The sequence below is a fragment of the Streptomyces sp. NPDC093598 genome (assembly GCF_044764825.1).
Lineage (GTDB): Bacteria > Actinomycetota > Actinomycetes > Streptomycetales > Streptomycetaceae > Streptomyces.
Genome location: NZ_JBIWIV010000003.1, coordinates 258,444 through 314,544 on the forward strand (window position 1 = coordinate 258,444; position 56,101 = coordinate 314,544).

Annotated in this window: 51 protein-coding genes and 1 tRNA gene (1 of these 52 running past the window's edge); 34 read left to right on the forward strand and 18 right to left on the reverse strand. The window is 71.6% G+C overall.

Going from position 1 to position 56,101, the window contains the following annotated elements; genetic code table 11:
• Positions 1-59 precede the first annotated feature (59 nt).
• Positions 60-314 (reverse strand): cell division protein CrgA, encoded by a 255-nt coding sequence (crgA, locus tag ACIRDU_RS12975; RefSeq protein ID WP_030846986.1) that lies wholly within the window; start codon positions 312-314, stop codon positions 60-62.
• 139 nt (positions 315-453) lie between these two features.
• On the opposite strand from crgA, the gene ACIRDU_RS12980 reads away from it, so the two are divergent.
• The 6 genes from ACIRDU_RS12980 to ACIRDU_RS13005 are packed head-to-tail and all read left to right on the forward strand — an operon-like array spanning position 454 to position 4,745.
• Entirely contained in the window at positions 454-1,233 is a 780-nt protein-coding gene (locus ACIRDU_RS12980; protein ID WP_403577917.1) for a DUF881 domain-containing protein, read from the forward strand.
• A 22-nt stretch (positions 1,234-1,255) separates the two neighbouring features.
• Positions 1,256-1,933, forward strand: a complete 678-nt coding sequence (locus tag ACIRDU_RS12985) for a class E sortase (protein WP_403577920.1) — start codon at positions 1,256-1,258, stop codon at positions 1,931-1,933.
• A 17-nt stretch (positions 1,934-1,950) separates the two neighbouring features.
• A complete protein-coding gene (locus ACIRDU_RS12990; RefSeq protein WP_037668147.1) occupies positions 1,951-2,148 on the forward strand; it encodes a hypothetical protein in 198 nt (65 codons plus the stop codon).
• A complete protein-coding gene (locus ACIRDU_RS12995) occupies positions 2,145-2,783 on the forward strand; it encodes an aminodeoxychorismate/anthranilate synthase component II (protein ID WP_385652443.1) in 639 nt (212 codons plus the stop codon). The genes ACIRDU_RS12990 and ACIRDU_RS12995 overlap by 4 nt, the downstream gene beginning before the upstream one ends.
• On the forward strand, positions 2,780-3,982 hold the full coding sequence (locus ACIRDU_RS13000) for a class E sortase (protein WP_403577923.1): 1,203 nt from the start codon (positions 2,780-2,782) through the stop codon (positions 3,980-3,982). The genes ACIRDU_RS12995 and ACIRDU_RS13000 overlap by 4 nt, the downstream gene beginning before the upstream one ends.
• A 13-nt stretch (positions 3,983-3,995) precedes the next feature.
• Positions 3,996-4,745 (forward strand): class E sortase, encoded by a 750-nt coding sequence (locus ACIRDU_RS13005; RefSeq protein WP_403577925.1) that lies wholly within the window; start codon positions 3,996-3,998, stop codon positions 4,743-4,745.
• 96 nt (positions 4,746-4,841) lie between these two features.
• Here ACIRDU_RS13005 and ACIRDU_RS13010 read toward each other — a convergent pair whose 3' ends face one another.
• From ACIRDU_RS13010 to ACIRDU_RS13040, 7 genes are all read right to left on the reverse strand, one after another.
• Positions 4,842-5,873 (reverse strand): restriction endonuclease, encoded by a 1,032-nt coding sequence (locus ACIRDU_RS13010; RefSeq protein WP_403577928.1) that lies wholly within the window; start codon positions 5,871-5,873, stop codon positions 4,842-4,844.
• Positions 5,874-6,064: 191 nt separating this feature from the next.
• Entirely contained in the window at positions 6,065-8,098 is a 2,034-nt protein-coding gene (gene pknB, locus ACIRDU_RS13015) for a Stk1 family PASTA domain-containing Ser/Thr kinase (RefSeq protein ID WP_403577930.1), read from the reverse strand.
• A gap of 168 nt (positions 8,099-8,266) precedes the next feature.
• Positions 8,267-9,745 carry a peptidoglycan D,D-transpeptidase FtsI family protein gene (locus ACIRDU_RS13020; RefSeq protein WP_403577932.1) on the reverse strand — a complete coding sequence of 493 codons (1,479 nt, stop codon included), beginning with the start codon at positions 9,743-9,745 and terminating at the stop codon, positions 8,267-8,269.
• Positions 9,742-11,190, reverse strand: a complete 1,449-nt coding sequence (locus tag ACIRDU_RS13025) for an FtsW/RodA/SpoVE family cell cycle protein (RefSeq protein WP_403577934.1) — start codon at positions 11,188-11,190, stop codon at positions 9,742-9,744. The genes ACIRDU_RS13020 and ACIRDU_RS13025 overlap by 4 nt, the downstream gene beginning before the upstream one ends.
• 22 nt (positions 11,191-11,212) lie before the next feature.
• On the reverse strand, positions 11,213-12,763 hold the full coding sequence (locus ACIRDU_RS13030; protein ID WP_403577937.1) for a Stp1/IreP family PP2C-type Ser/Thr phosphatase: 1,551 nt from the start codon (positions 12,761-12,763) through the stop codon (positions 11,213-11,215).
• Positions 12,764-12,903: 140 nt separating this feature from the next.
• On the reverse strand, positions 12,904-13,416 hold the full coding sequence (locus ACIRDU_RS13035; RefSeq protein ID WP_097217959.1) for an FHA domain-containing protein: 513 nt from the start codon (positions 13,414-13,416) through the stop codon (positions 12,904-12,906).
• 10 nt (positions 13,417-13,426) lie between these two features.
• The gene (locus tag ACIRDU_RS13040; RefSeq protein WP_403577940.1) at positions 13,427-14,293 is read right to left on the reverse strand and encodes an FhaA domain-containing protein; all 867 of its coding nucleotides are present in this window, start codon (positions 14,291-14,293) and stop codon (positions 13,427-13,429) included.
• A 473-nt stretch (positions 14,294-14,766) separates the two neighbouring features.
• Between ACIRDU_RS13040 and ACIRDU_RS13045 the strand changes: the two genes are divergently transcribed.
• The 3 genes from ACIRDU_RS13045 (at position 14,767) to ACIRDU_RS13055 (ending at position 17,306) form a co-directional block, all read left to right on the forward strand.
• Positions 14,767-14,850, forward strand: a tRNA-Leu gene (locus ACIRDU_RS13045).
• Positions 14,851-15,546: 696 nt separating this feature from the next.
• Positions 15,547-15,885, forward strand: coding sequence for a hypothetical protein (locus tag ACIRDU_RS13050; protein WP_403577943.1), 339 nt, complete (start codon positions 15,547-15,549; stop codon positions 15,883-15,885).
• A 95-nt stretch (positions 15,886-15,980) separates the two neighbouring features.
• A complete protein-coding gene (locus ACIRDU_RS13055; RefSeq protein ID WP_403577945.1) occupies positions 15,981-17,306 on the forward strand; it encodes a cytochrome P450 in 1,326 nt (441 codons plus the stop codon).
• Here ACIRDU_RS13055 and ACIRDU_RS13060 read toward each other — a convergent pair.
• The gene (locus tag ACIRDU_RS13060) at positions 17,254-18,174 is read right to left on the reverse strand and encodes an NAD-dependent epimerase/dehydratase family protein (protein WP_403577948.1); all 921 of its coding nucleotides are present in this window, start codon (positions 18,172-18,174) and stop codon (positions 17,254-17,256) included. The genes ACIRDU_RS13055 and ACIRDU_RS13060 overlap by 53 nt on opposite strands.
• The gene (locus tag ACIRDU_RS13065) at positions 18,171-19,304 is read right to left on the reverse strand and encodes a ScbA/BarX family gamma-butyrolactone biosynthesis protein (protein WP_403577951.1); all 1,134 of its coding nucleotides are present in this window, start codon (positions 19,302-19,304) and stop codon (positions 18,171-18,173) included. Before ACIRDU_RS13065 ends, ACIRDU_RS13060 begins: the two co-directional genes overlap by 4 nt.
• Positions 19,305-19,423: 119 nt before the next feature.
• Here ACIRDU_RS13065 and ACIRDU_RS13070 point away from each other — a divergent pair, with 119 nt between their 5' ends.
• The 4 genes from ACIRDU_RS13070 to ACIRDU_RS13085 all read left to right on the forward strand — a co-directional run bounded on the left by ACIRDU_RS13070 (position 19,424) and on the right by ACIRDU_RS13085 (position 23,036).
• Entirely contained in the window at positions 19,424-20,104 is a 681-nt protein-coding gene (locus tag ACIRDU_RS13070; RefSeq protein ID WP_403577954.1) for a ScbR family autoregulator-binding transcription factor, read from the forward strand.
• Positions 20,105-20,241: 137 nt separating this feature from the next.
• Complete coding sequence (locus tag ACIRDU_RS13075) at positions 20,242-21,681, forward strand: DUF2252 domain-containing protein (protein WP_403577956.1); 1,440 nt, start codon at positions 20,242-20,244, stop codon at positions 21,679-21,681.
• Positions 21,682-21,806: 125 nt separating this feature from the next.
• On the forward strand, positions 21,807-22,640 hold the full coding sequence (locus tag ACIRDU_RS13080) for a hypothetical protein (RefSeq protein WP_403577958.1): 834 nt from the start codon (positions 21,807-21,809) through the stop codon (positions 22,638-22,640).
• Positions 22,641-22,706: 66 nt separating this feature from the next.
• Entirely contained in the window at positions 22,707-23,036 is a 330-nt protein-coding gene (locus ACIRDU_RS13085) for a rhodanese-like domain-containing protein (RefSeq protein ID WP_403578985.1), read from the forward strand.
• A 29-nt stretch (positions 23,037-23,065) separates the two neighbouring features.
• On the opposite strand, the gene ACIRDU_RS13090 is transcribed toward ACIRDU_RS13085, so the two are convergent.
• On the reverse strand, positions 23,066-24,199 hold the full coding sequence (locus ACIRDU_RS13090; RefSeq protein WP_403577961.1) for an acyl-CoA dehydrogenase family protein: 1,134 nt from the start codon (positions 24,197-24,199) through the stop codon (positions 23,066-23,068).
• Positions 24,200-24,574: 375 nt separating this feature from the next.
• Here ACIRDU_RS13090 and ACIRDU_RS13095 point away from each other — a divergent pair, with 375 nt between their 5' ends.
• Genes ACIRDU_RS13095 through ACIRDU_RS13105 form a run of 3 tightly spaced genes read left to right on the forward strand, consistent with a single transcriptional unit; the run spans position 24,575 to position 27,404 of the window.
• Positions 24,575-25,456, forward strand: coding sequence for a DUF5819 family protein (locus ACIRDU_RS13095; protein WP_403578987.1), 882 nt, complete (start codon positions 24,575-24,577; stop codon positions 25,454-25,456).
• Positions 25,453-26,664: an HTTM domain-containing protein gene (locus tag ACIRDU_RS13100; protein ID WP_403577964.1), complete on the forward strand. Its 1,212-nt coding sequence runs from the start codon at positions 25,453-25,455 to the stop codon at positions 26,662-26,664. The genes ACIRDU_RS13095 and ACIRDU_RS13100 overlap by 4 nt, the downstream gene beginning before the upstream one ends.
• Positions 26,661-27,404: a TrmH family RNA methyltransferase gene (locus ACIRDU_RS13105; RefSeq protein WP_403577967.1), complete on the forward strand. Its 744-nt coding sequence runs from the start codon at positions 26,661-26,663 to the stop codon at positions 27,402-27,404. The genes ACIRDU_RS13100 and ACIRDU_RS13105 overlap by 4 nt, the downstream gene beginning before the upstream one ends.
• Before the next feature lie 7 nt (positions 27,405-27,411).
• Here the strand turns inward: ACIRDU_RS13105 and paaN are convergent, their stop codons facing one another.
• Positions 27,412-29,103, reverse strand: coding sequence for a phenylacetic acid degradation protein PaaN (gene paaN / locus ACIRDU_RS13110; RefSeq protein WP_403577970.1), 1,692 nt, complete (start codon positions 29,101-29,103; stop codon positions 27,412-27,414).
• A 160-nt stretch (positions 29,104-29,263) separates the two neighbouring features.
• On the opposite strand from paaN, the gene ACIRDU_RS13115 reads away from it, so the two are divergent.
• The 3 genes from ACIRDU_RS13115 (at position 29,264) to ACIRDU_RS13125 (ending at position 31,770) form a co-directional block, all read left to right on the forward strand.
• Positions 29,264-30,787: a 3-hydroxyacyl-CoA dehydrogenase gene (locus ACIRDU_RS13115; protein ID WP_403577973.1), complete on the forward strand. Its 1,524-nt coding sequence runs from the start codon at positions 29,264-29,266 to the stop codon at positions 30,785-30,787.
• Positions 30,784-31,374 carry a TetR/AcrR family transcriptional regulator gene (locus ACIRDU_RS13120; RefSeq protein ID WP_403577976.1) on the forward strand — a complete coding sequence of 197 codons (591 nt, stop codon included), beginning with the start codon at positions 30,784-30,786 and terminating at the stop codon, positions 31,372-31,374. The genes ACIRDU_RS13115 and ACIRDU_RS13120 overlap by 4 nt, the downstream gene beginning before the upstream one ends.
• 87 nt (positions 31,375-31,461) lie before the next feature.
• Complete coding sequence (locus ACIRDU_RS13125; protein WP_403577979.1) at positions 31,462-31,770, forward strand: hypothetical protein; 309 nt, start codon at positions 31,462-31,464, stop codon at positions 31,768-31,770.
• Positions 31,771-31,789: 19 nt separating this feature from the next.
• Here the strand turns inward: ACIRDU_RS13125 and ACIRDU_RS13130 are convergent, their stop codons facing one another.
• The gene (locus tag ACIRDU_RS13130) at positions 31,790-32,275 is read right to left on the reverse strand and encodes an Lrp/AsnC family transcriptional regulator (RefSeq protein WP_403577982.1); all 486 of its coding nucleotides are present in this window, start codon (positions 32,273-32,275) and stop codon (positions 31,790-31,792) included.
• 190 nt (positions 32,276-32,465) lie between these two features.
• Here ACIRDU_RS13130 and pdhA (ACIRDU_RS13135) point away from each other — a divergent pair, with 190 nt between their 5' ends.
• From pdhA (ACIRDU_RS13135) to ACIRDU_RS13160, 6 genes are read left to right on the forward strand one after another with little or no spacing between them, the layout of a single operon-like run.
• Positions 32,466-33,617, forward strand: a complete 1,152-nt coding sequence (pdhA, locus tag ACIRDU_RS13135; RefSeq protein ID WP_403577985.1) for a pyruvate dehydrogenase (acetyl-transferring) E1 component subunit alpha — start codon at positions 32,466-32,468, stop codon at positions 33,615-33,617.
• Positions 33,614-34,618, forward strand: a complete 1,005-nt coding sequence (locus ACIRDU_RS13140; protein ID WP_403577988.1) for an alpha-ketoacid dehydrogenase subunit beta — start codon at positions 33,614-33,616, stop codon at positions 34,616-34,618. The genes pdhA (ACIRDU_RS13135) and ACIRDU_RS13140 overlap by 4 nt, the downstream gene beginning before the upstream one ends.
• Entirely contained in the window at positions 34,618-36,051 is a 1,434-nt protein-coding gene (locus ACIRDU_RS13145; RefSeq protein WP_403577991.1) for a dihydrolipoamide acetyltransferase family protein, read from the forward strand. Before ACIRDU_RS13140 ends, ACIRDU_RS13145 begins: the two co-directional genes overlap by 1 nt.
• A 59-nt stretch (positions 36,052-36,110) precedes the next feature.
• Positions 36,111-37,094 carry an NTP transferase domain-containing protein gene (locus ACIRDU_RS13150; protein ID WP_403577994.1) on the forward strand — a complete coding sequence of 328 codons (984 nt, stop codon included), beginning with the start codon at positions 36,111-36,113 and terminating at the stop codon, positions 37,092-37,094.
• Positions 37,091-38,479 (forward strand): molybdopterin molybdotransferase MoeA, encoded by a 1,389-nt coding sequence (locus ACIRDU_RS13155; RefSeq protein WP_403577997.1) that lies wholly within the window; start codon positions 37,091-37,093, stop codon positions 38,477-38,479. The genes ACIRDU_RS13150 and ACIRDU_RS13155 overlap by 4 nt, the downstream gene beginning before the upstream one ends.
• The gene (locus ACIRDU_RS13160; protein ID WP_403578990.1) at positions 38,476-39,597 is read left to right on the forward strand and encodes a potassium channel family protein; all 1,122 of its coding nucleotides are present in this window, start codon (positions 38,476-38,478) and stop codon (positions 39,595-39,597) included. The genes ACIRDU_RS13155 and ACIRDU_RS13160 overlap by 4 nt, the downstream gene beginning before the upstream one ends.
• Before the next feature lie 75 nt (positions 39,598-39,672).
• On the opposite strand, the gene ACIRDU_RS13165 is transcribed toward ACIRDU_RS13160, so the two are convergent.
• Positions 39,673-40,521 carry an ABC transporter permease gene (locus ACIRDU_RS13165; protein WP_403578000.1) on the reverse strand — a complete coding sequence of 283 codons (849 nt, stop codon included), beginning with the start codon at positions 40,519-40,521 and terminating at the stop codon, positions 39,673-39,675.
• Positions 40,518-41,537, reverse strand: coding sequence for an ATP-binding cassette domain-containing protein (locus ACIRDU_RS13170; protein WP_403578003.1), 1,020 nt, complete (start codon positions 41,535-41,537; stop codon positions 40,518-40,520). Before ACIRDU_RS13170 ends, ACIRDU_RS13165 begins: the two co-directional genes overlap by 4 nt.
• A gap of 170 nt (positions 41,538-41,707) precedes the next feature.
• Between ACIRDU_RS13170 and ACIRDU_RS13175 the strand changes: the two genes are divergently transcribed.
• Positions 41,708-42,700, forward strand: coding sequence for an NAD(P)H-quinone oxidoreductase (locus ACIRDU_RS13175; protein ID WP_403578006.1), 993 nt, complete (start codon positions 41,708-41,710; stop codon positions 42,698-42,700).
• A gap of 85 nt (positions 42,701-42,785) precedes the next feature.
• Here ACIRDU_RS13175 and ACIRDU_RS13180 read toward each other — a convergent pair whose 3' ends face one another.
• Complete coding sequence (locus ACIRDU_RS13180; RefSeq protein ID WP_403578009.1) at positions 42,786-43,433, reverse strand: hypothetical protein; 648 nt, start codon at positions 43,431-43,433, stop codon at positions 42,786-42,788.
• 138 nt (positions 43,434-43,571) lie between these two features.
• On the opposite strand from ACIRDU_RS13180, the gene ACIRDU_RS13185 reads away from it, so the two are divergent.
• Both ACIRDU_RS13185 and ACIRDU_RS13190 read left to right on the forward strand, forming a co-directional pair.
• Positions 43,572-44,141, forward strand: a complete 570-nt coding sequence (locus ACIRDU_RS13185; RefSeq protein WP_403578012.1) for a PadR family transcriptional regulator — start codon at positions 43,572-43,574, stop codon at positions 44,139-44,141.
• Positions 44,142-44,226: 85 nt separating this feature from the next.
• Entirely contained in the window at positions 44,227-44,769 is a 543-nt protein-coding gene (locus ACIRDU_RS13190; RefSeq protein WP_403578015.1) for a bacterial proteasome activator family protein, read from the forward strand.
• A 70-nt stretch (positions 44,770-44,839) separates the two neighbouring features.
• Here ACIRDU_RS13190 and ACIRDU_RS13195 read toward each other — a convergent pair whose 3' ends face one another.
• Positions 44,840-46,483 (reverse strand): protein kinase, encoded by a 1,644-nt coding sequence (locus ACIRDU_RS13195; protein WP_403578018.1) that lies wholly within the window; start codon positions 46,481-46,483, stop codon positions 44,840-44,842.
• Between the two features lie 357 nt (positions 46,484-46,840).
• Here ACIRDU_RS13195 and ACIRDU_RS13200 point away from each other — a divergent pair, with 357 nt between their 5' ends.
• From ACIRDU_RS13200 to ACIRDU_RS13225, 6 genes are all read left to right on the forward strand, one after another.
• The gene (locus ACIRDU_RS13200) at positions 46,841-48,436 is read left to right on the forward strand and encodes a protein kinase (protein ID WP_403578021.1); all 1,596 of its coding nucleotides are present in this window, start codon (positions 46,841-46,843) and stop codon (positions 48,434-48,436) included.
• Between the two features lie 446 nt (positions 48,437-48,882).
• Positions 48,883-50,076: a pyruvate dehydrogenase (acetyl-transferring) E1 component subunit alpha gene (pdhA, locus tag ACIRDU_RS13205; RefSeq protein WP_403578024.1), complete on the forward strand. Its 1,194-nt coding sequence runs from the start codon at positions 48,883-48,885 to the stop codon at positions 50,074-50,076.
• Between the two features lies 1 nt (position 50,077).
• Complete coding sequence (locus ACIRDU_RS13210) at positions 50,078-51,055, forward strand: alpha-ketoacid dehydrogenase subunit beta (RefSeq protein WP_362043640.1); 978 nt, start codon at positions 50,078-50,080, stop codon at positions 51,053-51,055.
• A gap of 10 nt (positions 51,056-51,065) precedes the next feature.
• A complete protein-coding gene (locus ACIRDU_RS13215) occupies positions 51,066-52,511 on the forward strand; it encodes a dihydrolipoamide acetyltransferase family protein (RefSeq protein WP_403578027.1) in 1,446 nt (481 codons plus the stop codon).
• 245 nt (positions 52,512-52,756) lie between these two features.
• Positions 52,757-54,991, forward strand: a complete 2,235-nt coding sequence (locus ACIRDU_RS13220; protein ID WP_403578993.1) for a glycoside hydrolase domain-containing protein — start codon at positions 52,757-52,759, stop codon at positions 54,989-54,991.
• Positions 54,992-55,077: 86 nt separating this feature from the next.
• Positions 55,078-55,827, forward strand: coding sequence for a twin-arginine translocation signal domain-containing protein (locus ACIRDU_RS13225; protein ID WP_403578996.1), 750 nt, complete (start codon positions 55,078-55,080; stop codon positions 55,825-55,827).
• A 46-nt stretch (positions 55,828-55,873) separates the two neighbouring features.
• Here ACIRDU_RS13225 and ACIRDU_RS13230 read toward each other — a convergent pair whose 3' ends face one another.
• Positions 55,874-56,101, reverse strand: the 3' portion of a protein-coding gene (locus ACIRDU_RS13230; protein ID WP_403578030.1) for a D-alanyl-D-alanine carboxypeptidase family protein. 672 nt of this gene lie beyond the right edge of the window; the window shows 228 of its 900 coding nt (coding positions 673-900); the start codon falls outside the window, past its right edge; it ends in the stop codon at positions 55,874-55,876.

A 56,101-nucleotide genomic window follows, 5' to 3' on the forward strand; every position in this document is an offset into this window, starting at 1 on the left:
TGCTGTGGATAACTCAGCGAACACCCCTGGGCAGAGCTGCGTTCACTCTCCGGTGACCGCTACTTCCACTGGGTCGAGACACCGAATCCGGCGGCGATGAAGCCGAAGCCCACCACGATGTTCCAGTTGCCCAGCGAGTCGATGGGCAGCGAGCCGTCGGTGACGTAGAAGACGACGATCCAGGCCAGGCCGATGAGGAACATGGCCAGCATGACGGGCGCGACCCAGGCACGGTTGCTCAGCTTGATGGCGGTCGTCTGCTTGGCAGGCGGCGGCGTGTAGTCGGCCTTCTTGCGGATACGTGACTTCGGCACGAGGGTCTCTCCTGTCGATGCGCTGCGTGGCCGCGCAGGTAACTGGGTCGGTCTCGGGGCAGCGTAAGGGGACTCCGATTGCTCCCCCGGGCGTCCGTTAGCGTAGTGCTTCCGCCGCGCCGAAGGAGATAAGGGTACGTTGAGCAATTCTGCCGACTCCCCCGGGACGGGATCCAGTCCTGAGCGGGCGCGCCGTTTCCGGCCGGTGCGGATTCTCACCGCGGCCGTCTTCGCCCTCGCCGGGCTCATCTTCTTCACCAGCTTCGACACCGCCAAGGGCACGAACATCCGTACGGACTCCTCCCTGCTGAAGCTGTCCGACCTCATCCACGAGCGCAGCCGGGAGAACGGCGAGCTGGACGAGACCAACGGGGCTCTGCGCAAGGACATAGAGGCGCTCGCGGAGCGTGACGACGGCAGCACCAAGGCGGAGGACGACAAGCTGACCGCCCTGGAGAAGCGGGCGGGCACGCAGAAGCTCAAGGGCGATTCGCTCACGGTCACGCTCAACGACGCTCCGCCGGACGCCACCGCCAAGCTCCCGGGCTACCCCGAGCCGCAGCCCGACTACCTGGTCATCCACCAGCAGGATCTCCAGGCCGTGGTGAACGCGCTGTGGCAGGGCGGAGCCAAGGGCATCAAGGTCATGGATCAGCGGCTGATCTCCACCAGCGCGGTGCGGTGCGTGGGAAACACCCTGATTCTTCAGGGTCGCGTCTACTCTCCGCCGTACAAGATCACGGCGGTCGGTGACCCCGGCAAGCTGCAGAAGGCGCTCGCGGCCTCACCGGCGATCCAGAACTACATGGTCTACGTCAATGTCTACGGGCTCGGCTGGAAAGTCGAGGAGAACGGCCCGGTGACTCTGCCCGGCTACTCGGGCACAGTGGATCTGCACTACGCGAAGCCCGTGGAGTAGCGGCCAGGCCGGGGGAGCTGCGGTGCGCGTGATCGTCAGGACCGTCAGCGAACTCTGCATCACCGTCGGCGGCGTGATCGTGCTGTTCGTCGCCTACGTGCTCTTCTGGACCGGGGTAGAGGCCGACGGCGTCATGGACGACCAGATCGACCTGCTCCGGAAGGAGTGGTCGAAGCCCCGTCCACCGGTCGGCGACTCCCCCGGGGGCCCTCCGAAGCCCGCTCCCTACGCCGAGGGCAAGCCTTTCGCGATCATGTACATCCCACGGCTTGGTTTCACGTGGAACAAGCCCGTGCTCGAAGGGACGGCCACCGGCACGCTGAAGAAGGGCCTCGGCCACTACACCGGGACCGCTCAGCTCGGGCAGAAGGGGAACTTCGCGGTCGCCGGCCACCGCCGCACGTACGGCGACCCCTTCAAGGACTTCCCCGAGCTCAGGCGCGGTGACGCGGTGGTGCTGACCGACGGCACGACCTGGTTCACGTATCGGATCGACAAAGGGCCGTACAAAACAGTGCCCTCGGACATCGAGGTGATCGACCCTGTCCCACGTACTTCCGGGTACACGCGTGCGGGACGCTATCTGACGCTGACCACGTGCGAACCGGAATGGGGGCACAGTCATCGTCTGATCGTCTGGGCGCACCTGGACTCCACCCAGCCCGTGGAGGCCGGGAAACCAGAGGCGCTGCGCCGTTAGTCTGGTGGCTGTACGGCGTGGGTCTGGTGCCGTGGTACGACGGAAGGGACGGCATGTACGGCTGGATCTGGCGGCATCTGCCGGGGAACACGTGGGCGAAGGCAGTGATCTCACTCGTCCTGGTCGTGGCCGTGGTCTACGTCCTCTTCCAGTACGTCTTCCCGTGGGCGGAACCGCTGCTGCCCTTCAACGATGTGACGGTGGACAACCAGTGAGCGCGCGCATTCTCGTCGTCGACAACTACGACAGCTTCGTCTTCAATCTGGTCCAGTACCTGTACCAGCTGGGTGCCGAGTGCGAGGTGCTGCGCAACGACGAGGTGTCGACGGCGCATGCCCAGGACGGTTTCGACGGTGTGCTGCTCTCCCCGGGGCCGGGCACGCCGGAGCAGGCCGGCGTCTGTGTCGACATGGTCCGGCACTGTGCCGGCACCGGGGTGCCGGTCTTCGGTGTCTGCCTCGGCATGCAGTCGATGCAGGTGGCGTACGGCGGTGTGGTGGACCGGGCGCCGGAGCTGCTGCACGGCAAGACCTCGCTGGTCGAGCACGGCGGCGGGGGCGTCTTCGCGGGTCTGCCGTCTCCTTTCACGGCAACGCGCTATCACTCGCTGGCCGCCGAGCCGGCCACGGTCCCGGACGAGCTGGAGGTCACGGCGCGTACGCACGACGGCATCGTGATGGGTCTCAGGCACCGGGAACTTCCGGTCGAGGGCGTGCAGTTCCACCCGGAGTCGGTGCTGACCGAGCACGGGCACCGGATGCTGGCCAACTGGCTGGTGGAGTGTGGCGATCAGGGTGCGGTGGCGAGGTCGGCCGGGCTCGCCCCGGTGGTGGGCAGGGCCACGGCGTGACCGCGCTGCGCCCCGAGCGCGAGTCCGACACCTCGTACGGGCAGCAGTCGTACGGGGTGCCGGGTGCGTTCGAGGACTGGTCGGGCGGAGGGGAGTACGGTGCGTCCCCGCAGCCGGGGCCGTATCCGCCGGAGCCGTATCCTCCGGGGCCGGGGCCGGGGCCGGGAGCGCAGCCGCAGTACAGCGCGCCGCGGCCGGAGCCGTCCGCGTCGTACGAGCCCGCCCCGGGCGAGGGGTATCTGCCGCCTGTCGACGAGGAGACGGTGGCGCTGCGGATGCCGGATCCCCCGCCGGAGCCCGGCGCCTCCACAGCGGCCTCTGCGGCTTCTTCGGCCTCAGGGCACGACGGACCCGCCCAGGGTGGTCGCGCGGCCCGCAGAAAGGCCGCCAAGCGCCGTCACGGGCGCCATGGCGGCGCGTCGGACACCCCGTCGGCCGCGGATACCGGCAGCGACGCCGCCACGGGGAGCCGGTCGCGGGCGCCGCTGTCGCGGGTCGAGGCGCGGCGGCAGGCGCGGGCGCGCAAGCCGGGTGCCGCGGTCGTCGCGAGCCGGGCGATCGGCGAGGTGTTCATCACCACCGGCGTGCTGATGCTGCTGTTCGTCACCTACCAGCTGTGGTGGACGAATGTCCGGGCGCATGCCCAGGCCGGTCAGGAGGCCAGCAGCCTCCAGGACGACTGGGCGAGCGGCAAACGCAACCCGGGGGCCTTCGAACCGGGGCAGGGTTTCGCCATCCTTCACATCCCGAAGCTGGATGTGGTGGTCCCGATCGCCGAGGGCACCAGCAGCAAGGGTGTGCTCGACCGGGGCATGGTCGGGCACTACGCCGAGGGCGCGCTGAAGACGGCGATGCCCGGCGACAAGAGCGGGAACTTCGGGCTCGCGGGCCACCGCAACACCCACGGAGAACCGTTCCGGTACATCAACAAGCTCGCTCCGGGCGATCCGATCGTGGTGGAGACGCAGGACGAGTACTTCGTCTACAAGATGGCGTCGATCCTGCCGGTGACGTCGCCGAGCAACACGAGCGTTCTGAATCCCGTGCCCACGGGGTCCGGATTCACCAAGCCCGGCCGCTACATCACGCTGACCACGTGCACGCCGGAGTTCACCAGCAAGTACCGGATGATCGTCTGGGGCAAGATGGTCGAGGAACGGCCGCGCAGCAAGGGCAAGCCGGATGCGCTCGTCAGTTAAGGGCAGATGACCAGTGGCAGCGACCACCGACACGGACCACGAGAAGCACACCGGCGCGGCGTCCCGGCCGCCTGCGGCACGCCGCCGGCCCGGCCCGATCGCCATGGCGGTCAGCTTCTTCGGGGAACTTCTCATCACCGCGGGGCTGGTCCTCGGCCTGTTCGTCGTCTACTCGCTGTGGTGGACGAACGTGGTCGCCGACCGTGCGGCCGGCAAGCAGGCCGACAAGGTCCGTGACGGCTGGGCCCACGGCCGGGGCGGTCCCGGTGCGCTGGACACCAAGAACGGCATCGGCTTCCTGCACGTGCCGGCGATGAGGAACGGCGAGGTCCTGGTCGAGAAGGGCACGTCGAACAAGATCCTCAACGACGGTGTCGCCGGCTACTACACCGATCCCGTCAAGGCGACCCTGCCGATGTCGGGCAAGGACGGCAACTTCTCCCTCGCCGCCCACCGGGACGGCCACGGGGCCAAGTTCCACAACATCGACAAGATCAAGAAGGGCGATCCGATCGTCTTCGAGACGAAGGACAAGTGGTACGTCTACAAGGTCTACGACATCCTTCCCGAGACCTCGAAGTACAACGTCAAGGTCCTCTCGCAGGTCCCGAAGGAGTCGGGCCGGAAGAAGCCGGGCCGCTACATCACGCTGACGACGTGCACGCCGGTGTACACGAGCACGTACCGGTACGTCGTGTGGGGGGAGCTGGAGCGGGTGGAGAAAGTGGACGCGGACCGGACACCGCCGGAGGAGCTGCGCTGACTGCCGTCCTCGAGGGAGGACAGTCGCTAGTATGACGAAAGGCCCGAAGCCGCAACCATCTCTTGCGGCTTCGGGCCTTTTGTCGCGGTCCGGTCGCTACTCCAGGACGCTCAGGGCCGCCCCGGCGCTCCATTCCTCCACCAGCCCACGATGTACGGCGGTGATGCCGCTCTCGGCTGCGATGTTCAGGGCGTCACGGGTGAAGGGGCAGGTCGCCACGAACAGGGCCACCTCGGAGTCGTGCAGGACCTTGGCCGCGCCGATGAACTTCTGGACGTCCGGGCTGGTGATGGAGAGGTGAGGCGCGAACCTCTTGCACTGGACGACGAGGCGCCTCCCGTCGGCCGTGAGCGCGGTGATGTCGATGCCACAGTCCCTTCCGCCGCCTTGCACGACGACGTGAGTGCAGCCGTCGCGGCGCAGCAGTCCGGCGATGTGTTCTTCGAACTCGCGCCCGTTCATGGCGTCCATGGCGGCCATGACTCCGGCGAGGGGGCGGTCCTCTCGGGGGCCTTCCAGCCGCTGAAGCCGGGTGTGGTGCTGCCGGAGCCGCTTCTCGATGCGCTGGACGCCTGTCCGGAGGGCGATGAGCTCTCGCCGGTGCTCGCCCGACGTTTCGATCAGGGTGTTGAACATGGGGACGACGGTCCTCCCCAGGATGTGGGTGATGCGCTGGTCGATGCGGGCGTCGAGGGAGGCGGCATCGGTCGGGGCAGGGTTTTCCACAGGCTGTGTGCGCGCCAGATACTCCATGTCGAGGAGGTACACACGCACCTGACGTGCGACGTCGCTGTCCCGGAGCAGCATGGCGATGTTGAGGACGGCGCGCCGGGAGAAGAGGGCGAGGGAGCGGGTGCGTGACTGGATACCACTGAGTTGCTTGAAGTAACTCAGTTCCGTCCCTGTCAGAACTCGGTATCCGCTCGCTTCGAGTTCTGCACGGTGGTCGTGCACGAGGGCACGGATGACTTCCACCGTCACCGAGAAGTACGACGCCACCATCGCGGTCGTCACATGCATCCCGTCCGGCAGCAGCGACAGTGCCTTGACCCTGTCGAGTACGTCCGTGCGGTCGAGCACGCTGCCGCGCAGAGTCTGCGATTCCAGCAAGGCTGCTTCGTTGATCACGTTCTGCCCTTCGGCTCGTACGGCCGGGGCGGGGTTCCGATTCCCCACCCCACCGGGTGAACGAGTCAGGACATATGAAGACACGATCGATGGACGCACGCTTTTGCGGGGATGTCGTGGGCCGGGAACGGCAGAGCCCCCGGCCTTGAGGGCCGGGGGCTCTGTGGTGTGACGGTGTGTGAGGGCGGGGGTCAGTCGTCCTCGTTGCCGTTGAGGCCGCCGAAGATGCCGCCGTTTCCGCCGCCGCCGCCGCCGTTGTTGTTGCCGCCGTTGTTGTTCCCGAAGCCGACGGTCTGGAGGGTGATCGTCGTGGCTGCCGGGTCGTCGACCTCCTGGTTGGGGCCCGGGTTCTGGCCGGCGACGAGGGCGTTGTCGCTCTGGTCGCTGCCGTTCGCGAACTGGATGTTGGTGAAGCCCTGCTGCGCGAGGATCTGCTTGGCCTGGCCGACCGTCTGGCCGACGACCTGCGGGACCTTGACCTTCTGCTGCTGCTTCTTCTTGCCGATCTGGATGTTGACCGACGAGTTCGGGTCGACCGACGTGCCGGCCTGCGGCGTGGTCTGGATGACCTTGCCGACCTGGTTGTCGTCGTCGGTCTCCACCTCGGTGCAGTTGCCGACCAGGTTGCTGGCCTGCATCTGCTGCTTGGCCGCGTCGCAGCTCTGGCCGAGCACGTCCGGGACGGTGGACTTCTCCGCTTCCTTGGCGACGGTCAGGGTGATCGTGGAGCCCTTCTCCTGCTCCGTGTCGCCTTCGGGGTTCTGCTTGAAGACCACGCCGGGGGTGCGGTCGGACTCCTCGGTCTTCTGCTCGACCTGGAAGCCTTTGTCCTCGAGTTGGGCCGCGGCCTTCTCGTAGGTCAGGCCCGTGACGTCCGGCACCGTCACCTTCGGCGCCCCCGTCGACACGACCAGGGAGATGGTGTCGCCCTTCTTGACGTCCACCCCGGCCTTCGGGTTCTGGGTGCAGATGGTGCCCTTGGCCTGGTTGTCGCAGGGCTTGTTGGTGGTGCTCAGCTCGAGGTCGCTGTTCTTTGCCAGTTGCCTGGCGTCGGTCAGCGTCTCGCCGACGAAGTTCGGCGCCGGGAGCGTGTCGTTGCTCGCTCCTCCGTCGCCGCTGAACGCCCACCGGCCGATCAGGATCGCCCCGACCAGGACGAGGATGCCCGCCACCACCAGCAGGATCGTGGAGGTGTTGGACTTGCGCTGCTGGCCGCGGCGCCGGTCGGGGCGGTCGTCGTAGCCGTAGCCGCCGTCGTCCGGGTTCATGGGGGGCAGCATGGACGTGGCGCCCGCGCCGGAGTCGGCGCGCAGGGCCGTCGTCGGCTGGTCGTCGGGGTAGCCGCCGTAGCCGACGGCGCCCATCGCGGCCGTGGCGGCGACCGGCTGGCCGTCGAGGCAGGCCTCGATGTCGGCGCGCATCTCGTCGGCCGACTGGTAGCGGTAGTCAGGGTCCTTGACGAGCGCCTTCAGCACGATCGCGTCCATCTCGGGCGTGATCTCGGGGTCGAAGACGCTCGGCGCCTGAGGCTCCTCGCGGACGTGCTGGTAGGCCACGGCCACCGGGGAGTCGCCGACGAACGGCGGACGTACGGTCAGCAGTTCGTAGAGCAGACAGCCGGTGGAGTACAGGTCGGACCGGGCGTCGACCTGCTCGCCCTTCGCCTGCTCCGGCGAGAGGTACTGGGCGGTGCCGATGACCGCGGAGGTCTGCGTCATCGTCATGCCGGAGTCGCCCATGGCGCGGGCGATGCCGAAGTCCATGACCTTGACCTGGCCGTTGCGGGTCAGCATGACGTTCGCCGGCTTGATGTCGCGGTGGACGATGCCGGCGCGGTGGGAGTACTCCAGGGCCTGGAGGATGCCGATGGTCATCTCCATGGACCGCTCCGGCAGCAGCTTGCGGCCGGAGTGCAGCAGTTCCCGCAGTGTCGAGCCGTCCACGTACTCCATGACGATGTACGGGATCGACACGTTGTCGATGTAGTCCTCGCCCGTGTCGTAGACCGCGACGATCGCGGGATGGTTGAGCGAGGCGGCCGACTGGGCCTCCCGGCGGAACCGGGCCTGGAAGGAAGGGTCGCGCGCGAGATCCGCGCGCAGCGTCTTCACCGCCACGGTGCGGCCGAGGCGGGTGTCATGCGCGAGGTAGACCTCCGCCATGCCACCACGCCCGAGCACCTGGCCCAGTTCGTACCGGCCGCCGAGGCGACGCGGCTCTTCCATAGCTACCTACCAGCCCTCTCCGTCGGTCCCGACCGGCACGCTTGTACGGTCGAGGCTGCCGTCCGGGCCTACCGTACCCGGCTCGCTTTGTGTGACCTGGCCAAGCCCGTCAGCCGATACAGGACCGGTATCGCAACGTGCACCGATGTGAAGCAGACGTGAGCGGGGTCACTTCTTGCTGTCGATGACCGCCTTCATCACGTTCCTCGCGATCGGAGCCGCGAGGCCGCCGCCGGAGATGTCGTCACGGACGGCGTTGTCGTCCTCGATCACGACCGCCACGGCGACCGGGGAGCTGTCGTCGTCGCCCTTGGCGTAGGAGATGAACCACGCGTAGGGGTTCTCGCTGTTGTCGACGCCGTGCTGGGCGGTACCGGTCTTGCCGCCGACCGTGACTCCGGGGATCTTGGCGTTGGAGCCCGTGCCCTTGTCGACGACCGTCTCCATCATCGACTGGAGTTTCTGGGCGTTCTCCGCCGACAGCGGCTGGCTCAGCTCTTCGGGGTCGGTCTTCGCGATCGGGTCGACGCCCGGCGACTGGAGCTCGTCGACCATGTACGGCTTCATCAGCTTGCCGTCGTTGGCGACGGCCGAGGCGACCATGGCCATCTGCAGCGGGGTCGCGGCGGTGTTGAACTGGCCGATCGAGGACAGGGCGGTCTGCGAGGGGTTCATGTTGTCGGAGAAGACCGAGGCGTTGGCGCGGACCGGCGTGAACTGCTCCTCGCCGAAGCCGAACTTCTTGGCCATGTCCAGCATCTTGTCGTTGCCGAGGTCGGAGCCGATCTTGCCGAAGACGGTGTTGCAGGAGTACTGGAGGGCCACCCGCAGCGTCGCGTTCTTGCAGGGGATGTTGCCTTCGTTGGGCAGCTTGGTGGTGGTGCCCTTCATGATCCACGGGTCGGGCGAGTCGGTCTTGCCGTCCGGGTCCGTGTAGATGCCGTCCTCGAGGGCGGCGGCCGCGGTGACGACCTTGAAGGTGGAGCCGGGCGGGTAGGTCTCGCGCAGCGCGCGGTTGAGCATCGGGTCGTCCGGGTTGTTCTTCTTCTGCAGCTTCTGCCAGGCCTTGCTGTCCGTCGTCGTGGAGTTCCCGGCGAAGGACGACGGGTCGTACGACGGGTAGGAGGCCAGGGCGAGGATCTTGCCCGTGGACGGCTCCAGGGCGACGACGGCGCCCTTGCCGCCCTGCTTCTTCAGGCCGTTGTAGGCGGCCTTCTGCGCGGCGGCGTTCAGCGTCGTGACGACGTTGCCGCCCTGCTGCTTCTTGCCGGTGAGCATGTCGAGGGTGTTGCGGAAGAACAGCCGGTCGTCGTTGCCGGTGAGGATGCCGTCCTCGAGGTTCTCGAGCTGGGTGGCGCCGAAGGCCTGCGAGGCGTAGCCGGTGACCGGCGCCCACATCGGGCCGTCCTTGTAGGTGCGCTTGAACTTGAAGTCGTTGCCCGGCGTCTCGGCGGAACCGGTGATCGGCTTTCCGCCGACGATGATGTCGCCGCGGGGGGAGGCGTAACGCTCGATGGTGACGCGGCGGTTGTTCTTGTCGGTCCTGAGCTCGTCGGCCTGGACGTACTGGATCCAGTTGTCGCGGATCAGCAGGGCCAGTACGAGCAGGCCGCAGAAGATCGCGATCCGGCGCAGGGGCTTGTTCATGACGGGCGGACCACCTGGGTCATCTCGGCGTCGGGGTTGGCGGCGGGAGCGGGGGCCGGGCGGCGGGCCGTGTCGCTGATCCTGAGCAGGATGCCGATCAGGGCCCAGTTGGCGATCACGGAGGAACCGCCGTACGCCACGAACGGCAGCGTCATACCGGTCAGCGGGATGAGGCCCATCACACCGCCGGCCACGACGAAGACCTGGAGGCCGAAGGCGCCGGACAGGCCGATGGCGAGCAGCTTGCCGAAGGGGTCGCGGGCGGCGAGCGCGGTGCGCACGCCCCGCTCGATGATCAAGCCGTACAGCAGCAGGATCGCCATGACGCCGGCGAGGCCCAGCTCCTCGCCGAAGGTGGCGAGGATGAAGTCCGAGTTGGCGGCGAAGCCGATGAGGTCGGAGTTGCCCTGTCCGAGGCCGGTGCCGAGGGTGCCGCCGGAGCCGAAGGCCCACAGGGCCTGCATGGCCTGCTCGGAGTGGACGATGCCGTCCTGGACGCCGGCGCGGGAGAGCTCGAACTCGCGCATCGGGTCGAGCCAGGCCTGCACTCGTGTCTGGATGTGCGGCTCGAAGCTCGCCACGCCGACGGCGCCGACCGCGGACATCAGCAGACCGAAGACGATCCAGCTGGTCCGCTCGGTGGCGACGTACAGCATGATGACGAACATCCCGAAGAACAGCAGGGACGTACCGAGGTCGGTCTCGAAGACCAGGATGAGGATCGAGATCACCCAGACGACGAGGATCGGTCCGAGGTCGCGGCCACGCGGCAGGTACAGGCCCATGAAGCGGCGGCTGGCCAGGGCCAGGGCGTCTCTCTTGACCATGAGATAGCCGGCGAAGAAGACGGCGAGGGCGATCTTCGCGAACTCGCCGGGCTGGAGCGTGCCGAGGCCCGGGATCTTGATCCAGATCTTGGCGCCGTAGATGTTCGCGCCGAGTCCGGGCACGAGCGGCAGGACCAGCAGGAACAGCGCACCGGCCATGGAGATGTACGTGTAGCGCTGCAGGACCCGGTGGTCCTTGAGGAAGATCACCACGACCGCCAGCAGGGCGACGCCCATCGCCGAGTACAGCAGTTGCCGCGGTGCGGCGTCGGCGTAGTTGCTCAGCTTCTTGGACTGGTCCAGCCGCCAGATGACCACCAGACCGAGCCCGTTGAGCAGGGTGGCCAGCGGCAGCATCAGGGGGTCGGCGTACGGGGCGAACTTCCGGACGACGAGATGGCCGACGCCGGCGAGCAGGCCGAGCCCGAGCCCGTAGCTCAACAGGCCCGGCGGCACTGTGTCGTTGAGGGCCAAGCCGACATTGGCGTAGGCGAACACCGGGATGACGACGGCGAACACCAGCAGTGCGAGCTCGGTGTTGCGCCGGCTCGGCGCGCCGATGGCGCCGATCGTGGACGTGTGGTGCGTCGGCGAGTGCGACGTATTCGTACCGCTCATCGTGTGACAGGGCCTCTCACGGCTACTGCTTACCGCACAGCGAGACGACCTTCTGCTCTTCCTCCGAGAGGCTGGGGCCGGGGCTGGGAGTGGGTGCGGTCGTGGTCGGGGGCGTGGACTTCTGCGGCGCCGACGGTGAGCCCGACGGGTTCGACGGGTTCGGTGTCGGTGTGGCCTTGGACGTGAAGGAGGCGGGAGTGGTTCCCGTGGCGCCCCCGGCCTCGCCTTCGCCGGTCTTGGAGTTGTTCTGGCTCTCGGCGTCGCGCCGCTGCGCTTCCTTCTTGCACGCGGAGGCCTGCACCGACAGTTCCTGGATCTTCGCCTGGGCGTTCTTCAGCCCGCCCTCGGCGATGGTCGCCTTGACCAGCTTCTGCTGGTAGGGCGGTAGGTACTTGAGTTCGATCTCGGGGTGGTCCTTCTCGACCTCGGAGAGCGACACCCAGGCGAGGTCCTGGCTGATGCCCCGGTACAGCGCGACGTGCTCCTCCTCGGCGCCGACGTAGTACTGCGTCTGCGTCCAGCGGTATCCGCCGTAGAGCCCGCCTCCCACGACGGCCAGCGCGAGGACGCCGTAGAGGGATCTCTTCAGCCACCGGCCCTTCTTGCGGGGCTTGGTGAAGTCGTCGTCGCCGTAGTCGAAGCCGGCCGCCGGGATGTAGCCGGTGGTGTCGCCGGAGCCGGGCGGGCCGAACTCGCCGCCTCCGCCGCCCTGGCCGTGGCGGCCGAGCCCGGAGGCGCGGCCGGCGGGGGTCTGCATGATGCCGTTGTCGTGCAGCTGGTGCTGGTTCTCGGCGACGGCGCCGACCACGACCGGGGTGTCGGACAGCTGCCCCGCGAGGGTGTCGCCGGTGTCGAGGTCGAGGACGTCGGCGATGATGACCGTGATGTTGTCCGGGCCGCCGCCGCGCAGCGCCAGCTCGATCAGGTTCTGGACGGTCTCCTGGGGGCCCTGGTAGCTGGCGAGGGTGTCCTCGAGGGTCTGGTGGGACACCACGCCGGACAGGCCGTCGGAGCAGATCAGGTAGCGGTCGCCGGCGCGGACCTCGCGGATGGACAGGTCGGGTTCGACGTGGTCGCCGGATCCGAGGGCGCGCATCAGCAGTGAGCGCTGCGGGTGCGTGGTCGCCTCCTCCTCGGTGATACGGCCCTCGTCGACGAGGCGCTGCACCCAGGTGTGGTCCTGGGTGATCTGTGTGAGGACACCGTCGCGGAGGAGGTACGCGCGCGAGTCGCCGACGTGGACCAGGCCGAGGCGCTGGCCCGTCCACAGCAGGGCGGTCAGGGTGGTCCCCATGCCCTCCAGCTGGGGGTCGTCCTCGACCATGGAGCGCAGCTGGTCGTTGGCGCGCTGTACGGCCGTGCCGAGCGAGGTGAGGATGTCGGAGCCGGGGACGTCGTCGTCGAGCGCGACGATGGTGGAGATGGCCTCGGAGGAGGCGACCTCACCGGCCGCGGCGCCGCCCATGCCGTCGGCGATGGCGAGCAGGCGTGGGCCGGCGTACCCGGAGTCCTCGTTGCCCTCCCGGATCATGCCCTTGTGCGATCCGGCCGCGAAGCGCAGTGACAGACTCATGCGCACCTCGCCTGTCGGCTCCGGGTACAGCCGGTCGTGTCGAGCCACACTGCCCACCCTCCGGTCGGGAGCGCGCCGGGGGCCGGGGTGGGGCCCGCCGCTGCGTGCTCGCTCCGCTCGCGCCTATCCATGATGTAGCACTACTTCCGCAGCTCGATGACGGTCTTGCCGATGCGGATCGGCGCGCCCAGCGCAATCGGTGTGGGAGTCGTCAGCCGGGACCGGTCCAGGTACGTGCCGTTGGTGGAGCCGAGGTCCTCGACGATCCACTGGCCGTCGCGGTCCGGGTAGATCCTGGCATGGCGGCTGGAGGCGTAGTCGTCGTCCAGCACGATCGTCGAGTCGTGCGCCCGGCCGAGGGTGATGGTCTGGCCCTGGAGCGCGACCGTGGTGCCGGTGAGGGTGCCCTCGGTCACGACCAGCTTGGTGGGGGCGTTACGGCCGCGGCGGCCGCCGGCGGGCTGCTGGCGCTGTGGCGGCGGCGCCTGGCGGGCGGCGGCCTGCTGCTGCCGGCCTGCCTCCCGGCGCGATCCGCGCTGGGTGACGCGCGTACCGAACAGGTCGCTGCGGATGACCTGCACGGCCACGATCACGAACAGCCACAGTACGGCCAGGAAACCCAGCCGCATGACCGTGAGGGTCAGCTCTGACATTGCCCCCGCTTCACCCTTCGGCTTGCCGGTAAATGATGGTGGTGCTGCCCACGACGATCCGCGAGCCGTCGCGGAGCGTAGCGCGGGTGGTGTGCTGCCCGTCCACCACGATGCCGTTGGTGGATCCGAGATCCTGGATCGTCGAGGGCGTTCCGGTCCGGATCTCGCAGTGCCGGCGGGAGACGCCGGGGTCGTCGATCCGCACGTCGGCGTCGGTGCTGCGGCCCAGCACCAGCGTCGCGCGGGAGATCTGGTGGCGGGTGCCGTTGATCTCGATCCAGTGGCGGGTGCGTCCGCCGGCGGCCGGGGCGGCCGGGGGCCGCTGGGCGCTCGCGGCGGGCGGGTAGCCGTAGCCGCCGGGGCGGCCGCCGGGCGGCGGCGCGGCCGGCATGGGCGGGGCGCCGGTGGGCGCGGCGGACGGCGGGTAGCCGTAGCCACCGGGGCGTCCGCCCTGCGCGGCGGCGGGCGCGCCGCCGCCTCCCGGGCCGCCCTGCTGGTTGCTGGAGGAGGCGAGCGTACGGCTGCGTACCCGGTACAGGCCGGTGTCGAGGTCGTCCGCCTTCTCCAGGTGCACCTTGATCGGGCCCATGAAGGTGTAGCGCTGCTGCTTGGCGTAGTCGCGCACCATGCCGGCGAGCTCGTCGCCGAGCTGGCCGGAGTAGGGGCTGAGCCGCTCGAAGTCCGGGGTGCTCAGCTCGACGATGAAGTCGTTGGGCACGACCGTCCGGTCGCGGTTCCAGATGGTGGCGTTGTTGTCGCACTCACGCTGGAGAGCTCCCGCGATCTCCACGGGCTGCACCTCGGACTTGAACACCTTGGCGAAGGTGCCGTTGACCAGACCTTCGAGACGCTGCTCGAACTTCTTCAGGACTCCCATGGGGCACCTCCTCCGTCGCTGCCGTCCTGTGTACTGCCCTGCGGGCCGCTTGCCTGGTACTGCTTACTGATCGTATCCACGCGCCGCTCGATCGGCTGGTTCCCCCTGTCAGCCCCGCCGACGGGTGTCGACGCATGACGAAGTTCCCTGTGGAGCTCCTCTTCGAACTCCTCCGGTGGTACAGCTGCGCGTAACCGCCTCGTGTATGCCTGACAAGGATCGTAGAGGCGGCTGAAGGCCAGTGTCCCGCACCCGGCTGTGGACCCGGGCCCCCTCCTGCGGAGACGGCGGGTACCGGTACGAGGTTGATACGTGAACCGGTACGCGTTGATACGTGGCAGGGACATCGAAGGTTCGGCGGGAGGTCTGCCTGCGGGGATAAGGGATGTGAACCCACCCCTTCCTGCGTGCTAATGTTCTGGGTGTCGGAAGGCGCCGGCCCGCAAGGGGCAGACGCCCAGGACACACCCAATGCGCGGGTGGCGGAATAGGCAGACGCGCTGGATTCAGGTTCCAGTGCCCGCAAGGGCGTGGGGGTTCAACTCCCCCCTCGCGCACCGTCGGAACGGGCGGCATCGATCAGATGCCGCCCGTTCTTCGTGTTGGTGGGTGTGACGGTTGTCTCGGCTTGCCCCGGGCTCTAGCCGTGTGAGGAAGCTCTCAGGTCCGTCGGTGTATCTCCGCCGGGTCCGCCGGGTCCGCCGGGCGGCGGCGCAGGGCGCGGCGGGGGCCGTCGTGGAGGCCACGGCCAGGAGAGCGCAGTCGGCCGCCGTCGTGCCGAGGGTCTGCCACGGAAGGGTGACGGTGGGCCGGACCGGCTGCAGCGCGAGGGCGCTCCACAGGCCGGCCAGGTTGACGCGGGTGACCAGGAGGCCGAGGAGCGCGCCTGGTGTCGACCGCGGAGATGCCCGTGTGGAGCAGGGCGATACCGAGGACCAGGAGGATGCCGAGGCGGGTGGTGCGGGGGTCGGTTTCGCGGGTGGGCGACGCGGAGAGTGCGCGGTGTGCCGTCGCCGAGTCATACCCCGACCCGGTCGCCCACCCGGCGCCGCTGCCATTCCTCGTTGACGGTGATCGAGTCGTCGTCGAGGTGATCAAGCCCGGCACGACCCGAAGCCGGCCCAAGGCCCTCCCGGTCGTCGACCCGTTGTATAAAACCAGCGAGTTGGTTTCATTACGTCGCATCAGAGCCCTGCAGGAGCCACGGGTGACCGAACAGGACCGGGCCGTCCGGACCCGAGTGGCGGGAGTGTGTGCACGGGCTGCTGGCCGAGGCGGAGCGCGGGGGTGAACTGGCCGCCGGTGTGACGCCGCACCGCACCGGTGCCGTCGTCCTCGCCGCCACGACCGGCACCGAGGTGCTGGCCCGGGAGGACCACGACTGGCTCGCCCGGCCCTCGCTGACCGATCTGTGGCGGCTGCTGCTGCCGTGCGTGGCGGCGCCGCGGGTGGCCGGGGCGCTCGATCCGGCGGGAAGCGGATCCGCGGAGGGCGGACCGGTGGAGAGCGGGCCAGCCGCCCCGGACCTTCAGGCGGATGCGGGCCGGGTGGGGCTCGCGGTGCGGTGGTCACTCGCCGTCGGCCGACAGTGAGTGAAGCCGTGGCCAAAACAAACCGGATGCCAAGTTATTTCGGCCCGCGGATCGCAGGATGGTTCCCCGGCCTCCGGACCAAGGAGCGATGAGTCATGGCACAGCAGGCCTGCCCCTTCCTGTCGATCGACCCGTCCGGTCAGGACCTCTACGGCGAGATATCCCGGATCCGTGCCCGGGGACCGGCCGTGCAGGTCGAACTCCCCGGTGGTGTACGGGCGTGGTGGATCACCGGCCTGGAGCTGAACAAGCGGCTCCTGGCCGGCCCCGAGACCAGCAAGGACGCCTACCAGCACTGGCCGGCCTGGATCAACGGGGACATCTCCCGCACCTGGCCGCTCGCCATCTGGGTCTCGGTGCGCAACATGGTCACCGCCTACGGCCCCGACCACAGCCGGCTGCGCAAGCCGATGGCCGCCGCCTTCACCAAGCGCCGCGTCGACGCGCTGCTGCCACGCGTCCAGGAGATCGTGGACCGGGCGCTGGACGGCCTGGAGCGCCTCCCGGAGGGCGAAGTCGTCGACCTGCGGGCGGCGTTCGCGGCGCCGGTCCCGCACGAGGTGGTGTGCGAGCTGTTCGGCGTACCGCCCGGCGAGGACGGTCCGCGCGCGGTCCTGTACCGCATCATCAACCGCTTCTTCGACACGGCGATCACCCTGGAGGACGCCCAGGCCAACGCGGTCGACCTCTACGGCACGCTGACCGCGTTCCTCCAGCACAAGCGGGAGCACCCGGCCGACGACCTGACGACGGCGCTCATCGCCGCGCGGGACGAAGGCGGCCTCAGCGAACAGGAGCTGATGGACAACCTGATCCTGCTGCTCACCGCCGGTTTCGAGACGACCGTCAACCTCATCGACAACACCGTGCACAGCCTGCTCGCCCATCCCGGGCAGCTCGACCTCGTCCGCTCCGGGCGGGCGACCTGGGAGGACGCCCTGGAGGAGTCGCTGCGCTTCGAGGCGCCGGGCGCCATGTCGGGTCTGCGCTATGCCGTCGAGGACATCGAGATCGAGCCGGGCCTGACCATCCCGAAGGGCGACCCGCTCGTGGTCTCCTTCGCGGGCGCCGGGCGCGATCCCGAGCGGCACGGGCCGGACGCCGAACGGTTCGACGTCACGCGCGCCACCAGCCGCGACCATGTGTCCTTCGGCCACGGCGTGCACCACTGCCTGGGCCGGCCCCTGGCCATGGCCGAGGCGAGCGTGGCCCTCACGTCGCTGTTCGCCCGCTTCCCGCGGCTGACCCTGGCCGATCCGTCGCGTCCGCCGAAGCGGCTGCGCTCCATCATCTCCACCGGCCACGAGGAGCTGCCGGTGCTGTTGCACGGCCGGGATCCGCGCCCGCGCCCTCAGGAAGCGGAGGCGATCAGGGAACCCGGCTCCGGAGGAACGCGCGGTACCAGGGCGCCGCGCGGGTGAACGCGGCCGCGAACCCCTCGCCGGGCGAGCAGTCGAAGTCCTTCCAGAACGCGTCGTCCACGAACCAGTGGTCGACGGTGAGCATGCCGAGGTGATGGAGGGCGAGCGGTGACCCGGCGGCCCGGTCGAGGGCGGTGGCGACGTCCACGGCCGTGCCGCCGCCGGGCTCCTCCACCTCCCGGCACACGGCCGCCAGCAGATCCTTGACCGCCACCGGCTCGGGGTGGTCTACGTGGTGCACACCGCCGTGGTGCGCCGGGGAGAGCGCGGCGGTCACCACGGCCCGGCCCAGGGTGTCGACGTCGACCATCGACTGGAGCGCCTCACAGCCGGTCAGGGTGGCCGACAGCTCGTTCAGCAGCCACACCAGCCCGGGGATCACCCACCGGTCGCCCTCGCCGTACACGAGGTGCGGGCGCAGCACCAGGCCGCCCGCGTCGAGGACGTGCTGCTCGGCGGCGGCCCGGGTCCGGCTGGTGGGCGACGCGGGCGCGATCGGCACCTCCCCCGGGCGTACACCCCGGAAGGGGCCCCGGCCGAGGACGGCGGCCGTACTGACGTACACGATCCGGCGTACTCCGGCGCGCACGGCCTCCTCGACCAGGGCCCGGGTGCCGTGGTCGTTGACCGCCCGGGCGGTTCCGGCGTCGCCGCCGACCCGCGTGGCGCAGTGCACCAGGACGTCGGTGTCGGCGCAGGCGCCGCGTAGGGAGGGCGAGGCGCAGAGGTCGCCGTGGACGTACTCGGGGCTGTGCGGTGCGTGCCGGGACAACAGGCGTACGTGGACGTCCGGTTGCCGTTGTGCCGTGGCGGCGACACGGCTGCCGACGAAGCCGCTGGCGCCGGTGATCAGAAGCTTGACCGTCACGACAGGGACCGTAGCGGCGCCGGCCGGGCGCAGGTCAGGGTGGCGGTGAAGACGGACTCGCCGTCCTGCCGCCCCGACACCCGGACGGTCGTCTCGCCGGGGTGTTCGGTGAGTACGTCGGTCTCTATGAGGCACGGGCCGTGCAGTTCGGCGTACCGGGTGAAGTCGGCCGTCATCGTGCTCGGCAGGAAGGGGCGCAGGCCGGTCGCGGCGGTCGCGGCCTGGCGGGCCGCCTCGAACAGGACCATGCCGGGGACGTGGTCGTTGGGCCGCGGGAAGAGGACCGGGTGGCCGGTGTCGACGCGCAGGTGCCAGACGCCGGGGCGGTCGGCGGGGGCGAGGACGACGTCCTCGGCGCGGGCCCGTCCCGCGGTCCGCGGCGCTATGCCGGGCAGCAGCGGCACCGGTGTGTCCGAGGCGTTCACCTTGCCCGCCCGCAGGCGGCGGTAGGCGCGCGGGGAGGTGCAGCCGGTGCTGCCGGTGCCCTGGGCGACGAACCGTCCCGCGCGGCGGAACTCCATCGTGGTCCGCATGCTGTGCAGCCCGCTGCCGCGGCGGCGGATCTCGGAGCACACGACGTCGACCTCGACCGGTTCGGCGGCGTCCGCCAGCAGCAGTGCGGACGGGTCGACGCGGACCGTCAGGTCCCACATGACGAAGTGTGTGTCGGCCGGGGCGCCGAACTCGGCGTGTGCCAGCACCATCGAGGCCTGCCGCAACGTTTCGCCTACGACCATCGGGTCCTGGTGGCGGTCGTCCACTGGGCCGAAGAACGAGTGGGCGGCCGGCCAGTGGGCGGTGAACCGGAAGCGGGTGTCGGAGATTCGGGTCCACCGGGTGGGGAAGACGTCCTGCTCGGTGGTGCGGTGGGCGAGTTCCTTGGTGACGGTGACGGTGACATTGGTGTGGGAGTGAGGGGCGGGGTGTCCGGTGACGGGGGACGGTCGCGCGGGTCCTTCGGAGGTGGCCGGTGCCGCGGGTCCTCCGGCGGCGGGGCCCGGCGGCGCGATCTGTCGGGGAACGGTGGTCTGTGGTGGGTTCTCGACGGTCGTAGCGGTTCCGTTTGCCGGACGGCCCCCGCGTCCGGTCTGATCGTCCGTGAGTGCGCTTAAAGGCCCTGTCTGCGGCATGAGAACAAGATACGGACGAGACGGTTTTTTTCAAAGGGTGAGGCAGCCGCCGGTACAGGCTCTCGCGCCCTCGCCACACAGCGACTTCACAGGGATCGACGGAGATCAGGAGGCACCCGATGGCGCGACAGGAGCGCGCGATCCGCACCCGGCAGACCATCCTGGAGGCGGCCGCGGCCGTCTTCGACGAACGCGGCTACACCTCGGCGACCATCGGCGAGATCCTGGACCGGGCAGGCGTCACCAAGGGCGCGCTGTACTTCCACTTCGGCTCCAAGGAGGAGCTGGCGGTGGGGGTCTTCGAGGAACAGCTCGCCATCACCCTCCCGCCGCAGTCCAGCAAGCTCCAGGAGCTCGTCGACTCCGGTCTGGTGATGGCCCGCCGGCTGCGGTCCGAACCGCTGGTGCGGGCCAGTGTGGGGCTCGCCCTCGACCAGGGGGCCATGGACCTCGACCGCACACCGGCCTTCCAGATGTGGATCGACCAGAACGTGCAGCTGCTGACCGAGGCGAAGACGCGGGGCGAACTGCTCCAGCACGTCGACGTGGCGGAGACGGCGGAACTGCTGGTCGGCAGCTTTTCCGGGGTGCAGCTGCTGTCCCAGCTGCGCTGCCAGCGGCAGGATCTCGAGCGCCGTGTCGTCGTGCTGTTCGAGCACTTCCTGCCCAGCATCACCGTGCCCGCGGTGCTGGCCCGGCTCGACATCTCGGTGGACCGGGCCGAGCGGGTGCTGACCGAGGCGCGGATGCGGGAGGAAGCGGCCGTGCCGGCGCAGGCCACCGTGCCCTCGGGGGCGTAGCCGGCCGCCTCCGCACCACGACCGGCCTGGGCTGTCCACAGCTCTGAAGTTGTCCACAGGGTCTGACGCGTTTCGGCCCGCCGGTTGTACGGTCGGCACGAGTTGATGTTCGTGCGCGTGCGGGGGAGGCGGTCGGGATGAGCAGGGCTGGAGCTCAGGACGAGGGCGGGGCCATGGCGAGGGACGGGGCGCGGCGCCGGCTGCCCCGGGTGCGCGGCTTCGCCGAGTGGCCGGCCGAGGGCTCGCCCAAGGACGAGGGCAAGGCCCTGCGCAAGCAGATCCCGCGCGGCGCGCACGCCACCCTCGACCTGGACGCGTCCCGGCCCGACGCGGTGAGCGCGGTGGAGGAGTCGAGCCGTGGCCGGCTGCCCGAGCTGACCCCGATCCGGGTCGGCCGCATGGCCGCCACCCCCTTCGCCTTCCTGCGCGGCACGGCCGGCCTCATGGCGTACGACCTGGCGCGCACGCCCATGACCCGGATCCGGGCCCAGATCTGCGGCGACGCCCACGCGGCCAATTTCGGCCTCTACGGCGACGCCCGCGGCGGCCTGGTCATCGATCTCAACGACTTCGACGAAACGGTGCTCGGCCCTTGGGAGTGGGACCTCAAGCGTCTCGCGACCTCCCTGGTGCTCGCGGGCCGGGTGGCGGGCGCCGACGAGGACCAGTGCCGCAAGGCGGCCTACGACGCCGCGGGCGCCTACCGCAGGACCATGCGGCTGCTGGCCGGACTCCCGGTGCTGGACGCCTGGAACGCCATCGCGGACGAGGAGCTCGTCTCCCACACCGACGCCCATGATCTGCTCGGCACGCTGGAGCGGGTCTCCGAGAAGGCCCGCCACAACACCAGCGGCCGCTTCGCGGCCAAGTCGACCGAGGCCACCGAGGACGGCGGGCGCCGCTTCGTGGACGCCCCGCCGGTGCTGCGGCGCGTCCCGGACGCGGAGGCCGCGGCGGTGGCGGCGTCCCTGGAGGAGTACGTCGGCACCCTTCAGGAGGACCGTCTGCCGCTCCTCGCCCGGCACGCGGTGCAGGACGTGGCCTTCCGGGTCGTCGGCACGGGCAGCGTCGGCACCCGGTCCTATGTGGTGCTGCTCCTGGACCACCGGGGTGAGCCGCTGGTGCTCCAGGTGAAGGAGGCGCGGGCGTCGGCGCTGGTACCGCATCTGACGACGGCCGGCTTCGAGGTGCCGGACGCCGGTCATGAAGGCCGGCGGGTCGTGCTGGGCCAGAAGCGGATGCAGGTCGTGAGCGACAACCTGCTGGGCTGGACCACGGTCGACGGGTTCCACTTCCAGGTCCGCCAGTTCCGCAACCGCAAGGGCAGCGTCGACCCTGCCGCCCTCGCCCCCGACCAGATGGACGACTACGGCCGCATGACCGGCGCGCTCCTGGCCCGCGCGCACGCGCACAGCGCCGATCCGCGGCTCATCGCCGGCTACTGCGGGAAGAACGAGGAGCTGGACGAGGCGATGGCGGCCTTCGCCGTGGCCTATGCGGACCGCACCGAGGCGGACCACGCGGAGCTGGTGGCGGGGGTGAGGGCGGGGAAGGTCCCGGCGGAGATGGGGGTGTAGGAGGCGCGAGCGCGGGGCTGCCGGCCTCCGTGCGGCCGGAGCGCCCGGCCGAGCCCGGGTGGGCCGCGCCCCCGTGCTGTCCTCCGCGGCACGGACCCGGTCGGGCCGTCACCTAGGCTGGTCGGGTGACGACCCCGGAAGCTGAGCAGGATGGCGGCGACGCCGCACGGCCGGAGGCGCGGCTGGAGCGGGCCGTGCGGGCCGCCGAGCAGGCGTTGATCGAGTACGAGATCGCGGTGGAGACCTTCCGCGTCGAGGTCGAGAACTTCTCCCGGCTGCACGAGCAGAAGCTCGGCCCGCTGTACGCCCGGCTCGAGGAGCTGGACGCCCGGATCCTCGAGGCCAGAGCCGTCCGCAGCGGCGACCCCGCGGACCGGGCGCGGGCGGAGGAGGCCCGGGCGCGACTCGCCCCGATCCCCGGCGTCGAGGAGCTGCTGCACGGCTGGATGGACGGCAGCGGTCTGTTCCCGGAGGCCACGGCGATGCTCACGGACCAGCCGGTCCGGCCCCCGCAGCGGGTCCGCCCCAGCGAGGAGGCCCGCAAGCTCTACCGCGACCTCGCCCGCAAGGCCCACCCTGACCTGGCGCAGGAGGAGAAGGAGCGCCGGCGGCGCGAGGAGTTCATCACCCGGGTCAACGCCGCCTACGCCCGGGGCGACGAGGTGGAGCTGCGTGAGCTCGCCGAGGAGTGGGCCAAGGGGCCCGAGCTGAAGCGGGGCCCGAGCCGCGCCGAGGAGCTCTACGCCCGCCTCGAATGGCTCGCCCAGCGCAAGGAACTGCTCGCCCTGCTCGCCAGGGAGCTGGAGGACAGCGCCATCGGTCACATGCTCCAGCTGGCCCCGGACGACCCGGACCGGCTCCTGGACGAGATCGGGCAGGGGCTGCTCGCCCAGGTCACCGAGCGGGAGACGGAGCTGGCCGCGCTGCTCGGCGAGGAAGAGGGAGAGGGCCGGGGCTGAGCCGTGCCCCGGCTGATGCGTCGGCCGGTTCGGGGTAGCGTCGGACGCATGAGTTTTGGAGCTGGTGTGCCCACGGTCGCGGTCGCGGACCTCAAGGACGGTGACTTCCTGCTGGACGTCCGGGAGGACGACGAGTGGAAGGCCGGTCACGCCGAAGGGGCGCTGCACATCCCCATCAGCGAGTTCGTCGCCCGCTACGGCGAGCTGACCGAGGCCGCCCCGCAGGACGGCCGGGTCCATGTGATCTGCCGTTCGGGGGGCCGCAGCGCCCAGGTCACGATGTATCTGGCCCAGCAGGGCATCGACGCGGTGAACGTCGACGGCGGTATGCAGGTCTGGGAGGCGGCGGGTCGTCCCGTCGTGACGGACGAGGGGCAGCAGGGGTTCGTCCTCTGAGAACCCACTCGGCCGCCCGCCCCACGTGGTCAGGCCAGCGGGTGGGCCGCCAGCAGGTCCCCCAGGGCCTCTTCGTGTGCCGCCGCCGGGCCGAGTGACAGTTCCAGGTGCTTGGCCCAGGCGTGGTACCGGTGCAGGGGGTAGTCGACGTCGGCGCCGAACCCGCCGTGCAGATGCTGCGCGGTCTGCACGACCCGGCGGACGCCCTCCGCCGCCCAGATCTTGGCGACGGCCACGTCTCCCGCCGCGGGCAGCGCGCCCGGTGCCCCGGAGGTGATCCGCCAGGCGGCCTGCCACAGGGTGGCCTCCATCGCGCGCAGGTCGATGTAGCGGTCGGCGGCCTGCACGGCGACGGCCTGGAAGGTCGCGATCGGGAACCCGAACTGCTCCCGCTCGCTCGTGTACTCCCCGGTCATCCGCAGCACGCGTTCCCCGAGTCCGAGCGCCAGCGCGCACGTCCCGGTGGCCAGCAGGGCCCGTAGCCACTCCCACGCCCCGTCGGCGTCGATCACGTCCCGGGCGGCGAGCCGGGCCGACTGCAGCCGCAGCTCGCCGAGCCGCTCGCCGCTGGTGGAGAACTGCTCGGCGAGGACGGCACCCTCGTGCCCGCGCGGCACCAGGGCCAGCAGGGTCCGGCCGGTCCCGGTGTGCGCGGGGACGAGGGTGACGTCCGCGTCGTAGGCCCACGGCACCGCCGTCTGCACCCCGTCCAGCACCCACGTCTCGCCGTCCTGGCGGGCGGTCACGGCCTGGTCGGCCGGGTCGTGGCCGGTGCGGCCGTGCGCGGCGACGGTCAGGACGAGTTCGCCCCGGCCGGCCCGGCCGAGCAGGTCCGCCTTCGCCTCTTCACCGCCGTAGGCCTGGACGGCCGCCGCTGCCGCGCTGCTCTCCAGCAGGGGCACCCTGGCCAGCACCCGCGCCGACTCCCGCAGCACCAGGCACAGCGCGATGGCGTCCAGGCCCGCCCCGCCGTACCGCGGGTCGAGCAGCAGGCTCAGCAGGTCCGCGTCGGCGAGCCTGGCCCACAGGGCGCGGTCGTACGTCTCGGCGACGGCGCCCGGTGTGAGGGCCGGGCTGGGCACGGCGTCGGGCGCGACCCCGGCGAACACGCCCTTCGCCGCCTCGGCCGCCGCCTGCTGCTCCTCGGTGAAGGTGAAGTCCACGGTGCCTGTCCTTCCGGATCCCGTTGAACTGACGGGGCGTCAAGATAGAACAGGTTCTAGAAGAAGGGAATGGGCGTACGGGCGGGCGCCGTAGGGTGTCACTCCTGTGGACGACCGGCCGGACCGCCCTGTGGATAACCTGCGGGGGTCTCCTGTGGACCAGGGGGACCGCGGCTGCCGGGCGGTCGCACTCGCCGTACGGGCGGCTCCGCGGTGTGGCGACGGCCACGGCGGGACCGGCGGGCAGGGGCTGTGCCCGGGTGGGCGTCCTGAGTACCGTTCCCGTGCCGATGCCGCGCGCCGGTGCGCGGGCGGTACGACGCCCTCGCGGCCGGGCGGACGGAACGACGGACCGGGATCGTGGAACGGGGCGGAATGGACGCGTACGACGAGGGCTCGAACGCCCGGCACGGCCCGGACGCGCCGAGCCGGCCGGCCCCGCCCCCGGGGCGGGGCGCACCGGCGGAGTCCGCCGGCGAGGGCGTGCGGTCCGGGTCTTTCGAGCCGGGCGTGCGATCCGGGCCGCTCGGGTCGCCGGGGCCGTCCGGGTCGCCGGGGCCGTCCGGGCCGCTCGGGCCTCACCCGCCCGGCGAGCCCCGTACCGGCATCACCGCCCTGTCTCTGCGCTACCAGATCGGCGTCGTCCTGGCGCTCGCGGTCGTGGCCGTCGGGGTGTGCGTGCATCTCGGGATGACGTTCCTGCATGTCGCGCCGGCGAACACGGTCACCAAGGCGCACGGCAAGGCCGTGGACGACTGGATCTACCCGGAGTTCGAGCAGAACTGGAAGCTCTTCGCGCCGAACCCGCTCCAGCAGAACATCTCGATCCAGGTCCGGGCCGGGATCCGCGGACCGGACGGCATGACGCTGACCACCGGCTGGTACGACCTGTCCGCCGAGGACGGCAAGGCCATCGACGGCAACCTGCTGCCCAGCCACACCCAGCAGAACGAGCTGCGCCGCGCCTGGGACTTCTTCGTCGCCACGCACGACGGCGAGAACCGCCCCGTGGGCCTGCGCGGCTCGCTCTCCGAGGCGTATCTGCGCCGGATCATGGTGCTGCGCCTCGACCGCGACGACGCGGTGCGGGCCACGACCGGGGGCGCCGGGGTGATCGAACGCGTGCAGGTCCGTTCCCGCACGAGCAACGTGCCGCCGCCCGAGTGGAGCCGGGAGAAGGTTGCCACGACGCCGTCCTACCGGGAGCTGCCGTGGTGGAAGGTGCCGCAGGACGAGGCCGAGGGGGGCGTGCGGTGAACCGCTTCTCGCTGGCCGTCTCGGGCGGTATCGCCCGTGTCACCGAGGCGGCCCTCGGCCCCTGGCAGACGGCCGTCATCCGCATCGGCTTCAGCGCCACCTGGCTGCTGTTCCTGCTCCGCGAACTCCCCCACCGCCACGAGCTTTACGGTCCCGACGGCCCCTGGAGCTGGGATCTCGCCGAGCAGCTGGTCGGCTCCAACGGCTCCTTCACCACCCTGATGTGGTCGGACGGCCGGGTCTGGTTCGAGATCGTCTACGCGCTGGCGGTCCTCTCCAGCGCCCTGCTGATGCTGGGCTGGCGCACCCGCACCATGTCGGTGCTGTTCATGGTCGGCGTGCTGTCGCTGCAGAACCGCAGCGTCTTCATGGGCGACGGCGGCGACAACGTGCTGCACCTGATGTCGATCTACCTGGTGTTCACGCGGTGCTCCCAGGTGTGGTCGCTGGACGCCCGGCGGGCCGCGCGGGATCGGGCGGCACGCGCGCGGGGCGAGCGGGTCACGGACCGGACCGGCCCGGTTCTGTGGGGCGTGCTCGGGTTCGTGCTGGTCGCGGCCACCCTGGCCGGACGGATGCAGGGCGACTGGCTGATACCCGCGGTGCTGTGGACGGTGTGGGTGGCGCAGGCCCTGTGGTGGCTGGTCGGGCGCCGGGCCGGGACCGGCGAGCCGCGGATCCTGCTGGACGTGGTCGCCAACATCGTCCACAACGGCGCTCTGCTCGTGATCATGGCCGAGGCGTGCCTGATCTACGCGACGGCCGGCTGGTACAAGGTCCAGGGCTCCCGCTGGCAGGACGGCACCGCGGTCTACTACCCGCTCCACCTGGAGTACTTCTCGCCCTGGCCCGCTCTCGCCGACCTGCTGTCCACCAGCGGCACGATGGTGATGCTCGTGACCTACGGGACGGTCCTCGTACAGGTCGCCTTCCCGTTCACCCTGTTCAACCGGCGGGTGAAGAACGTCCTGCTCGCGGTCATGATGACCGAGCACGCCGTGATCGCGGTGGTCCTCGGACTGCCGTTCTTCTCGCTGGCGATGATCGCGGCGGACGCGGTGTTCCTGCCGACGGCCTTCCTGCGCCGCCTGGGCGGCCGGATGGCACGCGCGCGGGAGCGGCTCCCGCACCGGGGCGGGCGTACGCCGGTCCCCCGGCAGCGCGAGCCCGAGAGCCCCGAGGCGGCGCACGTAGGCTTCGGGGCATGACCGACCCCGTGACCGTCTGGCACCGGCATGCCGGCGACACCGTCCTGCTCGACGGGTTCCACGCTCTCAAGCACGCGCTGCGTTTCGGCGCCGAGGTGCCGGTGGCGGTCACCGTCGACCGGGCCGCCGCACTCGCCCTCGCCGACGAGCTGGCCCCGGACGTACGGGACGCGCTGGCCGGGCTGCTGACGGAGGTGCCGCACGGGACGTACGCGTCGTTCGTGCCGCGCCCGCACCCCACCGCCGTGGCCGCCCTGGCCGTACGGCCGTCCCGCGCCTCCAGTCTCGCGAAGCTGGCGCACGTGCCGCGCACGGCCCCGGTCGTGGTCCTCGACAACCCGCGCAACCTCGGCAACGCGGGCGCGGTGATCCGCCTGGCCGCCGGTTTCGGGGCGACCGGGGTGGTGACGACCGGGACGGTCGACCCCTGGCACCCGACGGTCGTGCGCGGCGGGGCGGGACTGCACTTCGCGACGACGGTGGAGCGACTGACCGTCGAGGAGCTGCCGCCCGGCCCGCTGTTCGCCCTGGACCCGGAGGGCGACGACATCCGGGGCGTCAAGCTGCCGGACGACGCCGTCCTCGCCTTCGGTTCCGAACGCACGGGCCTGTCGGCCGACCTGCGCGCCCGGGCCGACCATCTGCTGTCCCTCCCGATGCGCCCCCAGGTCTCCAGCTACAACCTGGCGACCAGCGTGGCCATGACCCTGTACCACTGGAGCTGCGGAGCGCCCCTTTAGGGAAGTCTCAGGCGTCCCGCCGCACCTCGACCACCCGGAACCGGTTGGCCACGAACGCCCCGTCGCACAGCGCCGCACTGGCCGCCGGGTTGCCGCCCGAGCCGTGGAAGTCGGAGAAGGCAGCCGTCTGGTTCACGTAGACCCCGCCCGTGAGGTTCAGCGACAGCTGCGCCGCCTCCTCCAGGCAGACCTCCTGCACGGCCTGCTCGACCTCCGGGTCGGTGGTGTACGCCCCGACGGTCATCGCGCCCTTCTCGCGGACGGTCCGCCGCAGCAGCTCCGCCGCGTCCGCGGCCGAGTCGACCGCCACGGCGAAGGACACCGGCCCGAAGCACTCGCTCATGTACGCGGCCTCATCGTCCGGCTTGGCCCCGTCCAGCTTCACGATCACCGGCGTGCGGACGACCGCCCCCGGGAAGTCCGGGTTGGCGATCTCCCGGGAGGCCAGGGCGACCTCGCCCAGCCCCGAGGCGGCCTCCAGCCGGGCCTTCACCTCCGGGTTGACGATCGCGCCGAGCAGGGCGTTCGCCCGGGCGTCGTCTCCGAGCAGCCCGTCGACCGACTCGGCGAGATCAGCGACCACCTCGTCGTAGGACTTGGGGCCCTGGTCGGTGGAGATGCCCTCGCGGGGGACGAGCAGGTTCTGCGGGGTGGTGCACATCTGGCCGCTGTACAGGGACAGCGAGAACGCGAGGTTGGAGAGCATGCCCTTGTAGTCGGACGTGGAGTGGACGACGACCGTGTTGACGCCGGCCTTCTCCGTGTAGACCTGCGCCTGGCGGGCGTTGGCCTCCAGCCAGTCGCCGAACCCGGTCGAGCCCGTGTAGTCGATGATCCGGATCTCGGGGCGCAGCGCGAGGGTCTTGGCGATGCCCTCGCCGGGGCGCTCGGCGGCCAGCGCCACCAGGTTCGGGTCGAAACCGGCCTCGGCGAGCACCTCGCGGGCGACCTGCACGGTCAGCGCGAGCGGCAGCACCGCGCGCGGGTGCGGCTTGACCAGCACCGCGTTGCCGGTGGCGAGGGAGGCGAACAGGCCCGGGTAGCCGTTCCACGTCGGGAAGGTGTTGCAGCCGATCACCAGGCCGATGCCGCGGGGGACCGGCGTGAACTGCTTGGTCATGGCCAGCGGGTCGCGCTTGCCCTGGGGCTTGGTCCACTCGGCGTTGTCGGGGGTGCGCACCTGCTCCACGTACGCGTAGGCCACCGCCTCCAGGCCGCGGTCCTGCGCGTGCGGCCCGCCCGCCTGGAACGCCATCATGAAGGCCTGGCCGGAGGTGTGCATGACCGCGTGCGCGAACTCGTGCGTCCGGTCGCTGATGCGCTTGAGGATCTCCAGGCAGACCACCGCGCGCTGCTCGGCGCCCGCGTCCCGCCAGGCCCGCTGGCCGGCCTTCATGGCGGGCAGCAGCACGTCGAGGTCCGCGTGCGGGTACGTCACGGCCAGGTCGATGCCGTACGGGGAGGTCTCGCCGCCCACCCAGCCGTCCGTGCCCGGCTGGCCGAGGTCGAGGCGGGAGCCGAGCAGGGCGTCGAAGGCGGCCTTGCCCGCCGCCGCGTCCAGGCTGCCGTTCTCCCCGTAGGCCTTCGGGTGCTCGGGGTGCGGGGACCAGTACGCGCGCGTGCGGATCGCTTCCAGCGCCTGGTCGAGGGTGGACCGGTGCCGGGCGATCAGCTCGTGCGCCGAGAGTGCGGCGGTCATGGGTGACCAACTCCTCGTCTCAAGAACTCTTCGTCGAGTTCATGACCTGGGCAGAAACCTGGGCAGGAACACTCGGACAGAGCTAGAGTAACCGAACGATCGGTCGGTTCAAGGGGGTCCGCCGCATCTGTGGAAAACCCCGTGCGGGAGGATCGCGCACATGACAGCACTCGACCTCAGCAGCCCCGTGGCCGTCGTCGGCACCGGCACCATGGGTCAGGGGATCGCCCAGGTCGCGCTGGTCGCGGGCCATCCCGTACGGCTGTACGACACCGTCCCCGGGCGGGCCCGGGAGGCGGCCGGTGCGATCGGCGCCCGCCTGGACCGGCTCGTCGAGAAGGACCGGCTCACCGGCGCCGACCGGGACGCCGCACGCGCCCGGCTGCTGCCCGCCGAGGGCCTCGCCGAGCTCGCCGACTGCGCCCTGGTCGTCGAGGCGGTCCTGGAGCGGCTGGACGTCAAACAGGAGCTGTTCCGCGAGCTGGAGGGCCTCGTCTCCGACGACTGCCTGCTCGCCACCAACACCTCGTCGCTGTCCGTCACGGCCATCGGCGGCGCCCTGCGTGCCCCCGGCCGGTTCGTCGGCCTGCACTTCTTCAACCCCGCGCCGCTGCTGCCGCTGGTCGAGGTCGTCTCCGGGTTCGCCACCGACGTCACGTACGCCACGCGCGCGTACGAGACCGCCCGTGCCTGGGGCAAGACGCCGGTCGCCTGCGCGGACACCCCCGGTTTCATCGTCAACCGCATCGCCCGGCCTTTCTACGCCGAGGCCTTCGCGGTCTACGAGGCGCAGGGCGCCGACCCGGCCACCATCGACGCCGTGCTGCGCGAGTCGGGCGGCTTCCGCATGGGCGCGTTCGAGCTGACCGACCTGATCGGCCAGGACGTCAACGAGTCCGTCACGCAGTCGGTCTGGCAGTCCTTCTTCCAGGACGTGCGCTTCACGCCGTCCCTCGCCCAGCGGCGCCTGGTCGAGTCCGGCCGGCTGGGCCGCAAGACCGGCCACGGCTGGTACGACCACGGCGACGGCGCCGAGCGCCCCGAGCCGGACACCGCCGAGAAGCGGCAGCCGCCCGCCTACGTCGTCGCCGAGGGAGACCTGGGACCGGCCGCCGAGCTGCTCGCCCTGATCCGCGAGGCGGGCATCCCGGTCCGCGACCAGGGCGACGACGAGGACCAGGGGGCCTGTCTGCTCCTCCCGAGCGGCGGCCGGCTCGTCCTCGCCGACGGGCTGACCTCCGCGGAGTTCCGGGACGTCGTCTACTTCGACCTCGCGCTCGACTACCGCAAGGCCGGCCGGATCGCCCTGTCGGCCTCCCAGGACACCTCCCCGCAGACCCTCGCCGAGGCCACCGGCCTCTTCCAGGCGCTCGGCAAGCAGGTCAGCTTCATCGGCGACGTGCCCGGCATGATCGTCGCCCGCACGGTCGCGCGGATCATCGACCTGGCGCACGACGCGGTCGCCAAGGGCGTGGCCACGGAGGAGGACATCGACACCGCGATGCGCCTCGGTGTCAACTACCCGCTGGGCCCCTTCGAGTGGAGCCGCCGGCTCGGCCGTTCCTGGGCCTACGCGCTCCTGGACGACCTCCACCGGTGCGACCCCTCGGGGCGCTACGCGCCGTCCCTGGCGCTGTACCGCCACGCCCACGCCTCCGACCCGCGGGAGGGCACAGCCTCATGACCACCGCCAGGCGCGACACCTACACGCCGGACACGCTGCTGTCCGTCGCCGTACAGGTGTTCATCGAGCGTGGCTACGACGGCACCTCCATGGAGCACCTCTCCAAGGCGGCCGGCATCTCCAAGTCGTCGATCTACCACCATGTCGCCGGCAAGGAGGAGCTGCTGCGACGGGCCGTGAGCCGGGCCCTGGACGGCCTCTTCGGGATCCTGGACGAGGAGCACGCGCGCGTGGGGCGCGCCGCCGACCGCCTGGAGTACGTCGTCCGGCGCATGGTCGAGGTGCTCATCGCCGAACTGCCCTACGTGACCCTCCTGCTGCGGGTGCGCGGCAACACCGACACCGAGCGGTGGGCCCTGGAGCGGCGCCGGGATTTCGACCACCGGGTGTCCGACCTGCTCAAGGCGGCCGCCGCGGACGGGGACGTGCGCGCCGACATAGAGGTCCGCCTGGTGACCCGGCTGGTCTTCGGCATGATCAACTCGATCGTCGAGTGGTACCGGCCGGACGTCCGCGGCATGAGCGAGCGCGAGGTGGCCGACGCGGTGGTGCAGCTGGCGTTCGGGGGCCTGCGCAAAGCCGGGTGACGGCGCGCGCCGCCTGAGTACGCGCGCGTGGCGGGAATGAGTACGCGGTCCGAGGCGCCGGCCGGCCGGCGGTGATGGGCTGGGCGCATGATCCGGAACGACGCACAGCCTGCCGCCGCCCACCGGACGTGGTGGCGGGCGCCCCTGGTGACCACCCTGCTCGGCCTGCCGGTCCTCGCCTGGGAGTACGGCTGGTTCCGCTCCCACGACGGCCCCGGCGCCTTCGGGGGTGTCCTCTACTGGGCGTCCGGCCTGCTGCTGCTCGCCTGGGTGCTGCCCCGCCGCCGCTGCCCGCGAGGCCTGCGCGGGGCGGTGGCCGGCGCGGGCCTCGGATGCGCGCTGCTCCCCCTGACGTTCGCGATCCTGCTGGGAGCGGCGTGGGGCCTCTCCGCCTGACGGCCGCCTGCAGGGGCGCTCACCCCTGCGGCTCCAGATCCTCCTCCTCGAACACCAGCAGCGTGCGCGTGCTGAGCACCTGCGGGATCGCCTGGAGCCGGGTCAGCACCAGCTCGCGCAGCGCCCGGTTGTCGGACACGTGGACCAGCAGCAGTACGTCGAAGTCCCCGCCCACCAGGGCGATGTGGGAGGCGCCGGGCAGCTGTCTGAGCTCCTCGCGCACCGTGCGCCAGGAGTTCTGGACGATCTTCAGCGTGATGTACGCGGACGTGCCCTGCCCCGCGCGCTCGTGGTCGACGCGGGCGCCGAAGCCGCGGATGACGCCGTCCTCGACGAGCCGGTTGATGCGGGCGTAGGCGTTGGCGCGCGAGACGTGGACCCGCTCGGCGACCGACCGTATCGAGGCGCGGCCGTCCGCCTGGAGCATGCTCAGGATGTCCTGGTCGATGGCGTCCAGGGGCCGCGGCGGCGGCAGTACGCCGCTGTCGTCCTGTCCTTCGGCCATTTGTTCAGTCGCCACCTGCCCCCGCCTCTCTGTCATGGACGTACTGCGTCCATCTCAGGCTGTGGAGAACCGTTTGTCCACAGCCTGAGGTCACCCGTAGCCAAAATGTGCCGACGACCGAACAATCGGTAGGTGAGGCGCATCACAGCCGACGCGCCTCTCCAAGCCGCTCCCACGAGGAGGTGCCGTCATGACGGTCATGGAGCAGCGGGGCGCGTACCGGCCGACCCCGCCGCCCGCCTGGCAGCCGCGCACGGATCCCGCGCCGCTGCTGCCCGACGCGGAGCCGTACCGCGTCCTCGGCACCGAGGCGGCCGCGAAGGCCGACCCGGAGCTGCTGCGCACGCTGTACGCGCAGCTGGTGAAGGGCCGCCGCTACAACGCGCAGGCCACCGCCCTCACCAAGCAGGGCCGTCTCGCGGTCTACCCCTCCACCACCGGCCAGGAGGCCTGCGAGGTCGCCGCCGCGCTCGTGCTGAAGGAGCAGGACTGGCTCTTCCCGAGCTACCGCGACACGCTCGCCGTGGTGGCCCGCGGGGTGGACCCCGTCGAGGCGCTCACCCTGCTGCGCGGCGACTGGCACACCGGCTACGACCCGTACGAGCACCGGGTCGCCCCCCTGTGCACCCCGCTCGCCACCCAGCTGCCGCACGCCGTGGGCCTCGCCCACGCCGCCCGCCTCAAGGGGGACGACGTGGTCGCGCTGGCCATGGTCGGCGACGGCGGCACCAGCGAGGGCGACTTCCACGAGGCGCTGAACTTCGCCGCCGTCTGGCAGGCCCCGGTCGTCTTCTTCGTGCAGAACAACGGCTTCGCGATCTCCGTACCGCTCGCCAAGCAGACCGCGGCCCCGTCGCTGGCCCACAAGGCCGTCGGCTACGGCATGCCCGGCCGCCTGGTCGACGGCAACGACGCCGCCGCCGTCCACGAGGTCCTCTCCGACGCCGTACGCCACGCCCGCGCGGGCGGCGGCCCCACCCTCGTCGAGGCGATCACCTACCGCGTCGACGCCCACACCAACGCCGACGACGCGACCCGCTACCGCGGCGACGCCGAGGTCGAGACCTGGCGCGAGCACGACCCGATCCAGCTGCTGGAGCGCGAGCTGACCGGGCGCGGCCTGCTCGACGAGGCCGGCATCGAAGCCGCCCGCCAGGACGCCGAGACCATGGCCGCGGCCCTGCGCGAGCACATGAACCAGGACCCGGTCCTCGACCCCATGGACCTGTTCGCCCACGTCTACGCCGAGCCCACCGGGCAACTGCGCGAGCAGTGCGACCAGCTGCGGGCCGAGCTGGAGGCCGAGGCCGACACCGAGCCCGAGGGGGGCACGCACCGATGACCACCGTCGCCGTCAAGCCGGCCACCATGGCGCAGGCCCTCACGCGCGCGCTGCGCGACGCCATGGCCGCCGACCCCGCCGTGCACGTCATGGGCGAGGACGTCGGCACCCTCGGCGGCGTCTTCCGCGTCACCGACGGCCTCGCCAAGGAGTTCGGCGAGGACCGCTGCACGGACACCCCGCTCGCCGAGGCGGGCATCCTCGGCACCGCCGTCGGCATGGCGATGTACGGCCTGCGCCCGGTCGTGGAGATGCAGTTCGACGCGTTCGCCTACCCGGCGTTCGAGCAGCTCATCTCGCACGTGGCCCGGACCCGCAACCGCACCCGCGGCGCAATGCCCCTGCCGATCACCATCCGCGTCCCCTACGGCGGCGGCATCGGCGGTGTCGAGCACCACAGCGACTCCTCCGAGGCGTACTACATGGCGACTCCGGGGCTCCACGTCGTCACGCCCGCCACCGTCGCCGACGCCTACGGGCTGCTGCGCGCCGCCATCGCCTCCGACGACCCGGTCGTCTTCCTGGAGCCCAAGCGGCTGTACTGGTCGAAGGACTCCTGGAACCCCGAGGAGCCGGCGCCCGTCGAGCCGATAGGCCGCGCGGTGGTGCGGCGCCCCGGCCGGAGCGCCACCCTCGTCACGTACGGGCCGTCCGTACCCGTCTGCATGGAGGCGGCCGAGGCGGCCCGGGCCGAGGGCTGGGACCTCGAAGTCGTCGATCTGCGCTCCCTGGTGCCGTTCGACGACGAGACGGTGTGCGCCTCGGTGCGGCGGACGGGACGCGCGGTCGTCGTCCACGAGTCGGGTTCCTTCGGGGGCCCCGGCGGGGAGATCGCGGCCCGGGTCACGGAACGCTGCTTCCACCACCTGGAGGCGCCGGTGCTGCGCGTGGCCGGGTTCGACATCCCGTATCCGCCGCCGATGCTGGAGCGCCACCACCTGCCCGGTGTGGACCGGATCCTGGACGCCGTGGGGCGCCTGCAGTGGGAGGCCGAGAGCTGATGGCACAGGTGCTGGAGTTCAAGCTGCCCGACCTCGGTGAGGGGCTCACCGAGGCGGAGATCGTGCGCTGGCTGGTCGAGGTCGGCGACGTCGTCGCCATCGACCAGCCGGTCGTCGAGGTCGAGACGGCCAAGGCGATGGTCGAGGTGCCGTGCCCCTACGGCGGTGTGGTCACGGCCCGCTTCGGCGAGGAGGGCACGGAACTGCCCGTCGGGGCCCCGCTGATCACGGTGGCGGTGGGGGAGCGGCCGGCCTCCGGCGCCGGCGACACCGGATCCGAGGGCTCGGGCAACGTCCTCGTCGGTTACGGCACCTCCGAGGCGCCCGCGCGGCGCCGCCGGGTCCGGCAGGAGCGGCCGGTGTCCGGCACGCCCGCGACAGCCGGGCAGGCCGGTGCCGCCGGTGCGGTGAACGGGCGGGGCGACGCCGCCACGGCTCCGGTGAACGCGCAGGCCGGTGGCCCCGCGACGACGGTGAACGGGCAGGCCGGCGGCCTCGCGGCGGAGGACGGCCCCGTTCCCGTGATCTCGCCCCTGGTACGCCGGCTGGCGCGGCAGAACGGCCTGGACCTGCGGGAGCTGACCGGGTCCGGCCCGGACGGGCTGATCCTGCGGGCGGACGTGGAGTACGCCCTGCGGGCCGCGGGGCAGGGCGTGACGGCACCGTCGGCGGAGCCGCACCCGCGCGTGCCGCAGGCATCCGCGCCCCAGCCCGCGGTGGCGTCCTCCGCGGCAGCGGCGCCCGGCGAGATCCGCACCCCGCTCAAGGGCATCCGCGGCGCCGTCGCCGACAAACTGGCGCGCAGTCGCCGCGAGATCCCGGACGCCACCTGCTGGGTGGACGCCGACGCCACGGAGCTCATGCGGGCGCGCGCGGCCATGAACGCGGCCGGCGGACCGAAGATCTCCCTCCTCGCCCTGCTGGCCCGGATCTGCACGGCGGCCCTCACCCGCTTCCCCGAGCTCAACTCCACGGTGGACGCGCAGGCCAGGGAGGTCGTCCGGTTCGACCATGTGCACCTGGGCTTCGCGGCGCAGACCGAGAGGGGCCTCGTCGTCCCGGTCGTACGGGACGCGCACGCGCGGGACGCCGAGTCGCTGACCGCCGAGTTCGCCCGGCTGACCGAGGCGGGCCGGACGGGGACGCTGACGCCCGCCGAACTCACCGGCGGCACCTTCACGCTGAACAACTACGGCGTCTTCGGCGTCGACGGCTCCACCCCGATCATCAACCACCCCGAGGCCGCCATGCTCGGCGTCGGCCGCATCGTCCCCAAGCCGTGGGTGCACGAGGGCGAGCTGGCGGTGCGGCAGGTCGTCCAGCTCTCGCTCACCTTCGACCACCGGGTGTGCGACGGCGGCGTGGCGGGCGGCTTCCTGCGGTACGTGGCGGACTGCGTGGAACAACCGGCGGTGCTGCTGCGGACGCTCTGACGTGATCGTGTCGGTTCCCCCGCGTTCCCTGTGATCGCGGGGGCACGCATACTCGGGGGGTGACCGCCTACGAGCCCCCCGGTGAACCCGGCGCCGGCCCCGGCCCCGGCCAGGGGGCGCACCCCACCGGGTACGACGCCGTCGTGCTCGCGGGAGGTGCGGCCCGGCGCCTGGGCGGCACCGACAAACCCGGTGTGCGCGTGGGCGGGCGGGCCCTGCTCGACCGGGTGCTCGCCGCGTGCGGCGGTGCCCGGAGCACCGTCGTCGTCGCCGCGCCCCGGCCGACCGCACGGCCCGTGACCTGGGCCCGCGAGGACCCGCCCGGCGGCGGACCGCTCGCCGCGCTGGACGCCGGGCTCCGCCACACCACGGCCGAGCACGTCGTGGTGCTCTCCGCCGACCTGCCGTTCCTTCAGGAGCCGACCGTCGGCCGCCTGCTGAACGCGCTGCGGGCGAGCGGCCGCGACGGCGTGCTGCTGACCGACCCCGGCGGCCGCGACCAGCCGCTCGTGGCCGCCTACCGCGCGCCGCGGCTGCGCGAGGAGCTCGCGCTCCTCGCCGACCGGCACGGCGCTCTCGCCGGTCTCCCCCTGCGGCGTCTCACCGCCGAGTTGAATCTCACCCGCGTCTCCGACCCCGTCGCGTCCTTCGACTGCGACACCTGGGACGACATCGCCACCGCCAGGGCACGTATCAGGGAGCATGGGAACGTGTTGGATGAATGGATTTCCGCCGTCAAGGACGAACTGGGGATCGACCTCGATGTCGACACCCGCGGCCTGCTCGACCTCGCCCGCGACGCCGCCCACGGGGTGGCCCGGCCCGCGGCGCCGCTGACCACCTTCCTCGTCGGCTACGCGGCCGCGCGGGCCGGCGGAGGCCCCGAGGCGGTCGCCGAGGCCGCCCGCAAGGCCGCCGCCCTCGCCGTCCGCTGGGCGCAGGAGAGCACCTCCGAGGCCCAGCCCCCCGGCAACGGGCCGCAGTCCTCCCAGGGCGATGTGGCCCCCGACGCCACGCCCGACACCCGCCCGGACGCCGGATGACCCCGCAACGCGCCCGAACCGGTGAGGACGCCGAGGACCTCGACGTCGAGGAGGTGCTCGCCCTCGTGAACAACAGCAACGGCAACCACCTGCCCGACCCCGCAGCACGAGGCGGGACGGACAGCGCCCGCGCCCCCCACCGGCCGGACCCCTCCGCCCGGGCCGACACCCGCCACCGCGCCACTCCCTGGCCCGAGGCCCGGGCCCTCGCGGAACGCGCCGGCCGGAACGCCGCCCGGGCCGCCCGCCGCGCCCCCGTCTCCGCGCCCCTCGACACGGCCCTCGGGCTGACCCTCGCCGCCCCGCTCGACGCCCTCACCGACCTGCCCTCCTTCGACACCTCCGCGATGGACGGCTGGGCGGTCTGCGGCCCCGCCCCCTGGCACGTCCGGGACGAGGGCGTCCTCGCCGGGCACGCCGCGCCCGCGTCCCTCACCGACGGCGAGGCCGTCCGTATCGCCACCGGCGCCCGCATCCCCCCGGACACCACCGCGGTCCTGCGCAGCGAGCACGGCCGCACCGACGACAAGGGCCGCCTCCACGCGACCAGGGACGTCGTCCCCGGCCAGGACATCCGCCCCCGCGGCCAGGAGTGCCGCAGCGGCGACCAGCTCCTCGCCGTAGGCACCCTCGTCACCCCGGCCGTCCTCGGCCTCGCGGCGGCGGCCGGATACGACACCGTCACCGCCGTCCCCCGCGCCCGCGCCGAAGTCCTCGTCCTCGGCGACGAGTTGCTCACCGAGGGCCTGCCGCACGACGGCCTGATCCGGGACGCACTCGGCCCGATGCTGCCGCCCTGGCTGCGGGCGCTCGGCGCCGAGGTCACCGCCGTCCGGCGCATCCGCGACGACGCCGACGCCCTGCACCAGGCCATCACCACCTCCGACGCCGAGGTCATCCTCACCACCGGCGGCACCGCGGCGGGCCCCCTCGACCACGTCCACCCCACCCTGAGCCGGATCGGCGCCGAACTCCTCGTGGACGGCGTCAAGGTGCGCCCGGGCCACCCCATGCTGCTGGCCCGCATCACGGAGACGCAGCACCTCGTGGGCCTCCCGGGCAACCCGCTCGCCGCCGTCTCCGGCCTGCTGACGCTCGCCGAGCCGCTGCTGCGGATCCTCGCGGCCCGCCCGGCCCCGGAGCCGTACACGATGCCGCTGCGGGACGCCGTGCACGGGCACCCGCACGACACCCGGCTCGTCCCCGTCGTCCTGCGCGGCGACGAAGCCGTGCCGCTGCACTACAACGGCCCCGCCATGCTGCGCGGCATCGCGGCGGCCGACGCGCTGGCCGTCGTCCCACCGGGCGGCGCACGTCCGGGCCAGGACGCGGAACTGCTGGACCTGCCCTGGGCGTCCGGAGGAATCGGGGTGTGTTTCACGTGAAACTTCCGGGCCAGGACGCGATCGCCCGCCAGGCCGACGAGCATCTGGTGACCCATCGGGTGAAACTCCCGAGGAAAGTGGTGGAGCACCCGATCCGCCAGGTCCTCAAGCGGCTCTCCATGGCGCTCGTGGTCCTCGTCGTGACCGCGCTGATCGTCTACGCCGACCGCGACGGCTACAACGACAACGCGGGCGGCGGACTCACCCTCCTCGACGCGTTCTACTACGCCACCGTCACCCTCTCCACCACCGGCTACGGTGACATCACCCCCGCCGGTGACGCCGCCCGGCTCACGAACATCCTCGTCGTCACGCCCCTGCGCGTGCTGTTCCTGATCATTCTGGTCGGCACCACCCTCGAAGCCCTCACCGAACGCACCCGGGAGGAGTGGCGACTGACCCGCTGGAGGTCCACGTTGCGCGATCACACCGTCGTCATCGGCTTTGGCACGAAGGGCAGGTCGGCGATCCGGACCGTCTGCGCGACGGGTCTGAAGAAGGAGCAGGTGGTCGTGGTCGACCCCAGCTCCAAGGTGGTCGACGCCGCGACCGCCGAGGGCTACGCGGGCATCGTCGGGGACGCGACCCGCAGCGAGGTGCTGAAGCGGGCCGAGGTGCACAAGGCGCGTCAGATCATCATCGCGACCCAGCGCGACGACACCGCGGTCCTGGTGGCGCTGACGGCCCGCCAGCTCAACCGCGGGGCGAAGATCGTGGCCACGGTGCGGGAGGAGGAGAACGCGCCGCTGCTCAAGCAGTCGGGAGCCGACGCGGTCATCACCAGCGCCAGTGCCGCCGGCCGGCTGCTCGGCCTGTCCGTGCTCAGCCCCTCCGCCGGCATGGTGATGGAGGACCTCATCCAGCAAGGCAGCGGCCTCGACATCGTCGAACGGCCGGTCGTCAAGGCCGAGGTGGGCAAGACGCCGCGGGAGGTGGCCGACCTGGTCGTGAGCGTCATACGCGGTCACCGGGTCCTCGGCTACGACGATCCGGCCGTCGGGAGGCTGGAGTTGACCGACCGGCTCATCACCATCGTCCGGAAGACCCCGGCCACCCAGGTCGCGCCGGACATCCGGCCGATGCCCCCGATGCCCCGCAACAACGGACGAGCAGAGTGAACAGCCGGCCGCCCCGCACCCATACGGTGCGCGACGGCCGGCCGTGGCTCCCGAGGGCCCAGGGCTGCTTCCGGTCTACTTCCGGTTGTACAGCCGCATCGTGATCGGCCCGAAGACCAGCACGAACAGGGCCGCCCACCCCAGCGACCAGGCGACCTCGTCGGCCGGCCAGTCGCCGCCCATCAGGCCGCGCACCGCCGACGCCAGATGGGTGATGGGGCTGTTGTTCACGAACGCCTGCAGCCAGCCCGGCATGGTCTTCGGGTCCACGAACACGTTGGACAGGAACGTGAGCGGGAAGATCACCATCATGCTGACGCCCATCACCGACTTCTCGGTGCGCAGCATCAGCCCGAACATCGTCCAGATCCACGAGAAGGCGAACGAGAAGGCCACCAGCAGGGCGATCCCGGCGAGCACACCGGCGATCCCGCCGTCCGGCCGGTAGCCCAGGATCATGCCGACGGTGAGCATGACGGCCGACGCGATGGTGTACCGCAGGGCGTCACCGAGCAGGTAGCCGACCATCGTCGACGGCCGCCAGATCGGCAGGCTGCGGAACCGGTCGAAGACACCCTTCTCGATGTCGGTGTTCACGGAGACACCCGTGTACATCGTGATCATCACGACCGACATCACGAGGATGCCCGGCAGCAGGAACTGGATGTACTCCTTCGGCGAGCCGGCCAGCGCCCCGCCGAACAGGTACGTGTACATCAGCACCATCATGATCGGGAACGCCGTGACGTCGAAGAGCTGCTCCGGCACGTGTTTGATCTTGAGGATCGCCCGCCAGCCGAAGGTCATCGAGGCCGACCACGCGCTGGGCCGCGGCGGCCGCTCCTTGGAGACGAGCAGCGCGGTGAGGGACTCGGCGCTGACCGGGGCGAGGTCCTTGCTCTCGGTGGTCGTCGCGGTGCTCATGCCGCCACCTCGTCCTTCGGGTCGTCGGAGTGCTCGGCGGAGTCGTGCGTGTCGTGCCCGGTGAGGGCGAGGAACACCTCGTCCAGGCTGGGCTGGCCCAGCGAGAAGTTGTCGACGGTGATCCCGGCGCGGGCCAGTTCGCTCAGCGCGCGGGCGGCCTGCTCGGCCGCGGAGTCGTCGCTCGCCGCCGTACCGAGGCGGGCGGTGAGGGCCACCGGGTCGGGCTCCGGCTGCACCCGCGCGTCCAGGGCGCGGCGCAGCAGGTCGGCCGCGAGGTCGCGCTGGTCGGGATCGCGCAGGCGCAGATGGACGGATCCGGCGCCGACGGACGACTTGAGCTCGCCCTTGGTGCCCTCGGCGATCACCCTGCCGCGGTCGATGACGGCGATCCGGGACGCCAGCTGGTCGGCCTCGTCCAGATACTGCGTGGTCAGCAGCACGGTGGTGCCCTGGGCGACCACGGCCCGCACGATGTCCCACACCTGGTTGCGGCTGCGCGGATCCAGGCCGGTCGTCGGCTCGTCCAGGAACAGCAGGTCGGGGGTGTTGAGGATGGAAGCGGCGATGTCGATGCGGCGCCGCATACCGCCCGAGTAGTGCTTGACCTGCTTCGCGGCCGCCTCCGTGAGCCCGAAGGCCTCCAGGAGCTGGGCGGCGCGGTTCCGGGCCGCCTTCTTGTGGTGGCCGAGCAGCCGGCCCAGCAGGACCAGGTTCTCGGTGCCGGTGAGGTCCTCGTCCACCGACGCGTACTGGCCGGTGAGGCTCACCCGGCCGCGCACCTCGTCCGCCTCACGGACGATGTCGTGGCCGAAGACATGCGCTTCGCCGCCGTCCGGCCGCAGGAGTGTGGCGAGCATCTTCACGGTGGTGGTCTTGCCGGCGCCGTTCGGGCCGAGGACGCCGTAGACCGTGCCCGCGGGCACGGACAGGTCGACTCCGTCGACGGCCCTCGTCTCGCCGAACGTCTTCACCAGGCCCGCTGTCTCGATCGCCAGGCCGGACATCTGCGTGCTCATGCTTCGGGTCCTTCCGCGTGCTTGGGCTACGCATGGAGAGACCTTTACCGTCGCGCAAACTCATCGCTCCCGCACACGGATTTTCGCCGGACCCGGACCAAGGGCGCAGACGCGGTGGTCCTGAAGACGGACCGGACTCGGTCCGGGGACCGAGGGGTACGGTCCCTTGCATGCATGCGATCACGATTCCCGAACCTGGTGGGCCCGAGGCGCTGGTCTGGGACGAGGTCCCTGACCCCGTGCCCCGCGAGGGGGAGGTCCTGGTCGAGGTGGCGGCCGGCGCCGTCAACCGGGCCGACATCCTCCAGCGGCAGGGCTTCTACGAACCACCGCCCGGCGCGTCCCCCTACCCCGGCCTGGAGTGCTCCGGGCGGATCGCCGGGATCGGCACCGGCGTCTCCGGCTGGAACGTGGGCGACGAGGTGTGCGCGCTGCTGTCCGGCGGCGGTTACGCCGAGAAGGTGGCCGTCCCGGCCGGGCAGCTGCTGCCCGTGCCCGACGGCGTCGGTCTGACGCAGGCCGCCGCACTGCCCGAGGTGGCCTGCACCGTCTGGTCCAACGTCTTCATGATCGCCCACCTGCGCCCCGGTGAGACGCTCCTCGTGCACGGCGGTTCCAGCGGCATCGGCACGATGGCCATCCAGCTGGCCAAGGCCGTCGGTGCGCGGGTCGCCGTGACGGCCGGTACGAAGGAGAAGCTTCAGCGGTGCGCCGAGCTGGGCGCCGACATCCTGGTCAACTACCGCGAGCAGGACTTCGTCGAGGAGGTCAGGAAGGCGACGGACGGTGCCGGGGCCGACGTCATCCTCGACAACATGGGCGCGAAGTACCTGGAACGCAACGTCAAGGCCCTCGCCGTCAACGGCCGGCTCGCGATCATCGGCATGCAGGGCGGCGTCAAGGGCGAGCTGAACATCGCTGCCCTGCTGGCCAAGCGCGCCGCCATCAGCGCGACGTCCCTGCGGGCCCGGCCCCTGGAGGAGAAGGCGGCCATCGTCGCGGCCGTGCGCGAACACGTCTGGCCCCTGTTCACCGGCGGCCACCTGCGCCCGGTCGTCGACCGTGAACTCCCCATGCGGGACGCTGCCGCCGCCCACCGGGTCGTGGAGGAGAGCGGCCACATCGGCAAGGTCCTGCTGCTCACTGCCCCCCAGGGCGCCTGACCCCCACCGCCGGGCCTGCGTCACCTCGTCCCCGACCGGGGTGCGGCCGGTCCGCATCGCCCCTGGGCCCGCCGCGCACCGGTCCCTAGGCCCGCCGCAGCCGCAGCGCGAGGAACGCCAGGCCCAGGCCCAGGCCGATCAGGACCAGGCCGCTGCCCAGGGGCAGGATCCGCAGGACCGGGCCGACGGGGCGTTCGGCGGTCCTGGCCTCTCGTACGGGCTGCTCCGCCGGGGCGGACGGCACCGGGGCGGTCTCCCGGGGTGCCTCGGGGACGGCGGTGGCGTCGTCGACGCCCGGCTTCTCCCCGGCGTCCTCCGGCCGTCCCGGCCGCACCCGGCCCTCTCCGGCCCGGCTCCCGGCCCGCGAGGGCTCGCCGGAGGGGGAAGGGGCCGCCCAGGCCGACGGGGCCGAAGAGGCCGCCCGGGCCGAAGGGGCCGCCAGGGGCGAGGGGGCGGACCGGGACGGTGACGCCGCGCGGGGCGATGACGCCGCCCGGGATGGTGCAGTCGGCCGGGACGACGGAGCAGCCAGGGCCGAGGGGGCCGATGAAACGGGCGACGGGGCGGCGACGGGCCCGGACTCCTCCTCCGCCTCCGCCGCTTCCTCGGCCTCCTCCTCGTACGTGAGGACAGCCCCGTAGGACGGGACGGATCCGCAGGGTGAGACGACCGCGCCCGCCCCCAGGGCGACCACCAGTCCCGTCGCCCGCAGTGCGCGTAGCCATGGAGTCACGTGGGTGACCCCCTCCCGCCGCGCCCGGTAGGGCAAGAACGGCAAGTTCGGTCATATCGAGGCAATCAGCCTCACATCGACCCGTACGCCCGGCACTCCGGGTTCGGCCGACGGGCGGAATCGCTGCACAATCCGGTTATGTCGATACGTCACGGGCTGCTGGCGCTCCTGGCGGCCGGTCCCCGCTACGGCTCCCGCCTGCGCACCGACTTCGAGGCCCGCACCGGCAGGACCTGGCCGCTGAACATCGGGCAGGTCTACACGACGCTGGGCCGCCTGGAGCGGGACGGCATGGTCGCCCAGGGCGACGTCGACGCGGCCGGACGGACGCTGTACACGCTCACCGAGGCCGGCCGGGCCGAGCTGCGCGCCTGGTACGACCGCCCCGTGGCACGGACCGGCCCGCCGCGCGACGAGCTGGCGATCAAGCTGGTGATGGCACTCGGCGCGGACGGCGTCGACGTACGGGAGGTCGTCGAGGCCCAGCGCCGGCACGTGACGCGGGCGCTGCACGACCACGTGCGGCAGCGGGCGGAGGCCCTGGCCCGCGCGCCGGAGCACCCCGAGGAGATGGCCCGGCTGCTCGTCCTGGAGCAGCTCGTCTTCCACGCCGAGGCCGAGATCCGCTGGCTGGACCACTGCGAGGCCCGCCTGCTGCGTTTCACCCGCGCGGAGGAACCGCCCTCGCCGGAGCAACCCGAAGGCTGACCGACTCGTCTCCTCCGGCGTGGTGGATCAACCTCCGGTGGGGGCACCAAGGAGGTGAGGTGCAGGCGTGCGACAGAATGGCGACATGGAGATGCCGAGGAACGAAAGGTCGCCGGAGAACCCGCAGATCCTGGTCGTGGGCCAGGACGGCACGGCGCTCGGTGGCAGCAGCGCAGACGAGGACTCCCGCGAGACCCCGGTCACGGAACAGGTGGAGCAGCCCGCGAAGGTCATGCGGATCGGCAGCATGATCAAGCAGCTGCTGGAGGAAGTGCGCGCGGCTCCCCTGGACGAGGCCAGCAGGGTCCGGCTCAAGGACATCCACTCCAGCTCGGTGAAGGAGCTGGAGGACGGTCTGGCGCCCGAGCTGGTCGAGGAGCTGGAGCGGCTCTCCCTGCCCTTCACGGACGAGGCGACTCCCAGCGACGCGGAGCTGCGCATCGCGCAGGCCCAGCTCGTCGGCTGGCTGGAGGGGCTCTTCCACGGGATCCAGACGACGCTGTTCGCCCAGCAGATGGCGGCCCGCGCCCAGCTGGAGCAGATGCGCAGGGCCCTGCCGCCGGGCGTCGGCGACGGCCTCGACGAGCAGCAGCACCCGGGCGGCCGGTCCGGCGGCCCCTACCTGTAGACGTTCACCGGCCCCCCGGACAAAAGGGCCCGGCGGCCGAAGCCGCCGGGCCCTTCCGCGTCAGGCCGACTCAGGAGGGCGGGTTGCCCGTCGAGACGCTGAGCTCGATCTCGGGCATGTGCCGCGGGTCCACGTCGGTGCCGGCGGACGGGAACTGGCTCATGACCGTGCCGTCGCCGTAGGTGTTCTCGTCCGTGATGTCGATGTTCTTCTTCCACCCGGCCGCCTGGAGGCAGGCCTTGACCGAGTCGATGTTCTTGAACTTGAAGTCAGGCATCCGGATCTTGTCCGGGTCGTTGTACGACTCCTGAGGCTCCGTGCACTCCTCGGTGTCGATCGTCTTCGAGGTGTCCGGGCCGCGGTAGCCGGGCCTCTTCTCCGCGGAGGCCGAGGCGCTCGGGCTGTTGCCGCCGCCCTTGTCGTCCTCGCTGCCGCCGTTCAGGAGCAGCGCCGTGACGAGACCGCCGACCGCGGCGACGGACACGATGATCGAGCCGATGATCACCGGCTTGTTGTTCCTGCCGCCGCCGGCGGAGGCCGGAGCGGTCTGGGGCGTCAGGTTGTACGGCGGCGGCGTCGACGGGCCGGGCTGCGGGGAGTAGGCGGCCGGAGACGGCGTCTGGTAGGCGCCCTGCTGCGGATAGCCGTACGCCGGGGACGGCCCCGTCGGGGCGGGCGTGCCGTACGGGTTCGGGGGCGGGGTCGGCTGGTACGGCGTCTGGACCTGCCCCGAGGGCGGCGCGGTGGCTTGGTCGACCGGCGGGAACACGGCCGAGCCGACGCCGGCGCCGCTCGGGGCCGGTGTGCCCGGGACGATGCTCGGCGGCGCGGTCTGGACGGACGCCGCCACGCGCAGGCACTCGTCGCGCATGGCCTCGGCGCTCGGGAAGCGCTCGTTCGGGTTCTTCTTCAGCGCGCGGGCGATCAGCGCGTCCACGGCCGGCGGCAGCGCGCGGTTGATCGAGGACGGAACCGGCGGCTCCTCCTGCACGTGCGCGTACGCGATGGCCAGCGGCGAGTCCGCGTCGAACGGCAGCCGCCCGGTCACCAGCTGGAACAGCATGATGCCGACCGAGTACAGGTCGGAGCGGGCGTCCACACCGCGGCCGAGGGCCTGCTCCGGCGAGAGGTACTGGGGGGTGCCGACGACCATGCCGGTCTGCGTCATCGACGTCACACCGGACTGCATGGCGCGGGCGATGCCGAAGTCCATGACCTTGACCACGGCGCGCTTGGTCATCATCACGTTGCCCGGCTTGATGTCGCGGTGGACCAGGCCCATCTCGTGGCTGATCTCCAGCGCGGCCAGCACGTCCGCGGTGATCTTCAGCGCCTTGCCGGCGGGCATCGCGCCCTGCTGCCGCACGTCCTCGTCGAGGACCGAGCCGAGCGGGCGGCCCTCGACGTACTCCATGACGATGTACGGCGTCGTCATGCCGTCGAGGGTGTCCTCGCCGGTGTCGAAGACGGAGACGATGTTGGTGTGCGTGAGCTTGGCCACGGCCTGGGCCTCGCGGCGGAACCGCTCGCGGAAGGCCGGTTCCCGTCCGAGATCCGTGTGAAGTGTCTTGATGGCGACCTGGCGGTCGAGCACACTGTCGTACGCGAGGTGCACCGAGGCCATGCCGCCCTGGCCGAGCAGGTCACGCAGCTGATAGCGGCCACTGGCGAGCGCCCGCCCCGTGTACTGGCCCTGTGCGCCGTCCTGGCTCATGTTCCGTTTCCCCCGTAGCCCTTCAGGCGCCACCGACTGCCGTTGATCCGTCGTTGATCCGTCATTGGATCAACCGTCATTCCCGGCCAAGTCTGCCCCAGGGCACCGACACGTCAAGCGCGGTGCCCGTTCCGTGACCGTACGCGGAAGAAGCGTCGCGGAAGCGTTACCGGGGGCGTACGACCGCCGCACGGAATTTGCACGACAGTACGGAGTGAAGGTTTCATGGCCGGTCCGTCTCGTGCCGGTCCCGGCACCCCTTCTCGGACCGGAGGCTTGCGCGGAGGCTGTAGCGTGGCCGACGGAGACCGTAACAACACCGCGCGCACCGCGGGCAGAAAACGACGGCGAGGACTGATGGCACAGCAGCAGCGCGCTCAGGGCCCGTCCGACCCCGAGGCGACTGGCAGCGGCATGTCGGACGCGCCGGAGTCCTGGGGGAACGGCGGGCTGGTCGGGGACGGCCGGTACCGGCTGACCCACAGACTCGGCCGGGGCGGCATGGCCGAGGTGTTCGCAGCCGAGGACGTCCGCCTCGGACGCACCGTCGCCGTCAAGCTGCTCCGCTCCGACCTCGCCGAGGACCCGGTGTCCAAGGCGCGCTTCACGCGCGAGGCCCAGTCGGTGGCCGGCCTCAACCACCACGCGATCGTCGCCGTGTACGACTCCGGCGAGGACTTCGTCGGCGGCCAGTCCGTGCCCTACATCGTGATGGAGCTGGTCGAGGGCCGCACCATCCGTGACCTGCTGCTGAACGCGGAGGCCCCCGGCCCCGAGCAGGCGCTGATCATCGTCTCGGGCGTCCTGGAGGCGCTCGCCTACTCGCACCAGCACGGCATCGTGCACCGCGACATCAAGCCCGCCAACGTCATCATCACGCACAACGGCGCCGTGAAGGTGATGGACTTCGGCATCGCCCGCGCCCTGCACGGCGCGTCCACGACGATGACGCAGACCGGCATGGTCATGGGCACCCCGCAGTACCTCTCCCCCGAGCAGGCGCTCGGCAAGGCCGTCGACCACCGCTCCGACCTGTACGCCACGGGCTGCCTGCTCTACGAACTTCTCTCGCTGCGCCCGCCGTTCACCGGCGAGACCCCCCTGTCGGTGGTCTACCAGCACGTCCAGGACATCCCGACGCCGCCGTCCGAGGTCTCCGACGCCTGCCCGCCGGAGCTGGACGGCCTGGCCATGCGCGCCCTCGCCAAGGAGCCCGACGACCGCTTCCAGACGGCCGAGGAGATGCGCGGGCTGGTCCAGTACGCGCTCCAGATGCTCTACGACCAGGGCGGCCACACCGGCACCTGGAACACCGGCCCGGTCGACATGCACGAGGGCCGGCACACCCCGTCGGGCGGTTTCGCCGGCGCGACGGCCGTGATGGGGCACCCCGGGGACGCCTCCGGCACCACGCAGATCCCCTCGCCCATCCTGCCCGGTGGCTACGGCGGTGGGGACGACGGCGGCTTCGAGGGCCACGGCAACAAGGGCAGCGGCCGCGGCAAGCTGTGGATCCTCGCCGTGCTCGCGGTGATCGCGGTCGCGGCGGGCGTCGCCCTGGCGCTGCAGAACACCGGCGGCGGCAAGGAGGGCCCCGGCACCAAGCAGTCGCCGACCACCTCGCAGACGACCGAGAAGAAGACGCCCAGCGAGACGCCGAGCGACGACACGAGCGACGCGCCGACCGACACGTCCACGGACGACGGCACCGGCACGGGCTCCGGCGGCGGCAACTACACGCCGTCCTACACGCCGTCCTACACGCCGTCGCAGAGCGCTCCCGCATCGCCCACCGGCCAGCCGTCGGCCCCGCCGACCTCCGCGGCGCCGACCGGCGAACCGACGGGCGAGCCGCCCACCGACCCGGAGACGCCCCCGGACGACACGGGCGGCACCGACGCGGGCGGCGCGACCGGTGTCGTCGGAGGCGCGGGCGGCGGCGAGGGCGGCTGACCCCCGGGGCCGCCCCCGGGCGGACACCGGAACGAAACGGATGATCCACGCGCGCGTGGGGCCGAAACGGTCCCCACGCGCGCGTGGCGTTTCGCCACGCCGGAAAGTTGACTCTTCCCGTGACCTGGGTCACCGGGTTAACGTGCGGTTGCCCCGGCCTCCTGCAAGGCTGTGACCAGGGACCCTTCACCACCTTCCCGATTTACTTGGATATCCAAGCAAAATCGCAGGTCAGAGGGGGTTTCACAGAAATGTGGCGCACTGGGTAACGTGCTTTCTGCAGGGCGCTCGCCGGGGCACCTGTCACGCCTGTCCCCGGCCGAGTGGCACCCACCCCGTGTCCCGGTGGTCGAGAACAGGTGAGCCGCTCCCCCCAGCTCAAAAGAGCAGGGGGGACCCCCAGGCCTACCGGCAACCCCGTGGCCCGGACCGACGGAGGAGCACACGTGACCGTGGAGAGCACTGCCGCGCGCACACCGCGACGCAGCGCCGGAAGCAAGGCCGGCACCACCGGCGCCAAGCGCACCACCCGCACGACTGCCAAGAAGGACGTCGGCACCGAGCCCCAGCTCGTGCAGCTGCTGACGCCCGAGGGCAAGCGCGTCAAGAACGCCGAGTACGACAAGTACGTCGCCGGTATCACTCCGGAGGAGCTCCGCGGCCTCTACCGCGACATGGTGCTCACCCGCCGCTTCGACGCCGAGGCCACCTCCCTGCAGCGCCAGGGCGAGCTGGGCCTGTGGGCGTCGCTGCTCGGCCAGGAGGCCGCCCAGATCGGGTCCGGCCGGGCCACCCGCGAGGACGACTACGTCTTCCCGACCTACCGCGAGCACGGCGTGGCCTGGTGCCGCGGCGTCGACCCGGCCAACCTGCTGGGGATGTTCCGCGGTGTGAACAACGGCGGCTGGGACCCCAACAGCAACAACTTCCAGCTGTACACGATCGTCATCGGCTCCCAGACGCTGCACGCCACCGGCTACGCGATGGGCGTCGCCAAGGACGGCGCCGACAGCGCGGTGATCGCGTACTTCGGTGACGGCGCCTCCAGCCAGGGTGACGTGGCCGAGTCGTTCACCTTCTCCGCGGTCTACAACGCCCCGGTCGTGTTCTTCTGCCAGAACAACCAGTGGGCGATCTCCGAGCCCACCGAGAAGCAGTCCCGCGTGCCGATCTACCAGCGGGCCCAGGGCTTCGGCTTCCCGGGCGTCCGGGTGGACGGCAACGACGTGCTCGGCGTCCTCGCGGTCACCCGCTGGGCCCTGGAGCGAGCCCGCGCCGGCGAGGGCCCGACCCTCGTCGAGGCCTTCACCTACCGCATGGGCGCCCACACCACCTCCGACGACCCGACCCGCTACCGGGGCGACGAGGAGCGCCAGGCCTGGGAGGCCAAGGACCCGATCCTGCGGCTTCGCCGGTACCTGGAGGCCTCGAACCACGCGGACGAGGGATTCTTCGCGGAACTGGAGGCCGAGTCCGAGGCGTTGGGCAAACGAGTGCGCGAGGCGGTCCGTGCCATGCCGGACCCGGACCACTTCGCGATCTTCGAGAACGCCTACGCGGACGGACACGCGCTCGTCGACGAGGAGCGCGCCCAGTTCGCCGCGTACCAGGCGTCGTTCGCCGATGAGGGGGGCAACTGACATGGCCGACAAGATGGCACTGGCCAAGGCGATCAACGAGTCGCTGCGCCGCGCCCTGGAGTCCGACCCCAAGGTCCTGATCATGGGCGAGGACGTCGGCAAGCTCGGCGGCGTGTTCCGGGTGACGGACGGCCTGCAGAAGGACTTCGGCGAGAGCCGCGTCATCGACACCCCGCTCGCCGAGTCGGGCATCGTCGGCACGGCGATCGGCCTGGCCCTGCGCGGCTACCGCCCGGTGGTGGAGATCCAGTTCGACGGCTTCGTCTTCCCGGCGTACGACCAGATCGTCACGCAGCTCGCGAAGATGCACGCCCGTTCGCTGGGCAAGGTCAAGCTCCCGGTCGTCGTGCGCATCCCCTACGGCGGCGGCATCGGCGCGGTCGAGCACCACTCCGAGTCGCCCGAGGCGCTCTTCGCGCACGTGGCGGGCCTGAAGATCGTCAGCCCGTCGAACGCGTCGGACGCCTACTGGATGATGCAGCAGGCCATCCAGAGCGACGACCCGGTGATCTTCTTCGAGCCCAAGCGCCGCTACTGGGACAAGGGCGAGGTCAACACGGAGGCGATCCCGGGCCCGCTGCACAAGGCCCAGGTGGTCCGCGAGGGCACCGATCTGACCCTCGCCGCCTACGGCCCGATGGTGAAGCTCTGCCAGGAGGTCGCGGACGCGGCCGCCGAGGAGGGCAAGAACCTGGAGGTCCTGGACCTGCGCTCGGTCTCCCCGCTCGACTTCGACTCGATCCAGGCGTCGGTGGAGAAGACCCGCCGCCTGGTCGTCGTGCACGAGGCCCCGGTGTTCTTCGGCTCGGGCGCGGAGATCGCCGCCCGGATCACGGAGCGCTGCTTCTACCACCTGGAGGCCCCGGTGCTCCGGGTCGGCGGCTACCACGCGCCGTACCCGCCGGCCCGCCTGGAGGAGGAGTACCTGCCGAACCTGGACCGGGTGCTGGACGCCGTCGACCGCTCGCTGGCGTACTGAGGAGAGGGTCGTGACGACGATGACGGAAGCGTCCGTGCGCGAGTTCAAGATGCCCGACGTGGGCGAGGGACTCACCGAGGCCGAGATCCTCAAGTGGTACGTCCAGCCCGGCGACACGGTCACCGACGGCCAGGTGGTCTGCGAGGTCGAGACGGCGAAGGCGGCCGTCGAGCTGCCCATCCCGTACGACGGCGTGGTCCGGGACCTGCACTTCCCCGAGGGCACCACGGTCGACGTGGGCACGTCGATCATCGCGGTGGACGTGGGCGGCGGCAGCGCCGCACCCGCGCCCGCGGCCGAGCAGCCCGCCGCCGGGCGGCCCGCGGCAGCCCAGCCCGCCGAGGAGCCGAAGGCGGCGGGCTCGGGACGCCAGCCGGTCCTGGTGGGCTACGGGGTGGCGACCTCGTCCACCCGCCGCCGCCCCCGCAAGGGCCCGGAGGTCCCGGTCCAGCAGGCCTCGACAGCGCTCCAGACGGAGCTGAACGGCCACGCGCCGGCGGCCTCGGCCGCCCCGGCCCCGGCTGCCCCGGCGGCACCGGCTGCCCCGGCCGGCACGGAACGCCCGCTGGCCAAGCCCCCCGTCCGCAAGCTGGCCAAGGACCTGGGCGTCGACCTGACGACGGTCGTCCCGACCGGCCCGGACGGCATCATCACCCGCGAGGACGTGCACGCGGCGGTGGCCGCCGCCGTCCCGGCGGTCCCCGAGCCGTCGGCCCCGTCCGCCCCGGCCGCTGCCCCGGCGTCGTACGACACCACGCGCGAGACCCGCGTCCCGGTCAAGGGTGTCCGCAAGGCGACGGCGGCGGCGATGGTCGGCTCGGCGTTCACCGCGCCGCATGTCACGGAGTTCGTGACGGTCGACGTGACGCGCACGATGAAGCTGGTCGAGGAGCTGAAGGCGGACAAGGAGTTCGCGGGCCTGCGCGTGAACCCGCTGCTGCTGATCGCCAAGGCGCTGCTCGTCGCGATCCGGCGCCACCCGGACGTCAACGCGTCCTGGGACGAGGCCGCTCAGGAGATCGTGGTCAAGCACTACGTGAACCTGGGCATCGCGGCCGCGACCCCGCGCGGGCTGATCGTGCCGAACATCAAGGACGCCCACGCCAAGACGCTGCCGCAGCTGGCCGAGTCGCTGGGCGAGCTGGTGGCGACGGCCAGGGAGGGCAAGACGTCCCCGGCGGCCATGCAGGGCGGCACGGTGACGATCACCAACGTCGGCGTCTTCGGCGTCGACACGGGCACGCCGATCCTCAACCCGGGCGAGTCCGCGATCCTGGCGGTCGGCGCGATCAAGCTCCAGCCGTGGGTCCACAAGGGCAAGGTGAAGCCCCGTCAGGTCACCACCCTGGCCCTCTCCTTCGACCACCGCCTGGTCGACGGCGAGCTGGGCTCGAAGGTCCTGGCCGACGTGGCGGCGGTCCTGGAGCAGCCGAAGCGCCTGATCACCTGGGCGTGAGCCGAGTTCGGCGGCCCCCTGCCCCTACCGGGCGGGGGGCCCCGGCGTCTGCCCGGGATGAACCAGGGGTTCGCCGAGGCGCACAAGAATCTCCTCGAACTCTCCCAAGTACCACACAGTAGGCGGTTTATCCGGACATACGATCAACCTCACCACGAGATCGACCACTCGCCCGGCGTCCGGGGGGAGGCCCGGCCCGGGCCGCGACGGGCGCGGTCACTCCCTCGAAAGTGAGTGAACCCCCCATGCGCGACGCGATGGTGCTCAAGGCCCAGAGATTCGTGAACTCCGTCTACGGCAGCCGTATCGGCACGACCGTGGAGGAGAGCGGCGAGGCCGACTGGGCGACCATGTACGCCCTGACCCGTGCCCTTCAGTACGAGCTGGGCATCACAGCGCTCTCCGACAACTTCGGCCCCACCACGCTCAACACGCTGACGGCCAAGTACCCCGAACTCGACCCGGACACCGTCCCCTCGCCCGACTTCTGCCGCATCATCCAGGCCGGCCTGTACTGCAAGGGCTACGACGGCGGCGACCTCGACGGCACCTACAGCGCACGGGTGCAGGCGGCCGTCACCCGGCTCAAGACCGACATGGGCGTCGAACGGGCCTTCCCGGGAGCCGGTTTGCGGCCCAAGATGGTCAAGGCGCTGCTGACGATGGACTCCTACGTCCTCGGCGCCCCGGGCACCGGGCAGGTCAGGGCCGTCCAGCAGTGGCTCAACGGCCGCTACCTCGGCCGGCAGGACTTCTACGTCATCGCCTGCGACGGGCTCGTGTCCCGGGACACCGTCAAGGCACTGCTCTTCGGCGTGCAGTACGAGCTGGGCATGGCGGACGGCACCGCCAACGGCAACTTCGGGCCCGGTACCCAGTCGGGCCTGAAGGCGCACTCCGTGAGGCAGGGCGACAAGGGCGTCTTCGTCCAGTTGTTCTCCGCCGGGATGGTCGTCAACCGGCGGCCCGTGGCCCTCACCGACACCTTCGACTCCTCCCTGGCCGCCGCAGTCCGGGCCTTCCAGACCTTCGCGGCGCTCCCGGCCACGGGCGAGGGCGACTTCGCCACCTTCGCCTCCCTGCTGGCGTCCTTCGGCGACCAGTCCCGCCCCGCCAAGGCGTGCGACACCGTCGCGAAGGTCACCCCGGCCCGGGCGGCGTCGCTCAAGGCGGCCGGGATCACGTACGTCGGCCGCTACCTCACCAACCCGAGTGCCACCTCCCTGCCGGAGAAGGCCATCCAGCCGGGTGAGCTCGCCACCATCGCCCAGCAGGGCCTGCGCTGCTTCCCGATCTACCAGACCGTCAACAACGACGCCTCGGACTTCGACTACGTCGCCGGGCGGACCGCCGGGTACGCGGCGGTCAACGCCGCCCGCGACCACGGCTTCCGGCGGGGGACCCGGATCTTCTTCGCCGTGGACTTCGACGCGATCGACGCCGAGATCACCGCGAGCGTCCTGCCCCACTTCAAGGGCGTCAAGGAGGCGATGGCGGACTCCGGGCACCCGTACGAGATCGGCGTCTACGGCTCCCGCGAGGTCTGTGCGCAGGTCGGCGCGGCCGGTTACTCGACCGCGAGTTTCGTCGCCGACATGTCCTCTGGCTTCGAGGGCAACGCCGGTCACCCGCTGCCGCGGGACTGGGCCTACGACCAGTTCGTCGTCCGCACCCTCGGCTCCGGTGACGGGCAGCTCGAGATCGACGCCTGCATCGCCTCGGGCCGGGACACGGGGCAGGGCTCGTTCGACCGGCCGCGGCCCGCCGTCCCGGACGTCGCCCTCGACGCGCGCCAGGTGCCGGCGCTGCGGGCCGACCTCTCGCGCTACATGCGGTCGATCGGGCGTCCGGACACGGGCGGCATCGGCAGCGACGCGCGGCTCTACACCAACTCCCAGGCCGTCGCGGCGATCTGGGACCAGGACGGGCTGATCACCGAGCTGTCGACGACGTACTCGATGCGCAAGGCACTGATCCAGACGGCTGTCTACTGGGCCATGCGCGACTACGGCCTCGCCGGCCAGGCCATCGACCAGCAGGTCGCCGACCACCACCTGACGGGCTCCGGTTCCGTCAGGGACTCGCACACCGGCATCGGCGAGATCAGCGCGAGTGACGCCATCCAGGCCTGGAACCACTGCATCGGCTGGGGCTTCACCACCGGTGACCACCGCGACCCGGCCAAGGACGCCGACCTGTGGACCGTGTGGCAGCGGCTGAACAAGGACAACGCGTTCAGTGTGCGCACCGCGGCCCTGATCCACCTGTGGGGCACCCGGGGCAGGCCCGGCGGCCGGCTGCCCCCCGGCGACCGCGTCACCACCCCGCGGTCCATGCGCCTCGACCTCGCCGAGTTCGAGATCACCGAACTCCTGCGCCGCTACCGGGCCTGGGACCCCGACGTGGAGTCCCAGACGCACCAGAGCCTGGCCGTTTACCAGATCTTCGAGACGTACAACAGCATCGCCCGCAACGTGTGAACCTCCGGAATGAGATCCCGTTGAAGCCCAGCCTCCCCCGCATCCCCCGCAGATCGCCCCGGACCGGTGCCGCACACCGCCGCGGCCTGTCCCGCCGTGCCCTGCTCGGCCGTGTCGCCGCCGTCGGCGGTGCCGTGGGCGTCGCCGCCCTGCCCTTGTCCCACTTCCTGTCCCAGGCGTACGCCGACGCGAACAACCCCATCCCGGCCCGCGTACGGGACGCACTGCGCAGCGCGCAGGACCGGACCCGGCGCGTGCTGTCCGGCTCGCGCTCCCACAACGGCTGGGAGATGGAGAACGTCGCCGACGGCGGCGGCACCGTCTGCACCCGTCCCGTCCCCGGCACCCCGCTCACGGGCGTCGCCGTCCGCATGGGCGACGTCGAGACCGTCCTCGTCCACCTGGTGCGCCGGTTCCACTACGAGGTCGACCCGCTGCGCCGGGGCGATGTCGTCGGCTGGCACGACCCGTCCGGTCTCGCCAGGAGCGGGCCCGAGTCCGACTTGGCGTCCGGCACGGCCGTGCGGATCCGGCCGGGCTTCTATCCGCGCGGCGCCCGGGGCGGCTTCTTCCCGCAGCAGGAGGTCGTGATCCGCGACATCCTCGCCGAGCTCGACGGCGTGGTCCGCTGGGGCGGCGACGACCGTACGCCCGACGAGTCGCTGTTCTGCGTCGACGTACGGCCGGGCGACAAGCGCCTGGCAGAGGTCGCGGCGCGGATCCGCGGCTGGCGGCTGGAGCCGGGAGCCGGTGCGGGCTCCCCGGTGAACGTGCTGGCGGGCGGCCGGCGCAAGGCGGCCCGGGCGCTGGAGCGCCGGCAGCGCACCGCGGCATGACGAAGGGGGCTCCGCCGCGGTGCGCGGCGGAGCCCCCTCGGTCGTGCTACCTGGTGAAGCCGTAGTTGAGCAGCTTCGTCGCGTCCGACTTGCGTGCCTCCAGGCCGGTCGAGGCGAGGACCGTGCCGATGACCGTCTTGCCGCTGCGGGTGGCGGCGAAGACCAGGCAGTACTTCGCCTCCGGGCCGGAACCGGTCTTCACACCGATCGCGCCGGTGTAGCTGCCGAGCAGCGGGTTGGTGTTCTCCCACGGAGCCATCGTCCGCGTGCCGCC

Excerpts from the sequence above, each read along its gene's own strand:
- ACIRDU_RS13095 (WP_403578987.1), top strand. The coding sequence starts at position 24,575 with ATGGACGCGTACGACGAGGGCTCGAACGCCCGGCACGGCCCGGACGCG.
- ACIRDU_RS13220 (WP_403578993.1), top strand. The coding sequence starts at position 52,757 with ATGCGCGACGCGATGGTGCTCAAGGCCCAGAGATTCGTGAACTCCGTC.
- pknB (WP_403577930.1), bottom strand. The coding sequence starts at position 8,098 with ATGGAAGAGCCGCGTCGCCTCGGCGGCCGGTACGAACTGGGCCAGGTG.
- ACIRDU_RS13120 (WP_403577976.1), top strand. The coding sequence starts at position 30,784 with ATGACCACCGCCAGGCGCGACACCTACACGCCGGACACGCTGCTGTCC.
- ACIRDU_RS13190 (WP_403578015.1), top strand. The coding sequence starts at position 44,227 with ATGGAGATGCCGAGGAACGAAAGGTCGCCGGAGAACCCGCAGATCCTG.
- ACIRDU_RS13055 (WP_403577945.1), top strand. The coding sequence starts at position 15,981 with ATGGCACAGCAGGCCTGCCCCTTCCTGTCGATCGACCCGTCCGGTCAG.
- ACIRDU_RS13035 (WP_097217959.1), bottom strand. The coding sequence starts at position 13,416 with ATGTCAGAGCTGACCCTCACGGTCATGCGGCTGGGTTTCCTGGCCGTA.
- pdhA (WP_403577985.1), top strand. The coding sequence starts at position 32,466 with ATGACGGTCATGGAGCAGCGGGGCGCGTACCGGCCGACCCCGCCGCCC.
- ACIRDU_RS13020 (WP_403577932.1), bottom strand. The coding sequence starts at position 9,745 with ATGAACAAGCCCCTGCGCCGGATCGCGATCTTCTGCGGCCTGCTCGTA.
- ACIRDU_RS13105 (WP_403577967.1), top strand. The coding sequence starts at position 26,661 with ATGACCGACCCCGTGACCGTCTGGCACCGGCATGCCGGCGACACCGTC.
- ACIRDU_RS13195 (WP_403578018.1), bottom strand. The coding sequence starts at position 46,483 with ATGAGCCAGGACGGCGCACAGGGCCAGTACACGGGGCGGGCGCTCGCC.
- ACIRDU_RS13115 (WP_403577973.1), top strand. The coding sequence starts at position 29,264 with ATGACAGCACTCGACCTCAGCAGCCCCGTGGCCGTCGTCGGCACCGGC.
- ACIRDU_RS13200 (WP_403578021.1), top strand. The coding sequence starts at position 46,841 with ATGGCACAGCAGCAGCGCGCTCAGGGCCCGTCCGACCCCGAGGCGACT.
- ACIRDU_RS13165 (WP_403578000.1), bottom strand. The coding sequence starts at position 40,521 with ATGAGCACCGCGACGACCACCGAGAGCAAGGACCTCGCCCCGGTCAGC.
- ACIRDU_RS13070 (WP_403577954.1), top strand. The coding sequence starts at position 19,424 with ATGGCGCGACAGGAGCGCGCGATCCGCACCCGGCAGACCATCCTGGAG.
- ACIRDU_RS13175 (WP_403578006.1), top strand. The coding sequence starts at position 41,708 with ATGCATGCGATCACGATTCCCGAACCTGGTGGGCCCGAGGCGCTGGTC.
- ACIRDU_RS13125 (WP_403577979.1), top strand. The coding sequence starts at position 31,462 with ATGATCCGGAACGACGCACAGCCTGCCGCCGCCCACCGGACGTGGTGG.
- ACIRDU_RS13170 (WP_403578003.1), bottom strand. The coding sequence starts at position 41,537 with ATGAGCACGCAGATGTCCGGCCTGGCGATCGAGACAGCGGGCCTGGTG.
- ACIRDU_RS13025 (WP_403577934.1), bottom strand. The coding sequence starts at position 11,190 with ATGAGCGGTACGAATACGTCGCACTCGCCGACGCACCACACGTCCACG.
- ACIRDU_RS13075 (WP_403577956.1), top strand. The coding sequence starts at position 20,242 with ATGAGCAGGGCTGGAGCTCAGGACGAGGGCGGGGCCATGGCGAGGGAC.
- ACIRDU_RS13030 (WP_403577937.1), bottom strand. The coding sequence starts at position 12,763 with ATGAGTCTGTCACTGCGCTTCGCGGCCGGATCGCACAAGGGCATGATC.
- ACIRDU_RS13130 (WP_403577982.1), bottom strand. The coding sequence starts at position 32,275 with ATGGCCGAAGGACAGGACGACAGCGGCGTACTGCCGCCGCCGCGGCCC.
- ACIRDU_RS13040 (WP_403577940.1), bottom strand. The coding sequence starts at position 14,293 with ATGGGAGTCCTGAAGAAGTTCGAGCAGCGTCTCGAAGGTCTGGTCAAC.
- ACIRDU_RS13145 (WP_403577991.1), top strand. The coding sequence starts at position 34,618 with ATGGCACAGGTGCTGGAGTTCAAGCTGCCCGACCTCGGTGAGGGGCTC.
- ACIRDU_RS13140 (WP_403577988.1), top strand. The coding sequence starts at position 33,614 with ATGACCACCGTCGCCGTCAAGCCGGCCACCATGGCGCAGGCCCTCACG.
- ACIRDU_RS13185 (WP_403578012.1), top strand. The coding sequence starts at position 43,572 with ATGTCGATACGTCACGGGCTGCTGGCGCTCCTGGCGGCCGGTCCCCGC.
- ACIRDU_RS13065 (WP_403577951.1), bottom strand. The coding sequence starts at position 19,304 with ATGCCGCAGACAGGGCCTTTAAGCGCACTCACGGACGATCAGACCGGA.
- paaN (WP_403577970.1), bottom strand. The coding sequence starts at position 29,103 with ATGACCGCCGCACTCTCGGCGCACGAGCTGATCGCCCGGCACCGGTCC.
- ACIRDU_RS13210 (WP_362043640.1), top strand. The coding sequence starts at position 50,078 with ATGGCCGACAAGATGGCACTGGCCAAGGCGATCAACGAGTCGCTGCGC.
- ACIRDU_RS13155 (WP_403577997.1), top strand. The coding sequence starts at position 37,091 with ATGACCCCGCAACGCGCCCGAACCGGTGAGGACGCCGAGGACCTCGAC.